Origin of the sequence: Streptomyces sp. NPDC093109 (assembly GCF_040701725.1) — a bacterium.
GTDB lineage: Bacteria > Actinomycetota > Actinomycetes > Streptomycetales > Streptomycetaceae > Streptomyces.
In genome coordinates this window covers 173015-230136 of sequence record NZ_JBFBEZ010000001.1, presented here as the reverse complement: position 1 = coordinate 230136, position 57122 = coordinate 173015, and the positions used below count along the sequence as shown (strand labels likewise).

Below are 57122 nucleotides of genomic sequence, written 5' to 3'. Positions count from 1 at the left end.
GCCCGTCCAGCACACCGCCGTACAGCGACAGGACGTCCCAGTGCAGGGTGCCGGCCGTCCGCACCGGCCGGTTGGGGAACCGGTGCACCTCCTGGAGGCGCAGCGTGCCGGCGCCGCGGTCGGAGACATGCCCGACCATGACACGCCCGCTGGACGCGCCGAGGTCGACGGCGGCGAAGGGAAGCGGTTCGGAGAGTGACACGGCAGACCTCGTGAGGCGGTGGGGGCGAGGGAGGAGAGAGGGAGGAGGGGGAGAGGGGGCGCGAGGCCGGCGCGGCGAGCGGGGCTCAGCGCAGGAACGCCGCCGCGACCCCCGCGTCAACCGGGATATGCAGCCCCGTCGTATGGCTCAGCTCGCCGCCCGTCAGCGCGAACACCGCGTTGGCCACATGCTCGGGCAGCACCTCCCGCTTGAGGATCGTCCGCTGCGCGTAGAACTCGCCGAGCTTCTCCTCCTCCACGCCGTACACCGCCGCGCGCTCCGCGCCCCAGCCGCCCGCGAAGATCCCGGAGCCGCGCACCACCCCGTCGGGGTTCACCCCGTTCACCCGGATCCCGAGCCCGCCCAGCTCGGCGGCGAGCAGCCGCACCTGATGGGCCTGGTCGGCCTTGGTCGCGGAGTACGCGATGTTGTTGGGGCCCGCGAACACCGCGTTCTTGGAGGCGATGTAGACGATGTCACCACCGGACTTCTGATCGGTCATCACCCGGGCCGCCTCGCGCGAGACCAGGAAGGAGCCGCGGGCCATGATGGAGTGCTGGAGGTCCCAGTCCCTGGCCGTCGTCTCCAGCAGCGGCTTCGAGATCGAGATACCGGCGTTGTTGACGACCAGGTCCACCCCGCCGAAGGCGAGCACGGCCGCGTCGAACGCCGCCCCGATCGCCTCCTCGTCCGTCACATCCACCGTCACCGCGACGGCCCGGTCCGCGCCGCCCAGCTCCTCGGCTACCGTCGCCGCGCCCTCGGCGTTGAGATCGGCCACCACCACGCACGCGCCCTCGGCGGCCAGCCGGTGCGCGATCGCCCGGCCGATCCCCGACCCCGCGCCGGTGACCAGCGCGACCCGCGAGGCCAGCGCCTTCGGGGCCGGCATCCGGCGCAGCTTCGCCTCCTCCAGCTCCCAGTACTCGATCCGGAACTTCTCCGACTCCTCGATCGGCGCGTACGAGGAGACGGCCTCGGCGCCGCGCATCACATTGATCGCGTTGAGGTAGAACTCACCGGCGACCCGGGCGGTCTGCTTGTCCTTGCCGAAGGAGAACATGCCCACCCCGGGCACCAGCACGATCGCCGGATCCGCGCCGCGCATCGCTGGCGAGCCGGGCACCGCGTGCCGCTCGTAGTACGCGCGGTACTCCTCGCGGTACGCGGTGTGCAGGGCGGCCAGCCGCTCCCGTACCTCCTCCAGTGGCGCGCCGGCCGGCAGATCGAGGACCAGCGGACGGACCTTGGTGCGCAGGAAGTGGTCCGGGCAGGAGGTGCCCAGCGCGGCCAGCCGCGGATGCTCCGCGCGGGAGAGGAAGTCGAGGACCGGATCCGTGTCCGTGAAGTGGCCCACCTGCGGCCGGTCGGTGGAGGCGATCCCGCGGATCAGCGGCGCGAGCGCGGCGGCCCGTGCGCGCCGCTGCTCCGCCGGCAGCGGCTCGTAGCCCGGCCGCACCGGACCGAAGGGCTCGGGCGCGCCCCGCTCGGCGAGGAACGCCTCGGCCGTGCGGATGATGTGCAGGGAGTTGCGCTCGCACTCCTCGGAGGTGTCGCCCCAGGCGGTGATGCCGTGGCCGCCGAGCACACAGCCGATCGCCCGCGGGCTGGCCGCCTTGACCGCGGCGATGTCCAGACCGAGCTGGAAGCCGGGGCGCCGCCAGGGCACCCAGACGACCGTGTCGCCGAAACACTCGGCCGTCAGCTTCTCGCCGTCGGCCGCGCAGGCCAGCGCGATCCCCGAGTCGGGGTGCAGATGGTCCACATGAGGGGCGTCGACCAGCCCGTGCATCGCCGTGTCGATCGACGGGGCCGCGCCGCCCTTGCCGTGCAGGCAGTAGTCGAACGCGGCGACCATCTCGTCCTCGCGGTCCACCCCCGGATAGACACCGCTCAGCGCACGCAGCCGGTCTACCCGCAGCGCCGCCAGGCCCTCCGGCCGCAGCGTCCCCAGATCGCCGCCCGATCCCTTCACCCACATCAGCTCGACGTCGTCACCCGTGACCGGGTCGGTGGCGGAGCCCTTGGCGGAGGTGTTGCCGCCCGCGTAATTGGTGTTGCGCGGATCGGCGCCGAGCCGGTGCGAACGGGCGAGCAGCTGCTCGGCCTCGGGGTGAAGACGGGGCTGGTCGGTCATCGTGTCCCTCGGTGAAGTGCGGTCTCTACGGGTGGACGGGGTACGGGCTCGGTGGCTGAGGGACTCTCAGGCACCCCAGCCGGCCTGGGTGCCGCCGACCCGCTCCGCGGCGATCCTCTTGCCGTAACCGGAGGCGTGGTACGCGGCGACCGGATCGGCGTCCGCGCCCAGCTCCGTGCGCGCCTCGGCCACCAGCGGGCGTACGTCGGTGTTGAAGGCGTCCATCAGCACCGCGTTGGCGGCCAGCACGTCCCCGGTGCGCTGCGCCGCGGCCAGCGCGTCCGCGTCGACCAGCAGCGCCTTGGCCGTGGCCTCCTGGACGTTCATCACCGAGCGGATGATCGCGGGGATCTTCTCCTCGATGTTGTGGCACTGGTCGAGCATGAACGCCGTCTCCGCCGTGTACCCGCCGCCCCTGATTACCTCGTACATGATCCGGAACAGCTGGAAGGGATCCGCGGCGCCGGCCATCAGATCGTCGTCCGCGTAGAAGCGCGAGTTGAAGTCGAACCCGCCGAGCTTCCCCTCCCGCAGCAGCAGCGCGACGATGAACTCGATATTGGTGCCCGGCGCGTGGTGCCCGGTGTCCACGACGACCTGGGCCCGCTCGCCGAGCTTGAGGCAGTGCGCGTACGCCGTGCCCCAGTCCGGTACGTCCGTGGCGTAGAAGGCGGGCTCGAACAGCTTGTACTCCAGCAGCATCCGCTGGTCGTCGCCGAGCCGTTCGTACACCGCCGACAGCGCCTCGGCGAGCCGCCCCTGGCGCGCGGAGATGTCGTCCTGGCCCGGGTAGTTGGTGCCGTCGGAGAACCAGAGCTTCAGATCGCGCGACCCGGTGGCGTCCATCACGTCCACGCACTCCAGCAGATGCCCCAGCGCCTTGCGGCGCACGGCGGCGTCCGGATGGGTGACGGAGCCGAGCTTGTAGTCGTCGTCCTGGAACACGTTCGAGTTGATGGTGCCGACCCGCACCCCCAGCTCCCGGGCCTCGGCCGCGAGGGCGGCGTAGTCGTCGACGCGGTCCCACGGAATGTGCAGGGCCACCGAAGGCGCCACGCCCGTGTGCGCGTGCACCCGGGCGGCGTCCGCCAGCTTCTCGGCCGGCGTGCGCGGCACACCGGGCTGCGTGAACACCTTGAACCGCGTACCGGAATTCCCGAACGCCCACGACGGCGTCTCGACGGACTGTGACTTCAGCGCCGCCTTCACAGCGGACACGGCGGATCGACCCGTCATCTCTCAGCGCTCCCGTGGTGCGGACTCGCCAGGCGAGTCGGTGTCGCGATTCCTTATGAATCGTTTCATCGCGGTGAAGCTATGGGAGTGGACCACGCGTGTCAACCCTCCGCGCAGCGCCCGCGGGAGCCGCCCGGCGCACTGCGGAATCCCCGGAAAATGTCGTGCGCGGCCCATTGACGCCGTCCGTCGGCGACGTTTAGCTTCCGTGCAACTTCTTTGAAACCTTTCACGGCGGGGTGGTGCTCTCCGGCCATCGCTGCTGAGGAGCCCCCATGAACCAGCCCGCCACAGGTCCCGCCCCGGTCCTGGCCCTCAAGGACGTGAGCAAGTCCTTCGGCGCTGTCAGGGCTTTGCGTGATGTCTCCCTGCGTCTGCTCCCCGGCGAGGTCCACGCCCTCGCCGGGGAGAACGGCGCGGGCAAGTCCACTCTGATCAAGACGCTCGCCGGGGTGTACCGGCCCGACAGCGGGTCCGTGCTGCTCGACGGCGAGCCCGTCGTCTTCCACGGTCCGGCCGACGCCCGGGACGCCGGTATCGCCGTCATCTACCAGGAGCCGACGCTCTTCCCCGATCTGTCGATCGCGGAGAACATCTTCATGGGCCGCCAGCCCCGCAGGTCGTTCGGCCGTATCGACCGCGGGGCCGTACGGGACACCACCGCCGCCCTGATGAAGCGCCTCGGCGTCGACCTCGAACCCGACCGGCCCGCCCGCGGCCTCTCCATCGCCGACCAGCAGATCGTCGAGATCGCCAAGGCGCTCTCCTTCGACGCGCGCGTCCTCATCATGGACGAACCGACCGCGGCCCTCACCGGCGGCGAGACCGCCCGGCTCTTCTCCGTCGTGCGCACCCTGCGGGACGAGGGCGCCGCCGTCCTGTTCATCTCCCACCGGCTGGAGGAGATCTTCGCGCTCTGCCACCGCGTCACCACCCTGCGGGACGGCCGCTGGATCTCCTCGCAGCCACTGGCCGGACTCACCGAGGACGACCTCGTACGCTCCATGGTCGGCCGCGACCTCGGCGAGCTGTACCCCAAACAGCGGACCACCGTCGGCGACACCGCGCTGTCGGTCCGGCGGCTGACCCGCGAAGGCGTCTTCCACGACATCTCCTTCGACGTGCGGCGCGGCGAGATCGTCGCGCTCGCCGGGCTGGTCGGCGCGGGCCGCAGCGAGGTCGCCCAGGCCGTCTTCGGAGTCGACCGGGCCGACGCCGGCGAGGTCGTCGTCGACGGCCGGGCGCTCCCCGCCGGCTCGCCGACCGCCGCCATGGCGGCCGGACTCGCGCTGGTCCCGGAGGACCGGCGGCAGCGCGGACTGGTGATGGACATGTCCATCGAACGGAATATCGCGCTCACCGGCCTCGACCGGCTGGGCCGCGCCGGTCTCGTACGCCGCCCGCTGGAGCGCGGCCGGGCCGCGGACTGGGCCGTACGCCTCCAGCTCAAGTACAACCGGCTCGCCGACCCCGTCGGCGTGCTCTCCGGCGGCAATCAGCAGAAGGTGGTCCTTGCCAAATGGCTGGCCACAGAACCGGCCGTGCTCATCGTCGACGAACCCACCCGCGGGATCGACGTCGGCACCAAGGCCGAGGTGCACCGGCTGCTCTCCTCGCTGGCCGCCGAGGGGCTCGCCGTCCTCATGATCTCCTCCGACCTGCCGGAGGTCCTCGGCATGGCCGACCGGGTGCTCGTCATGCACGAGGGCCGGCTCACCGCCGAGATCCCGCGCGGCGAAGCGACCGAGGAGACCGTCATGGCGGCGGCGACCGGACTGGGACTGGGCGAAAGGGCCACGGCATGACCACACTTCTCGACCAGCCGCCCACCGGCACCGGCACCGGCGGCGCCCGCTCGGCGCGCTCGCTCGTGGACGCCGTGTTCCGGGCCCGGGAGATCAGCATCGCCGGCGCCCTGGCGCTGCTCATCCTCTTCACCTGGATCTCCAACCCGCGCTTCCTCGACGACCAGGGAGTCAAGGACCTCCTGCTCAACGCCTCCATTCTGGTCCTGCTCGCCGTCGGCCAGTCCGTGGTCGTCGTCACCCGCAACATCGACCTCTCCGTCGGCTCGGTCGTCGGGCTCTCCGCCTTCGCCTGCGGCAAGTTCGTCGCCGGCACCGACCACGGCGTGCTCACCGTCCTGCTGCTCGGCATCGCCCTCGGGATCGCCCTCGGGATCGCCTGCGGACTGGTCAGCGGCGCGCTGGTCAGCTTCGGCCGGGTGCCCGCGCTCGTGGTCACCCTCGGCATGCTCTACATCATCCAGGGCCTCGACTACTGGTGGGCCCAGGGCGAGCAGATCAGCGCCAACGACGTGCCCGACCGGATCCTGGGCCTCGGCAGCGGCGGCGTCCTCGGGGTGCCCTATCTGCCGCTGATCGCGCTGGCCCTGCTCGCCGGCACCGCGTACTTCCTGCGCTCCTACCGCTCGGGGCGCGAGCTGTACGCCATCGGCTCCAACCCCGAGGCCGCCCGGCTGGCCGGTGTGCCGATCCGCCGCCGCGTCCTCGGCGCGTACGCCTTCTCCGGCGCCGTCGCCGGATTCGCCGGCGCCCTGTGGCTCGCCCGCTTCGGCACGGTCGTCGCGGACAACGCCCACGGCTGGGAACTCACCGTCGTCAGCGCCGTGGTCGTCGGCGGGGTCGCCATCACCGGCGGCACCGGCACGGTCTGGGGCGCGGCGCTCGGTGCCCTGCTGCTCACCACCATCGGCAGCGCGCTGATCGTCCTGAAGGTCGACGCGTTCTGGCAGGGCGCCATCACCGGCGCACTGCTCCTCGCGGCCATCAGCGTCGACCGGATCGTCTCCCTGCGCATGACCGCAGCACTGAGGAAGAGGAGCGCCCGACATGGGAATGGCGCCTGACACGCAGACCGCGCCGCCGCCCCAGGCGACTGCACCGCACGAGCGCGGCGCGACCCCCGGCGAACGCGTCAGGGCCGTCGGACTGCGCTGGGACACGGCGGTCGGCGCCCTGCTGGTGGCGGTCTTCGTCGTGGGACTCGGCACCACCGACGGCTTCGCGTCCGGCGAGAACCTCGCCTTCGCGTTCAACGACATCGCCGAAGTCGCCCTGATCGCCCTGCCGATGACCCTGCTGGTGGTGGCCGGACAGATCGATCTCTCCGTCGCCTCCATGCTCGGTCTCGGCAGCGCGCTGACCGGCGCGCTGTGGAACGCCGGCTGGGCCTTCGAGACCATCGTCCCCGTCGTGCTCGTCGTCGGCGTCGCCGGCGGTCTCCTCAACGGCTGGCTGGTCACCAGGGTCGGGCTGCCCTCGCTCGCCGTCACGATCGGCACCCTGGCCCTCTACCGCGGTCTCGCCTCGGTGGCGCTCGGCAGCGACGCCGTCACCGACTTCCCCCGTACGTACGCGGACTGGGCCGTCGACACCACCACGATCCCCGGCACGTTCCTCACCTATCCCGTCGCGCTCTTCATCGGCCTGGCCGTCGTGACCGCGGTCCTGCTGCACTCCACCGCCTTCGGCAGGTCCCTGTTCGCCATCGGCGCGCAGGAGGAGGCCGCCTACTTCGCCGGGATCAGGGTCAAGCGCTACAAACTCATCCTCTTCGTGGTCACGGGCGCGTTCGCCGCCTTCGCCGGGATCGTCTTCACCCTCCGGTACGGCAGCGCCCGAGCCGACAACGGGCTCGGCTTCGAGATGCTCGTCATCGCGTCCGTCCTGCTCGGCGGGGTGGACTTCGACGGCGGCCGGGGCACGCTCTTCGGCGCGGTCGCCGGAGTGCTGCTGATCGGGGTCCTGAAGAACCTGCTCACCCTCAACGACGTGCCGAACGAGGTCCAGGTCATCGTCACCGGACTGCTGCTCGTCGCCTCCGTACTCACCCCGCGCGTGATCGCCGCCGCCGTCGAACGCCGGCACCGGCGCGCGGCCGACGACACCGTCCCCACGCCCTGAAGACGCCGCCCGCCGCACCGCGCACCGCCGCGCCGGACCCGCCGAGCCACCCGAACCGTCAGAAAGGCACACCCGCCATGCCGATCCGCACCGCTGCCCGACGCCGTGCAGCCGCCACCGCCGCCACCGCCTGCGCCCTCGCCGTCGTCCTGACCGCCTGCTCCGGCACCACCAAGGACAGCGCGAAGCAGGACGACAGCACCGCCGGCGCGGACGCCCCCGCCGCCGCCTCGGCCAACCCGGACGCGCCCCTCAAGAAGGACCTCAAGCTCGCGTTCCTGCCCAAGCAGATCAACAACCCCTACGAGAAGATCGTCGACGAGGCCGGAATCAAGGCCGCCGAGGAGTACGGCGCCACCGGCAAGGAGGTCGGCCCCTCCGACGCCAGCGCCTCCTCCCAGGTCTCGTACATCAACACCCTCATCCAGCAGCGCCAGGACGCCATCCTGATCGCGGCCAACGACCCGAACGCGGTGTGCGGTCCGCTCAAGCAGGCCATGAAGAAGGGCATCAAGGTCGTCGCGTACGACTCCGACACGGCCAAGGACTGCCGCCAGCTCTTCATCAACCAGGCCAGCTCCGAGCAGATCGGCCGCAGCCTGGTGCAGCACCTCGGCGAGCAGCTCGGTCACAAGGGCAAGATCGCGATCCTCTCGGCCACCCAGAACGCCACGAACCAGAACACCTGGATCGAGTTCATGAAGGAAGAGCTGAAGCTGCCCGCGTACAAGGACATGGAGCTGGTGAAGGTCGCGTACGGCGACGACGCGGACCAGAAGTCCTTCCAGCAGACCCAGGGCCTCCTCCAGGCCTACCCCGACCTCAAGGGCATCATCTCGCCCACCACCGTCGGCATCGCCGCCGCCGCCCGCTACCTCAGCGACTCCTCGTACAAGGGCAAGGTCGTCCTCAACGGCCTCGGCACCCCGAACCAGATGCGCAAGTACGTCAAGGACGGCACCGTCGAGCAGTTCTCCCTGTGGAACCCGGAGGAACTGGGCTACCTCGGCTCGTACGCCGCCGCCTCCCTGGCCTCCGGGCAGATCACCGGAGCCGAGGGCGAGAAGTTCACGGCCGGCACGCTCGGCGAGTACACCATCGGCAAGGACGGCGAGGTCATCCTCGGCGAGCCGACCGTCTTCGACAAGAAGAACATCGACAAGTTCGACTTCTGAGAGAGAGGGGGCGAGCACTCGTGCGGCGCGTCTGTTTCCTGCTGAAGGTCCGCCAGGACCGCATCACCGAGTACCGCGAGCGGCACGCCACCGTCTGGCCGGACATGCTCCGCGCCCTGTCGGAGTGCGGCTGGCACAACTACTCCCTCTTCCTGCGTGACGACGGACTGCTCGTCGGCTATCTGGAGCTGAAGGACGGGGACTTCGCGGCGGCCCAGGCGGCCATGGCGGCCACCGAGGTCAACGCCCGGTGGCAGAAGGACATGGCCCCCTTCTTCGAATCCCTCGACGGCGACCGGCCGGACGAGGCGATGAAACCGCTCACCGAGGTCTTCCACCTCGCCTGAGCGGACCCGGCAGGCCGGGTCCCGACGGGGCCCGGCCCGGCACGGGCCCCCACCGGAGTCCCACTCGCCGACGAACCAGGAGAGCGCCGGCAGCGGACCGAACGCCTTCGGCGAGGTCGTCGTGGACGGCACCCGCCTCGCGCAGGAAGGTGTTCTGTCGTACATGTACCAGCAGAGGTCGAGCGGCACCACGCCCTCGGCGCTGCGCGTCATCGACTTCCGGCTCCCGTCCTGACACAAGAAGCCGCTGTCCAGCCGAAGGAACCCTCATGACCGCACGGATCCCCGCTGTCGCCAGGAAACCCAGGATCGGCCTGGTCGCGGGCGGGCTGGGGGCGTACTGGCCCCAGTTTCCCGACCTGCTCCCGCGGCTGCGCCGATCGGCCGCCCGTGTCACGGAACGCATGCGCGCGTTCGACGCCGAGGTCGTCGACGTCGGCTTCATCTCCGACGCCGAGGAGGGCGCGGCGGCGGCCGAGCGGCTGCGCGCCGCCGACTGCGATCTGATCGTCGGCTTCCTCACCACCTATATGACGGCCACGATGCTCGTCCCCGTCGCCCAGCGCAGCGGCGCGCCCGTCCTGCTCATCAACCTCCAGCCGAGCCCGGCCATGGACCACGCGTCGTTCGACACCGGCCAGTGGCTCGCGTACTGCGGCGCCTGCCCGCTGCCCGAGATGGCCAACGCCTTCGAACGCGTCGGCGTCCCGTTCCGCTCGGTCTCCGGCCATCTGGAGGACGAGCGCGCCTGGCAGCGCATCGGCCGCTGGATCCGCGCCGCCGGGGTCCGCGCGGTGCTCAGGCGCGGCCGGCACGGGCTGATGGGACACCTCTACCCCGGCATGTACGACGTCGCCACCGACCTCACCATGGTCCCCGGGCAGCTCGGCGGCCATGTGGAGGTCGTCGAGTTCGACGATCTGCGGGTACGGGCCGAGCAGGCCGGGGACGGCGACGTCACGGCGAAGCTGGCGGAGACCCGGGAGGTCTTCGAGATCGCCGCCTCCGTGGACGAGGACGACCTGCGGTGGGCCGCGCGCGTCGCCGTCGGCCTCGACCGGCTCGTCGCGGACTTCGACCTGGACTCCCTCGCGTACTACCACCGCGGGCTGAACGGCGAGATCCACGAACGGCTCGGCGCCGGCATGATCCTGGGCTCCTCCCTGCTGACCTCGCGCGGGGTCCCGGCCTGCGGGGAGTACGAACTGCGCACCTCGCTGGCCATGCTGATCGCCGACCGCCTCGGCGCCGGCGGCTCCTTCACCGAACTCCAGGCACTGGACTTCACCGCCGGCGTGGTCGAGATGGGCCACGACGGCCCCGGACACCTCGCCATCAGCGCCCGCAAGCCGCTGCTGCGCGGACTCGGCGTCTACCACGGCAAGCGCGGCTGGGGCGTCTCCGTCGAATTCGACGTACGGCACGGACCCGTCACCCTGGTCGGACTCGGCCAGACCCGCGACGGCCGCTACCGGCTGATCGCCGCCGAGGGCGAGGTGGTCGACGGGCCGCACCTGGAGATCGGCAACACCACCTCCCGCGTCTCCTTCGGCTGCGACCCGGGCGAGTGGACCGACGCGTGGAGCGCCAGCGGGGTCGGCCACCACTGGGCCCTGGCCACCGGCGCGCTGCTGCCCGAACTGCGCGCGCTGGCCGGACTGACCGGCCTCGACCTGGTGGAAGTCGCCGTCCGATGAGACGGCCGGTGGGTATCAAGGACGTGGCCGGGGCGGCCGGTGTCTCCGTGGGCACCGTCTCGAACGTGATCAACCGTCCCGACTCCGTCACCGAGGAGACCCGCCTCCGCGTCCTGTCCGCCATCGAACGGCTCGGCTACGTACGCAGCGAATCCGCGCGCCAGCTGCGCGCGGGCCGCAGCCGCATCCTGGCCGTGCTCGTCCTCGACATGGCTAACCCGTTCTTCGTGGCCGTCGCCTCGGGCGCGGAACGCTCCGCGCGCGCCGCCGGGCTCGGGGTGATGCTCTGCAACAGCGCGGAGAGCCCGGAGGAGGAGGCCGCGTACCTCACGCTCTTCTCCGAACAGCGGGTACGGGGCGTGCTGGTCACCCCCGCCGACATGAGCGGCCGCAACCTCGACGCGTTCCGCCGCCACGGCATCCCGTTCGTCTTCGTCGACCGGGTCGTCCCCAGCGCCGACGGCTGCTCGGTCTCCGTGGACGATGTCAACGGCGGCGCGCTGGCCGTCCGCCATCTGCTGCGCCGCGGCAGCCGCGACATCGCGTACGTCAGCGGACCGATGCATCTGGCGCAGTGCCAGAACCGCCGCGACGGCGCGCTGCTGGCCCTCGCCGAGGCCGGCCTGCCGCCCGCCGCGCTGCGCCATGTCGAGGCCGCGCGGCTCGATGTCACGGCGGGCCGGGACGCCGGGGCGCGGCTGCTGGGCATGGCGCCCCGGCCGGCCGCCGTGTTCTGCGCCAACGACCTGCTCGCCCTCGGGGTCCTCCAGACCCTCTACCACGCGGGGGTACGGGTGCCCGAGGACATCGCCCTCGTCGGCTACGACGACATCGAGTTCGCCGCGGCCGCCGCCGTGCCGCTGACCTCGGTGCGCCAGCCCGCCGTTCAGCTCGGGGGCGCCGCGGCCGATCTGCTGATCGAGGAGACCGGCGACGAGGCCGCCGCGCACCGGCACCGGCGCATCGTGCTCCAGCCCGAACTGGTCGTCCGCGCCTCGACGCTGGCAGGCGCGCGCCGCTGACGGCCGAGGTGGCGGCTACGGCTACGGGCTACGGCCGCGGACTTGGTCTAGACCTTGACAGGCGTGGCCGTCTTCCGGTGTGGTTCTCTCACCCCCCATGGCGAGCGGCCGGCTCCGGCTGCCCGCCGCTCGAAGGAGTGAGACCTGTGAGACGTCCTGCGCGACAGCGTGTCATGACCCTGCTCACCGCAATGGCCTCGGCCCTCGCCCTCCTGCTGTTCCTTCCCGTCCCCTCCGCCTCCGCCGCGACCTGCGCCGCGGGCTGGAACGCGTCCGCCGTGTACACCGGCGGCAACACCGCCTCGTACAACGGCCGCAACTGGCTGGCCAAGTGGTGGACGCAGGGGGAGACCCCCGGCACCACCGACGTCTGGGCCGACCAGGGCGGCTGTGACGGCGGATCCGGCGGCGGCTCGGGCGCGTGTTCCTACCCGGCCTGGGTCGCGGGCCGCGCGTACGTCACCGGCGACATCGTCACGTACACCGACGGGAAGTACTACGTGGCGACCCACGACAACCCGGGCTACGACCCGGTGATCAGCACCTGGTACTGGTCCCCCCACACCTGCGCCGGCAACCCGACCGACCCGCCCCCGGCCGGCGGATTCGTCGTCGGCGAGGCCCAGTTCAACCAGATGTTCCCGAGCCGGAACCCCTTCTACACCTACAGCGGGCTGACCGCCGCGCTCAGCGCCTACCCGGGCTTCGCGAACACCGGCAGCGACACCGTCAAGCGCCAGGAGGCCGCCGCCTTCCTGGCCAACGTCAGCCACGAGACCGGCGGGCTGGTCCACATAGTCGAGCAGAACACCGCCAACTACCCCCACTACTGCGACACGACCCAGCCGTACGGCTGCCCGGCCGGCCAGGCCGCCTACTACGGACGCGGGCCGATCCAGCTCAGCTGGAACTTCAACTACAAGGCCGCGGGCGACGCCCTCGGCATCGACCTGCTGCGCAACCCCAACCTCGTCCAGACCGACTCGGCGGTGGCCTGGAAGACCGCTCTCTGGTACTGGAACACCCAGAGCGGACCCGGCACGATGACCCCGCACAACGCCATGGTCAACGGATACGGCTTCGGTGAGACCATCCGTTCCATCAACGGGTCCATCGAGTGCAACGGGGGCAACCCCGGGCAGGTGCAGAGCCGGATCAACAGCTACCAGAGCTTCACGCAGATCCTGGGCACCACCCCGGGAGCCAACCTGAGCTGCTGACCCGGCGGATGGGGGAGCGGCTCACTCCGTCCGCTCCTCCGCACCGGCCGGCCGGGCCGGGGCCGGCACCCGCGCGGTGTCCGCCCCGGCCGCGGTCGGACCGGCCCCGGCCGTGTCCGCCGCCGCGCCCCGCGCCAGTTCGGCGTTGAACTGGGCACCGGCCAGCAGCGACAGATTGGTGACCCAGAGCCAGACCAGGAACACGATGATCCCGGCGAGCGAGCCGTAGAGCCGGTTGTACGTTCCCGCGTGCGACGTGTACACCGCGAACCCCGCCGACGTCAGCAGCCAGAGCGCCACCGCCAGAATCCCACCGGGCAGCGCCCGCCGCAGCCGGCGCGTACCGACCGGACCCGTCCGGAACACCATCAGCACCAGCACCGCCGCCAGTGCCACCAGCAACGGCCACTTCAGCGACCGCCACACCATCGACACCGTCGTCCCCATCCCCAGCAGCCGCCCCAGCGTGGCCGCGGCCTCCCCGGTGAGGACGAGGGTGAAGGCGCTGGTCACCAGCAGCGCCAGCATGCCGAGCGCGGTCAGCGCGATCCGCGGCGCGGTCCGCCACGGCGGCCGGTGGTCCACCGCGCCGTGCATCGCGTGCAACCCCCGGCGGAACACCCCGAGATAGCTGGACGACGACCACAGCGCGCCGACCGCGCCCGCCGACCCCAGCAGCCAGGCCGCGGACCGCTGCTGCGCCATCTCCATCAGCGCGCTGCGCACCAGCGTCCGCGACTGCCCGGGCACCAGCCCCGCGGCCTGATCGGTGAACTGACCACTGGCGTCAGGGCCGATGAGCCCGATGGAGCAGACGGTGACCAGCAGCGCCGGGAAGATGGCCAGCACCGCGTAGTACGTGAGCGCCGCCGCCCGGTCCATGGCATCGTCGTTCCACAGCGCCACCGGCGTACGGCGCAGCGCGCCGGCCAGCCGGTCGCGCCACGCCCGCGCGCTCCCGCCGGCCTTTTCCACGTCCCTGCGTCCGGATTCCTCGGCGGACAACGCTGCCTCCTGCGTGCTCGACCATGCCGTCATGGTTCGACGGGCCAGGTCACAGCCTGCCTGATCGCGGCGTCGGCGCCGACCGGCGGCACCGGCGGGCGGCATCCGGGCGGCATCCTGCGGGCGGCGTCCGGCCCGGCCGGCCGGGCCGGACGTCAGGAGACCCGCGCCTCGGAGCCGCCCGTGTCGTGGTCGTCGTCCGGGAGATGTACGTCGTTGACCGTCACGTTCACCTCGACGACTTCGAGGCCCGTGATCCGCTCGACCGCCGCGATGACGTTCTCCCTGACATCGCGCGCCACCTCGGTGATCGCCACGCCGTACTCCACCACCAGGTCCAGATCGATCGCGGTCTGCCGCTCGCCGACCTCCACCTTGACACCGCGGCCCACATTGGGCCGCCCGCCGGGCACCCGGTCGCGCACGGCGCCGATGGTGCGGGAGAGCCCGCCGCCCATGTCGTACACGCCGGGGATCTCCCGCGCCGCCATCCCCGCGATCTTGACGACCACGACATCCGCGATCGAGGTCCTGCCGCGCGTGGCGGCCGGCTCGTCCGTACCCACCGCACCGGCGCCCACGGTGGTGGAGCCCACGACCGCGGAGCCCACCAGAGGGGATCCCGCGCCACCCGGTCCGGTCAGGGCCTTCTCGATCACGGGAGCTTCCTGGGTCGCTGTCATGGGACAGCCTCCTGACTTCTCGTCCGGTCGCCCGGCTCTCGGGGACTCTCGACTCGTTGGACCCACCATCGGGGACATCGTCACGCGGACACGACGGAATTCCGGAAAAATTCTTCTGAGGGCGTTCCGCGCGTGACGATGACCCGTGTCAGGTGTCCAAGCCCCCGTCCCCCGGAAATGGGGGGAACGGGGATGCCGAGAGGAGCCGCTGAGTGCCCGGCAACGGGAATCAACTGCCGGCCCACGCGCCGGACCGGGAACGGCCGCCGGAGCCGGACCGCTCCGACGACGGTCTGCTGGCCGTACGCGCGGGCGAAGGCGACGAAGAGGCGTTCGAGACGCTGGTGCGCCGGCACGGCCCGGTCATGCTCCAGCTGGCCACCCGGCTGCTGGGCAGCCGCACCGAGGCCGAGGACGCCGTACAGGACGCGTTCGTGAACGCCTGGCGGAAGCTGCCGGAGTTCCGCGGCGAATCGGCCTTCAGGACCTGGATGTACCGGATCGTCACCAACCGGTGCCTCAACCAGCTGCGCGCGCGCCGCCCGGCCACCGATCTCGACTCGGTACCCGAACCGGCCGCGCCCGAGCATCAGTCCTCGCCCGCCCGGGTCGCCGAGTCCCACGCCGCCACCCGCGCCCTGGCCGAGGCCATGGCCGGCCTCTCGCCGGAGCAGCGCGCCTGCTGGGTGCTGCGTGAGCTGCACGGACAGTCGTACGAGAACATCGCGGAAACGGTCGGAATCAGCCTTCAGGCGGTCCGCGGCCGGGTCTTCCGAGCACGCCGCTACCTGACGGAGGCGATGAGCGCATGGCGCTGAACGCGCGCCCGGGCCGCCCCGGGGAGCCGGGGGAGACACCCGGGCACGAGCAGATCCACGACGAGGAACCGCTGCCCTGCGGACGCGAACTGAGCGCCGTCTGGGAGGCGTGGGACGCCGGAGAGGCCTCCGGCGACCCCCATCTGACCACCTGCCCGCACTGCGCCGCCGCCCTGGCCGATCTGGCCGCGCTGGACGACGCCGTACGCGAGGCCCGTACGGACGAGGCACCCGACCCGGCCGGTCTCGCCGAACTGACCGGCCGCGTCATGGACATCGTCCGCCTGGAGCTGCGCCCCGGCCGGACGCTGCCGCTCGGCGGGCCCGAGGACGACGCCTGGATCGTGGAGGCCGCGGCTGCCCGCGCCTTCCGCGCCGCCGCCGAGACCCTGCCGTCCGTACGGGCCGGCAGCTGCCGGATCACCCCGCTGGACCCGGACGCCGCCCGGCGCCCGACGACGGCCGGCGCGGGCCCGGGGGACCGGGGCCCGGTCCGGGTCAGGCTGGAGGTGGCCGCCGGACTCCGGTGGCGCCTGCCGGAACTGGCCGAGTCGGTAAGGGAACGGGTGGCCGAAGCCGCCAGGGAGGCCATCGGCATCGACGTGGCGCGCATCGACGTACTGATCGTGGATGTCCTGGACGCCGCCGAGCACGAGGAGGGAGGACACCGATGAGCACACAGCGGAAGATCCAGGACGAACTGTCCCTCGCGGCGGCGGACGCCGCGCGCCGGGTCCCGGGGGTGGCGTTCCTGCGGCCCGGCATCGTCGACCGGCTCCGCGCCTCCGCGGCCTCCCGCGCCGGACGCGCCGGCACCGGTGCCGGTACGGACGGCGGTACCGCAGGGGTACGGGTACGGCCGCCGGCCGGCGGCAGGGGCGTCTGGCACATCGACATCCAGCTGGTCACGCGCGCCACGCACCGGACGCTCGACGTCACCCGCGCCGTACGGGAGACGGCCGGGGCGGCGGCGGAGGCCGTGCTGTCCGAGCCCGGCGACCGGGTGCGGATCACGGTGACGGTCACCGGCATCGTCTGACCCCGTTTCCGTCCCTCCCCGGCCGTCCGATAACCCTTGTCCCGCCGTCTCGTTGTCCCCACCGAAGGGTGTGCGACGAGCGGAGGCCAGATGACGGACGGAATCCAGACGAGGCCGGAGGGCCGGGCGGCCGGGGGCGCCGGGCCGTCCCGGAGGGACCGCACCCGGCGCCGGTTCCTGCGCGCGCTGTTCACCCTGGGGGTGGTCACGGGCACATCGGCGGCGCTGGCCCCGATCCTCCGGGCCGGCCGCTCCGGGAACGGGGACGGAGGCGGCGGCGTCGACGGGGACGGGGACGGGGACGGGGACGGCGCCGGTCCGGTGCTCGACGAGATGTACCGGGGACGACATATCCGGATCCGGGCCGGCGCCCCGGCCCCCGCCGCGGTTCCCGCCGGCTCCGCGTCCGGGCCCGCCTCCGCGCCCGTATCCGAACCCCTGCCCGACATCCGGATCGACGGGCGGCCCCTGCATCTGATGCGGCGCGCGGACGGCAGCTATCTGAGCGCGGTCAACCACTACGAACCGTTCCCGACGCCGATCGAGGCGGCGAGGGCGGCGGTGGACGACCTCAGGGGCGCCCAACTCGCGGGCACCGGACCGGTCCACCACCTCTGACCCCATCCGGACCCGGGGAGGGCCCACCCGTGTACACCAGGAAGAACCAGCGCGATCTCACCGCCGCCGAGAAGAAGAGCTTCGTCGCCGCCGTCCTCGCGGTGAAACGCTCCGGCGAGTACGAGGACTTCGTCCGGCTGCACGACCAGTACAACGTCTCCGACCAGCAGGACGGCCCGCGCGCCGGACATATGGCGCCGTCCTTCCTGCCCTGGCACCGGCGGTTCCTGCTGGAGTTCGAGCGTGCCCTCCAGCGCGTGGACCCCAAGGTGACCGTCCCGTACTGGGACTGGACGGCCGACAACACGCCCGCCGCCGGGCTCTGGGCCGAGGACTTCCTCGGCGGCACCGGCCGCGCCCGCGACCAGCAGGTGACCACCGGTCCTTTCGCCCACAAGGAGGGCAACTGGACCATCAGGAACGGTGTGACGACGGGCAAGTTCCTGACCCGTGACCTCGGCCGCCCGTCCGCCCCGGTCTCCCTGCCCAGCAGGACCGAGGTCGCCTCGGCGCTCGACGAGACGGCGTACGACGCGGAGCCCTGGGACTCGACCGTCACCACCGGCTTCCGCAACCGGCTGGAGGGCTGGATCACCGGAGACGCGCGCGGACGCAACCACAACCGGGTCCACCGCTGGGTCGGCGGCGCCATGCTCAGCACGGCCTCCCCGAACGATCCCGTCTTCTGGCTCCATCACTCCTTCGTCGATCTGCTCTGGGACCGCTGGCAGCGAGCGCACCCGGCCTCCGGCTATCTGCCCGCGCGGCGGCTGGGCGCCGGCGATCCGCAGCGCGGCCGGGTGATCAGCCTGGAGGAACCCCTCCCGCCGTGGAACGTCAAACCGTCCGAACTCCTCGGCCACAGCGGGCTCTACCGCTACGCCGAGTAGAGCCGCGCACGCGCGACGGCCCCCCGCGTTCGCACGCGGGGGGCCGTCCCTCACCGGATCACGCGGCCCGCGGGCCGCACACCGTCATTCCGCGGTCGGTGACCGTGGCTCAGTAGCCGTAGCCGCCGTGGAAGCCCGAGGTGTTGACGCAGGTGTTGCCGAACGCCGGGTTGAGCAGACCGACGACGTCGATCGTGTTGCCGCAGAGGTTGACGGGGATGTGCACCGGCACCTGGATGACATTGCCGGAGAGCACACCGGGGGAGCCGACAGCGGTGGCGCCGGCGCCGGCGTCGGCAGCGGCCATACCGGCGCCACCGGCCAGCACGGCGCCCGTGCCGACGAGAACAGCGGTTGCCTTCGCGATACGCGACATCAAGAATCTCCTTGAACGTGTGGAGCGCAGCCGCACGATGTGCGGCCTTCACGCACTTCAACGCCGTGGCCGACGCGCGGTAACGCCCAACACGCCATCCATTTCGGATCGGTTCTGTCCCCCACCTGATCGGCGCAGCCTCAGCCCGAGCGGCGCGGCTGGAGCGTGGTGGCGTACGCGCCGCCCCGGGCCAGCAGTTCCTGGTGGCTGCCCACCTCGACCACACCGCCCCGGTCCATCACGACGATCCGGTCCGCGCCCCGGATGGTGGACAGCCGGTGCGCGACGACGAACACCGTCCGGCCCCGCACCAGCTGGGACAGGGCGTCCTGGATCAGCGCCTCCGACCGGTTGTCCAGCGCCGAGGTCGCCTCGTCCAGCACCAGCACGCGCGGGTCCCTGATCAGCGCCCTGGCGATGGCGAGCCGCTGCCTCTGTCCGCCGGACAGCCGTGCGCCGCGCTGCCCGACCACCGTGTCCAGCCCCTCGGGCAGCCGTTCGACGAACTCCATCGCGTTCGCGGCGACCAGCGCCCGCCGCAGCGCGTCGTCGTCGGCGCCGCCCTCCAGGCCGTAGGTCACGTTCTCCCGGATGGACCCCTCGAAGAGGATCGACTCCTGCGGGACCACCGACAGGAAGCGCCGGTAGGTGCGCAGATCCAGCTCCGCCATGTCCGCGCCGTCCAGCAGGATCCGGCCCTCCGTGGGCCGGATGAAGCCGATGAGCAGGTTCAGGATGGTGGACTTGCCCGCGCCCGACGCCCCGACCAGGGCTATCGTCTCGCCGGGCCGTACGGAGAGGTCGAAGCCGCGCACCGACGCCTCCGTCGCCCCGGGGTAACGGAAGCCCATCCCCTCGAAGTCGATCCGGCCCCCGACCCGGTCGACGCGCGCCTTGCCCTCGTTGCTCTCCAGATCGGGCGCCTGGAGCACCTCGCCCATGGACCGTACCGACTCCAGCCCCTTGGAGATCACCGGGGTCAGCCCCATCAGGGTGGTCAGCGAGGCGGTCAGCGCCGTGAAGAAGGCGCTGATCATGACGACATCGCCCGCCGACAGGCCCAGCCAGCCGTGGTACGCGACGACCGCGGAGCCCGCGAGACAGCCGACCGCCATCGTATTGAGCAGGATCCAGGAGAGCGCCCCGAAGCGGCCGTTGAGCAGGTCGAGCCGGAACCCGGCGGACAGCACCCGCTCCAGGGTGTGGTCGACCCGGTGCAGCGCGGTCCGCTCCAGGCCGTGGGCGCGGGTGATCGGGATCAGCGTGGTCATCTCACCGACGTGCGAGGACATCCGTTCGACCTCCAGCCGGAACTCCTCGTTGTTGCTGCGGATCCGCGAGCGCAGCCGGCGCACCAGCAGCGCCGCCAGCGGGACGACGACCAGGAAGACCGGCAGCACCGCGGGGGCCCGGAAGCCGATCACCACCAGCCCGCCGACCAGTGTCATGATCGCGCCGAGCCCCATGTCGGCGCTCTGCTGGGTCATCTGCTCGACGCCCTCGACGTCCCTGACGACCTTGGTCTGGAGGACTCCGGCGCTGACCCGGGCGTGGTAGCCGATGGACAGGTACTGCATCCGGCGGCAGAGCGCCGAGCGCAGCTCCCGGCCCATGCGGCGGATGCTGGAACTCATCAGGCGCGCGTAGAGCAGCGCCAGCGGGAAGTTCAGGACGAGGACGAACACGAGGACGCCGGTGTTGTACCAGAGCTCGGCGATCGGCCGGTGCTCCACGACCACATCGATGATGTTGGCCGTGATCAGCGGCAGCAGCCAGACGGGGATGTGCTTGACGGCGAAGACCAGCACGGCGAGCGCGAGCCTGCGGCGGTCGGGCCGGAAGAGATAGGCGAGGGTACGGAGCGGGTGTTCCCCGGAGTAGTGGTGGTCCAGCGGGCTCGGACGCGGGACGGATTCGGGTTTCTGCATGGAGAGCGGAATCCTCTTCAGGGGTGGGCGGTGACGCGCTCGGCGCATGGAGGCGCGGAGGCGTGAAGACGAGTCTGCTCCCCTCCCCGGCCGATAGGAAGCGCTTTCTAAAGATGTTTCCGACGCTGCCCCGTACCACCCCCGGAGGTGCTCCGCGCGTGCCGCGGCCCGATCGGTGAGAGGCTGGCCCCATGGCCGATCGGGGTGCACCACCACCGGCCGCCACGCCGCCGCCGGACGACTGGCCCGCCCATCCGGACCTGAGCCTCGCTCTGAACCGCATGGGCAGTTTCGACTGGGATCTCGACACCGGATCGCTCCATCTCGACCCCACCGCGCTCGGCCTGTTCGGCCTGCGGCCCGACGCGTACACCGGCGATCCGGCCACCCTCACCGCCCTGATCCCGCCGCACGACGCGGCCCGCCTCAAGGCCCTGGTGGCACGGGCGCTCAAGGAGGGGATCGCCGACTACGGCGCGTACTTCCGGATCCGCGACCGGGACGGCGCACCGCACTGGACCCACACCCAGGCGCACATCCGGTACGACGCCGCGGGCCGGCCGCACCGGATCATCGGCATCGTGCGCGGCGCCCGGCACGAACTGGCCGAGATCGCCGCCAGAAGCGATCTGGACGAGGACCGGCAGCGGCTGACCGGCGTGGTCGCCCGCACCACCGCGCTGCTGGCCTCCGCCGGGACCGTCGACGACGTCCTGGACATCCTGCGGGACGAGGAGGCGCTCGGGCACCTCACGGCCGTGAGCGTGATGCTGGGGGTCGTCGAGGGCGAACGGATCCGGCTGCTCGCCGAGGCCCGCTCGGGCTCCTTCGTCCCCGAGCTGCACTACACCCGGATCGCCGACCCGTACCCGATGAGCGAGGTGGTACGCACCGGACGCCCCCGCTTCATCACCTCCCGTGCCGAGTTCCGCGCCTCCTATCCGCGGCTCTGGCCGCACATCGAACCGCTGTCGGTCTCCTCCGGCGCCTATCTCCCGCTGATCGTCGAGGCCAGGCCCATCGGCGCGCTCGGACTGCTCTACCCCCGGCCCGGCGGCTTCCACGAGGAGGAGCGCAACCTGCTGGTCGCGCTCAGCGGCGGTATCGCGCAGAGCCTCCACCGCACCAGGCTCTACGAGCAGCAGCACGACCTCGCCGAGGACCTCCAGCAGGCGATGCTGCCCCGGCACATCCCGGCCGTCAGCGGCGCGCGGACCGCCGTACGGTACCGCTCGGCGCGGATCGGCCGCAGCGTCGGCGGCGACTGGTACGACGTACTGCCGCTGCCCGGCGGCCGGGTGGGGCTGACGATCGGCGACGTCCAGGGCCATGACACCGACGCGGCGGTGGTGATGGGCCAGCTGCGGATGGCGCTGTGGGCCTACACCGCGGAGGGCCACCCGCCGGACACCGCGCTGGCCCGCGCCTCGGTCCTGCTCGGCCAGTTGGATACCGACCGCTTCGCGACCTGTACGTATGTGGAGGTCGACCTGCGTACCGGGTCGCTGCGCATCGTGCGCGCCGGGCATCTCGACCCGCTGGTGCGGCGCGCCGACGGCAGCTGCGCGTGGCTGCCCACCGCCGGCGGACTGCCGCTCGGGCTCTCCGCCGAGTTCGCCGGGCCCGGCGGGATCAGCTACCCGGTCACCCGGGGGACGCTCGGGCCCGGCGACACGATTCTGCTCTGCACCGACGGCCTGGTGGAGGAGCCGGGCACCGACCTGGGCGACAGCCTGGAGGTGCTCCGCCGGCGTGTCCTCGACGGCCCGGCCGGGCTCCCGGAACTGGCCGACCAGCTCTTCGCGGCCGTTGTGGAGCGCGACGGCGACGACGACCGGGCGCTGCTGCTCCTGCGCAGGAACGGGCCCGGGACCGGCTGAGGCGGGCCGGGCCGCCCGGCGGGTTCCGCCGCCTTCGGCACGCTTCACCGCGTGTTCTCCCCGGCGTTTGCCCGCACCCCTGGTTCATTGCTCTGTGGCGCGGCCACGGTGGCCGCCGGCGTGCCGGGGAGAAGTGGTGGACACAGCGGGAGTCTCGCGGACGATTCCGGACCGCCCGGGCCGGTCCCGCGCGTACGCGGCGCGCACCGCCGTACTGGCCACGGCCCTGACCGCGCTGCTGGCGGGGACGCTCCCGCCGGCCGCCGCGGTCGCCGGCTCCGGGCCCGATCCCCGGCCCCGGAGCGCGGCCGAGGCGCTGCGGCCGGTCGCACCGCCGCCCGCGAGCGCCGGTGCGGGCGCCGGTGCGGGCCTGGGTACGGGCACACCGCGCGCCCGCGAAGCCGCCGGGGACGGCGCGGACGGGACCGACGGGACCGACGGGATCGAGACGGCGCGCTCCTCCCGGCCCGTCGCCCCCGGCGTCCGGCTCGCCTCGTACGACCGGCTCGAAGCCGGCGCGTGGCTGCGCGTGCACACCCTCTCCGTCGATCTCGCGGCCGGCGCGGGCGTCGAGCATCTGTCCTCCGGCCGGGTCTCCGACCGCCGTCCGGTCTCGGAGCTCGCCGCCCGGCACGACCCGGGGCCCGGCCGCCGTACCGTCGCCGCGCTCAACGGTGACTTCTTCGACATCAACGGGACGGGCGCGCCGCAGGGCCCCGCCCTCGCGGCCGGCCGGCTCGTGCAGTCGGCGGGCGCGGGCGCCGAACGGGCCGTCGGCATCGGCCCGGGGAACGCGGGCCGGCTCCTGCGGCTGTACTTCGACGGTACGGTGACGCTCCCCTCGGGGCCGCGCGCGCTCGCCGCGTACAACGCGGCGCGGGTGCCCGCCGACGGGATCGGCGCCTATACGGCCGGCTGGGGAGCCGCCGACCGCGCGCTCACCGTGGACCGGGCGGTCCCGGTCGCCGAAGCGGCCGTACGGGACGGCCGGGTCCGGTCGGTGACGGACCGTCCGGGCACAGGCCCGGTCGTGGCGGGCACCACCGTCCTCGTCGGCAGGGAAGCGGGCGCGCGGGCGCTCGCCGCGCTGCGGCCCGGTGATCCGGTCGCGCTGGAGTACCGGCCGCGCACCGACGGCGGGCCGCTGCCCCGGACCGCCGTCGGCGGCCGTGAGCTGCTCGTGGTGGACGGCGTGGCGCGGCGCCACGAGGGCGCGGGCAACAACACCGCCGCGTCGCGCACCGCCGTCGGCTTCTCCCGCGACGGCTCCGTCATGCGGGTGATCACGGTCGACGGCCGGCAGGCCGACAGCGGCGGCGTCACCCTGACCGAGCTGGGACTGATGATGCGCCGGGCGGGTGCCTACAACGCGCTGAACCTCGACGGCGGTGGCTCCGCCACCCTCGTCGCCCGCGCCCCCGGCAGCGATGTCCTGAGCGTCGCGAACAGCCCGTCCGACGGCGGCGAGCGCCCGGTCCCCAACGGGCTCGCCATCACCGCGCCGGCCGGCAGCGGACGCCTCGCGGGCTTCCGGGTCGAGACCCGTACGCCCCCGGCCGGGGCGCCGACCGCCGATCCCGTGAAGGGCGGCCACCCGGAGCGGGTCTTCCCCGGGCTGACGCGCCGGCTCACCGCCACCGGCCACGACGAGACGTACGGACCGGCGGCCGGCCGTCCGCGCTGGCGCGCCGTACGGCCCTCGGTGGGCCGTGTCGACGCCGCCGGGGTGTTCACCGCCCGGGCCGGCGGCACCACGGAGGTACGCGCCGAACAGGGGCGGGCCGGCGGCAGGACGGAGCTGACGGTGCTCGACCCGCTCGCCCGGCTCCTGCCGACCACCGAGCGCGTCGCCCTCGCCGACACGGCGGCGACCGGCACCTTCGGCCTCGTCGGTCTCGACGCGCACGGTGCCAGTGCCCCGGTCGAACCCGCCGACGCACGGCTCGACTACGACCCCGCGCGGTTCTCCGTCACCGACGACGGACACGGCTCCTTCACCGTGCGGGCCCCTGCCGGCGGCGCCGGCCGGATCACGGCGACGGTGGCCGGGGTCACGGCCGTCCTCGCCGTCACCGTCGGACTCGACGAGCGGCCGGTGGCCGGCTTCGACGACGCGGCGTCCTGGACGTTCGGCCAGGCGCGCGCGGGCGGCTCGCTCGCGGCGACCCCGGACGGGCACACCGGCACCGGGCTCACCCTCACGTACGACTTCACCCGGTCCACCGCCAACCGCGCCGCCTACGCCAACCCGCCGCGGCCGGTTCCGGTGCCGGGGCGACCGCAGTCCTTCACGCTCTGGATCAAGGGCGACGGCCGGGGCGCCTGGCCCACCCTGCACCTCAAGGACGCGGCCGGCTCCGACCAGTTGCTGCGCGGCCCGTACCTCACCTGGACCGGCTGGCGGCGCGTGACGTTCGCCGTACCTCCGGGGGCCGCCGCGCCGCTGAGCGTCGAGCGCTTCTATCTCGCCGAGACCGCGGCCGACCGGCAGTACACCGGCGCGATCACCGTGGACGAGCTGACGGCTCAGGTGCCGCCCGCCGTGGAACTGCCGGAACCGGCGCGCCCGGCCGATCCGCTGATCACCACGGCGGCCCGGGTGGCGGGCCGGGACTGGCGTTTCGCGGTGATGTCCGACGCGCAGTTCGTCGCCCGGGACCCGGACAGCGCGATCGTGGCGCGGGCCCGCCGCACCCTGCGCGAGATCAGGGCCGTGAAGCCGGACTTCCTGATCGTCAACGGCGATCTCGTGGACGAGGGCGCGCCCGAGGACCTCGAACTCGCCCACGCCCTGCTGACGCGGGAGTTGGGCGACGCGCTGCCCTGGTACTACGTACCGGGCAACCACGAGGTGATGGGCGGCTCCATCGACCGGTTCGTGGCGCGGTTCGGGCCCGCCCAGCGGGTCGTCGACCACCGCGGCACCCGGCTCCTGACGCTCGACACCTCCCGGCTGACCCTGCGCGGCGGCGGCCTCGCCCAGATCAGGGCGGTACGGGACCAGCTCGACGCGGCGGCCGGGGACGACCGGGTGGGCTCGGTCCTCGTCGTCACGCACGTACCGCCGCGCGATCCGACCGGGCAGCGGGCCAGCGAGCTGGCCGACCGCAAGGAGGCGGCCCTGCTGGAACGGTGGCTCGCGGACTTCCGCCGGACGACGGGCAAGGGCGCCGCCTTCATCGGCGGCCACGCCGGAGTGTTCGACGCCTCGCGGGTGGACGGGGTGCCGTATCTGGTCAACGGCAACACGGGGAAGGCCCCGGCAGGACCGGCCGACCGCGGCGGCTTCACGGGCTGGTCACTGGTCGGAGTGGACCGGGTGACGCGCGCGCGGTGGACGGACGCGCGGCTGCGGCCGTGGCGCGGCGGGCCCGACTGGCTCTCCGTACAGACGCGTGCGCACACGGACGGGCTGACCCTGACGGCGCCGGCGGCCCTGGCGGCAGGCCGGAGCGCGCGCGTCACGGCGACGGTCACGCAGGGGACGGGCGCGCGGGCGCGGGCGGTGCCGGCCGCCTTCCCGCTCAGCGCCGACTGGACCGGCTCGCGCTCCCTGCGCATCGGCTCCCGGAGCGGTGCCCGCCCCCACCACACGGCGGTCTTCGACCCGGCCACCGGCACCATCACCGCCCTGCGCCCCGGCCGTGTCACGCTGTCGGTGACGGTCGGCGGGGTGACCCGGCGGGCGGAGATCCGGATCGCGGCGACTTCGGAACGCACCGCCCCGGGCCCGCCCGCGACTTTGGTAGGCATGCTCGCTGCCGATGGCCAATGGCCTTCCCCGGTACGCCGTTTCTAGCCTTCACGGGTGAAGACCTTCCTCGGATTCCTGTCCTTTCTTCTGCTCTCCCAAGGAGTGGGTGGCGTGCTGTACGAGTTGACCGGCGGCTGGTTCAGACTCTGGTCGGTGGTGTTTAGGAACGGCCTCTTCGACGGGTACGAGCTCGCCGTGAGCGCCGTCCTGATCGTGGCGGGCGTCGCGGTGGGCGCGGCGGCCTCGGCCCGCCGGTGGGGCGTGTAGCCGGGGTGCGGCCGTCACCGTTTGCCCTGGAGCGCGCTCCAGGGTGGAGGGTGGAGTCATGACTTCAGTGGTTCCCCGGCGGGTGCCGGATCCGGAGATTCCGCCGGGCGGTCTGACGATCGGCGAGGCCGCCGCCCGCTGCGGCCTCAGCATCGACACACTGCGCTACTACGAGCGCGAGGGTCTGACGGCCGAGCCCGCCGATCGCGCGGCCTCCGGGCAGCGGCGGTACTTCGCGCGGGATCTGAACTGGCTGGACGGCATCGTGATGCTCCGCGGCACCGGCATGCCGATCCGCGACATCCGCGCGTACACCGAGATCTGCCGCCGGGAGAACAACGAGGCCGAGCGGCTCGCGGTGCTGGAGCAGCACCGCGAGCGCGTGCTCGAACAGCTCAACGAGACCCGGAGTCATCTGAAGGCCATCGAGCGCAAGATCAGTTTTTACCGCGAACGGAAGGGCGTCTCCTCCTCATGAAAACCGTGACACTCGGATCGCAGGGTCTCACCGTCTCCGCCGAGGGACTGGGTGCGATGGGCATGAGCGTCTGGTACGGCCCGCGCGACGAGCGCGAGGCCGTGGCCACGCTCAACCGGGCCGTGGACATCGGCGTCACGTTCATCGACACGGCCGAGGCGTACGGCCCGTTCGAGAACGAGAAGCTGATCGGCCGCGCGCTCGGCACACGGCGTGACGAGATCACCCTCGCCACGAAGTTCGCCACCGAGTTCGACGACGACGGCACGCCCCACGGGCCCAACGGCAGCGCCGCGTACGCGCACCGCTCCGTGGACCGCTCCCTGCGCCACCTCGGTACGGATGTCATCGACCTCTACTATCTGCACCGCGTCGACCCGAAGGTGCCGGTCGAGGAGAGCGTCGGCGCCATGAGCGAGATGGTCCGGGCCGGGAAGGTGCGCTACATCGGGCTCTCGGAGGCCACCCCCGACCAGATCCGCCGGGCGCACGCCGTCCATCCGCTGACGGCGCTCCAGTCGGAGTACTCCCTGTTCAGCCGGGACGTCGAGCACAACACGGTGCTGGCGACGGTGCGGGAGCTGGGCATCGGGTTCGTGGCGTTCTCCCCGCTGGGCCGGGGCTTCCTCTCCGGGAAGATCACCCGCCGCGACGACCTCGCCCCGGACGACGCCCGCCGCGGACTGCCCCGGTTCACCGAGGAGAACATCGCGGCGAACCTGGCGGTCGTCCACAAGGTCACCGAACTGGCCGCGGCCAAGGGCATCACCCCCACCCAGCTCACGCTGGCCTGGCTGCTGGCCCAGGACGTCGTCCCCATCCCCGGCACCAAGCGGCGCACCTACCTCGAACACAACGCCGAGGCCGCGGACATCCACCTCAGCGCCGAGGACCTGGCGGCGATCGACGCGGCGGCGCCGCACGGCATCGCGGCGGGTGCCCGGGAGCGCCCGTCACACAACTGACAGAGAGCCGTCACACACCACAGGAATGCGTGGCGGGCCGCCGCTGGTTTTCACGGGCATGACCGTAGGAGTAGCACTCAACGCGGCAGACGCCGACAACCAGATCGATGCCACCGTGCGGCTCGCCCGCGAGGCCGCCGCCGCGGGGCTGCGGTCCGCCTGGTTCGGGCAGACCTTCGGCGCCGACTCGCCGCAGCTCGCGGCGATCGTGGGGCGGGAGGTGCCCGGCCTGCACGTGGGCACGTCCGCGATCCCCGTCTTCGGCCGCCACCCGCTGCTGATCTCCAGCCAGGCCCAGACCGCCCAGGCGGCCACGCACGGCCGCTACCACCTCGGGCTGGCGCTCGGAACCAAGCGACTGACCGAGACGGGTTTCGGGATCCCCTTCGAGCGGCCCATCGCCCGCCTGCGTGAATTCCTCACCGCTCTGCGTCAGTTGACCGAGACCGGTACCGCGGACTTCCACGGCGAGCTGCTCACCGCGCGTCCCCCGATGTCCGCGCGCGTGTCCGGCGCCGAGGCCGGTGTGCCGCTGCTCGTGGCCGCGATGGGGCCGCAGGCGCTGCGTGCCAGTGGCGAGCTGGCGGACGGGATCCTGCCCTATCTGGCCGGGCCGCGCGCCCTGGAGGAACACATCGTCCCGGCCGTCACCGCGGCGGCGCGGGCCGCGGGCCGACCCGCGCCGCGGATCGTCGCGCTGGTGTACGGCGTGGTCACCGACGACGTCGACCGGGTACGCGAGAAGGCCGCCCAACAGCTCGCGTTCTACGAGCAGTTCCCGTCCTACGCGCGGGTCATCGGACTCTCCGGCGGCCTGCGGGCCGTCGATGTGGCCGTGATCGGTGACGAGGAGCGGGTTGCCGCCGAGGTACGGCGTTACCGGGACGCCGGTGCGACGGAGGTGGTGTTCTCGGGGACGGAGATCGCCGGGGACGCCGACCGGCGCCGTACCTGGGAGCTGCTCGGGGATCTGGCGGGCTGACGCCGACGCGCGGGCTCACGCCCGGGCCGCGCCGAATGCCTCCGCGTGGTCCCGTGCCCACGCGCGGTACGGGGTCGCCGGGCGGCCCAGAAGGCGCGGCAGGTCCGGTTCCACGCCCGCCTTGACTCCCGAGCCCTGCCGGAGGGCGCTCTCCAGCAGGGCGTCCGCCACCGGCGCCGGGAAGCGCGCCAGCAGGTCGCGGTGGGCACGGTCGCGGTCCAGGCGCTCCAGGCGCAGGGGGCGTGCCAGGACGTCGGAGAGGACGGCGAGCTGATCGGCGGCGCTGAGGGCCGCCGGGCCGGTGAGGGCGTGCGCGCGGCCCGGGGCGCCGGGGACGGGGCCGGTGAGGGCCAGCGCCGCGGCATCCGCGATGTCGCGCGGGTCGACGGTCGCGTTGGCCGAGACCCCGTCGACAACGCGCACCACCCCCTCCGCGCGGATCGACCCCGCCCAGCCCAGCGTGTTGGACATGAAGGACCGCGGACGCAGGAAGGTCCGGCCGAGGCCCGACGCCCGCAGCACCTCCTCGCAGGACCGCTGCCAGCGGGTGATCAGGTCGGTCGCGTCCGGCTCTGTCACCGCCCGCGCGGACAGTTTCACCACATGGCGTACGCCCCGGGCGCGCGCCGCGGCGACGAACCGCTCGTCATGGTCGGGGGCGAGCGGATCGGCCGTCACCAGCAGCGCGGCACTGACGCCGGTCAGCGCGGCCGCCAGACTCGTGGCGTCGGCGAAGTCACCGCCCACCACCTCGGTCCCGGGACCCGCGAGCGCCGCGATACGGCGCGGATCGCGGGCGAGGAGCCGGACCGGCTCGCCGGTGCGCAGCCGCCTCGCCACCAGCCCTCCGACGGTGCCCGTGACACCGGTCAGCAGGATCATCGCTCACGTCCTCCCACGTACTCCCACGTACTGCCCCGTCGCACCACCGTGCGCCGCGGTCCCGTCCGGCACCCCCTGAACGGACGATACGGACCGGACCTTCCCCTACGTTCCGTAGTCGCACCGGGCGGCCCTGACGGTCCCTCGGCTGCCGTGCCCGGGCCGCGCGCCGCCCGCCGGAGGGCCGGCCGGGGAGCCCGTACCCCCCTCTTCCGGCGGACCGTCCCGGGTTGCGGGGTGGTGGGCCATCCGTGAGTGTGGGCCGCAGTTCACAGTGAACACCAATGAAGGAGAGCGTGTCGTGGCGACTCTGTGTAAACCCGCGGTCTCGGTTCCCGAACATGTGATCACCATGGAGGACACACTCGCTCTCGCCCGCTCGCTCCACGCCGACCACCCGCAACTGCCGCTCGCGCTGCGGCTGATCGAGAACACCGGCGTGACCAAGCGCCATATCGTCCAGCCCATCGAGGAGACGCTCAGACACCCCGGCTTCGAGGACCGGAACGTGCTCTACGAGGCCGAGGCGAAAGCCCGTGTGCCCGAGGTCGTCCGGCGCGCCCTGGACCACGCCGAGCTGCGTCCCGCGGACATCGACATGATCGTGTACGTCTCGTGCACCGGGTTCATGATGCCGTCCCTGACGGCCTGGATGATCAACACGATGGGGTTCCCCGGCCACACACGGCAGCTGCCGATCGCCCAGCTCGGCTGCGCGGCGGGCGGCGCGGCCATCAACCGGGCGCACGACTTCTGCCGGGCGTACCCCGGATCGAACGTCCTCATCGTGGCGTGCGAGTTCTGCTCGCTCTGCTACCAGCCCACCGACCTCGGTGTCGGCTCGCTGCTCTCCAACGGGCTCTTCGGCGACGCGGTCGCCGCCGCCGTCGTCCGGGGCGAGGGCGGCACCGGCATCACGATGGAGCGCAACGGCTCCCACCTCGTGCCCGACACCACGGACTGGATCGCCTACAGCGTCCGCGCCACCGGCTTCCACTTCCTGCTGGACAAGCGCGTCCCCACCACCATGGAACCGCTGGCGCCCGCCCTGCGCACCATGGCCGACCAGCACGGCTGGGACGCCACCGGGCTCGACTTCTACATCATCCACGCCGGCGGCCCCCGTATCCTCGACGACCTCAGCCACTTCCTCGAAGTGCCGCCCGAGGCATTCCGGTTCAGCCGCGGCACCCTCACCGAGTACGGCAACATCGCCAGCGCGGTCGTCCTGGACGCGGTGCGCAGGCTCTTCGACGAGGGCGCCGTGGGCGACGGCGCGCGCGGCATCGTCGCCGGCTTCGGCCCCGGGATCACCGCCGAGATGGCGCTGGGGCGGTGGACCTCCTCCGGGGGCACCGTCAGCGCCGCCGCACGGGACCGGCAGATCCTGGCCGGCGCGGGCCGCAGCCCGGAACGGGTGAGCTGAGCCGGGTGCGTGGAGTGCGCGGTGCGTGTGGCGTGTGCGGGGCGCGCGGGCCCGCCGGACCGGGCCCGGTCCGACGCCCGCCGCAACACACTCCGGCGGGTCCTTCGCGGCCGGTCCGGTCGGGGCGATCATGAGCGCGCGCCGACCGGGCACCGGCCGGCCGCCACCCACTCACCGTCCAGGAGACCGCATGACCCAGCTGGCGCGGCCCGAGGGGCTCATCGTCCCCCCGGGCGGGGGCAACACCATCCGTACACCGGCCCAGCAGGTGACCTTCAAGGTCACCGGGGAGCACTCCCGGGTCTCCTCCAGCTTCGAGGTGATCGTGCCGCCGGGCTTCGACGTCGGTGCCCACCGGCACGTCCGCAGCGAGGAGCTGTTCTACGTCCTCGACGGTGAACTGGACGTGCTGGCCTTCGAACCGAGGGTACGGACCGACGACTGGCGCCACTGGGAGTCGGAGTCCGGCCTGACAGCGGTACGGGCCACCCCGGGCACCGTCATCGTCGTACCGCCGGGCTGCCCGCACGCGTTCGCCAACCGGACAGGACAGCCCGTGAAGATGTTCTTCCAGGCGTCCCCGCCGTCCGACCACGAGCGGTACTTCGAGGAGCTGCTCGACATCCTCAAGGACGGTGGTTCCCCCGACCCGGAGGCGATCGCCGGTCTCCGGGTGCGCTACGACATCGAGCAGCTCACCCCGCTGCGCCACGAACCCTGAAGGGACTGCCCGACGGTGGACACCGGACATCCGCCCCGGCGGACGGCGCCGGTCGTCGCCGCCGTCGTGCTCGTCATGGCCGCGCTGACGGCCGGCTGGCAGCTGATCGGCCGGGCCCTGAACGACCGTCAGCCGCTGCCGCGCGGCGCCGTGCTGGAGCTGGGGCCCGATCCGGCCCTGCTGCGGGTGGCGGGTGACGGCTGGTCGCTGAGCAGGTCGCGGAGCGACGCCGGCTCCACGTACGCGCTGACCCGCGCCGGGGTCGACGTGGTCGCCGCGTATGTCGGTCTCACCGAGGCCGCCGGGGCCGGGGAGCTGTGGGCGGGGCTGCGCCGGGTCCAGTCGGTCGCGGACGGCGACAGCCGGCTGGGCGCGCCGCGGGCGCTCACCGCCCGCTCGGGCGCCCGGGGCAGGACCGGGGCGCTGACCAGGGACGGCCGTACGGGCACGGCCACGCTCTGGCTGCCGCCCGGCGGCGGATACGCCGTGGAGATCACCGTCCTGGCGCGGCCGGACGCCGGGGCCGGCGCGGTCGCGGCCGCCACGGCGCTGGCGCACAGCGTGTCGTTCCCCGGGCAGCGGCCGTGAGGGCCGGCGCCGTGCCGCCGGGGCCCTCGGCGTACGGGACGGTGCGCGGCTCGCTGCGCCGGTGGCCGGTCGGCTGGCTCTGCGCCGTACTGTGCCTGCTCGGCGCGGCCCTGGTCGTCTTCGAGTTCTCGGCCGTCATCCGGGTCTTCCCCGACCTCGCGCTGCTGGCCTTCGCCCTGCTGCTGCTCACGGTCGTGGTGGGCAAGGCCGCTCTGGCGCGCGTACGGCCGTTCCGCGATCCGCCGCGCGGCTGGGCGTGGAGCGGCGTCGCGTGGGGAGCCAGTGCGGCGACCGCGTGCGCCCTCGTCGCCAACGACGGGCTCCAGTCCATCTGGGACAGGGCCGCCGGAGTCGGCTTCGGCTCGCGCTGGGGAGCGGCGCTCACCGCGCCGCTGAACGAGGAACTGCTCAAGTTCTCCGGCGTCGTCCTGATCGCAGTCGTCGCCCGCCGGCTGGTCCGCGGCCCGCTGGACGGGTTCTTCCTCGGCGCGTTCACCGGACTCGGCTTCCAGGTGGTGGAGAACTGGACGTACGCGATGAACGCGATCCTGGCCGGCGGCGGGGTGAACGGCGTCACCGAGGTCACCCAGTCCTTCACCACCCGGGTCCTGCTGACCGGTCTCGGCTCGCACTGGGCGATGAGCGCCGTCGCCGGGACCGGCGCCGGTGTGCTGTTCGCGCACAGCGACCGGCCGGTGCGCCGGCGGCTCGCGCCGGCCGCCGCCTGTGTGCTGACCGCCATGGGCATGCACGCGCTCTTCGACGCGCCCGTGCTGGACTCCGCCGCCGGCCTCGGGATCAAGGTCGCCGTCAACTTCCTTGTCGCTGTGGGCTTTTACACGGTCCTGCGCCACCGGGCCCGCCGCCGCGCCCGCGCCTTCCTGATGTCGGAGCGCACCCCGCTCAGCGCCGACCTGCTCACGCGCCGCTCCCGCCGCCGCGCGCTGGAACGGGTGGCGCCCGTCCGCCGCCCCGCCGCGGCGGCGCGCGCCACGTCCTATCTCGACCTCGTCGAGGAGCGGGCCGCCCTCGACGAGGCCGCCCCCGGCCAGGCATCAGACATGAACATCATTACCAAATGATCGTCGCACCCGAATGCCGTACACCACGGTGACGCGGTCGGCGGTCCGTCGTTACGGAGGCGAATTCAGGCCAACAGCGCCCGGAGCGACCGGGTGTCACCGCCTGCCGAGCACGACCGGAGAGTGCCATGACGACAACCGCGCACGCCCCCCATCCGAACCACGCGCACGAGCACGGCGCGGGCTGCGGCCATGTGGCCGTCCCGCACGACGATCACGTCGACTACGTGCACGACGGGCATCTGCACCAGGTCCACGAGGACCACGTCGACGAGTGCGAGCCGGGCGGCCACGCCCCGCACGGCGGCCACGACCACCGGCACGGCGCGGGCTGCGGTCATGTGGCGGTGCCGCACGGCGACCACGTGGACTACGTACACGACGGACACCGGCACGCCGAGCACGAGGGCCACTGGGACGACCACTGACGCACTGACGGCTGACGCGGTGCCCACTGCCCGCTGACCGCGACGCCAACGGCCCCGGCCGCTCCCTGACGGAGGAGCGGCCGGGGCCGGGTCGTACGGTGCGGCCGGGAGCCCGCTCTCAGCCCACCGGGGTGGTCCTGACGGGGAGGCCCTCCTCTGCCGCCTTTTCCGCCGCTTCCTCGGCGAGCCGCTCCATGCCGCTCGTCGTCTTGAGGGGCTTCTCCTTGAGGAAGACCACCGCGATCACCGTGAGCGCCGCGATCGGCGCGGCGACCAGGAAGAGCTCCGCCGTGGCCACGCCGTAGGCGTGCTCCACGATGTCCCGCATTGCCGGGGGAAGCTGCGACATGTCGGGCACGGCGTGCCCGCCGGAGCCGCCGGAGGCCCCGCCGCCCGCGTCACCGAGGCTCTTGCTCATCTCGGCGGAGACCCGGTTGGCCAGGATCGCGCCGAGCACGCTCGTCCCGATCGTGCCGCCCATGCTGCGGAAGAACGTCAGGACGGAGGTGGCGGCGCCCAGTTCCGCGGCCGGGACGTCGTTCTGCGCCACGAGGACCAGGTTCTGCATCAGCAGGCCGACACCGATACCGAGGATGGTCATGTAGACGCTGAGCAGGATGAAGCTCGTACCGGCGTCGATCGTGGCCAGCATGCCCAGCCCCGCCGTCATGGTGACGGCGCCGACGATCAGGTAGATCTTCCACCTGCCGGTGGAGCTGATGAGCTGTCCGGCGACGGTCGAGGAGACCAGCAGCCCGAGGATCAGCGGCAGCCCCATCAGACCGGCGACGGTGGGGGACTTGCCGAGCGAGATCTGGAAGTACTGCGAGAGGAAGACGGTGCCGCCGAACATGGCCAGTCCGACCAGCAGGCTCGCGACGGTGGTGAGGCTGACCGTCCGGTTGCGGAAGATGTCCAGCGGTATGACCGGCTCGGGGACATGGGCCTCGACGTAGACCGCGGCCCCCAGCAGGGCGACTCCCGTGAACGTCAGGGCGAACGTCTGCCAGGAGAGCCAGTCGAAGTTGTTGCCCGCCAGCGAGGTCCAGATGAGCAGCGCGCTGACGCCCGCGACGATCAGGAACGCGCCCAGGTAGTCGATCTTCACCTCACGGCGGACCATGGGCAGCCGCAGCGTGCGCTGGATCAGCAGGATCGCGGCCAGCGCGAACGGTACGCCGATGAAGAAGCACCAGCGCCAGCCCAGCCACGAGGTGTCCACCATGACCCCGCCGATCAGCGGTCCGGAGACCGTACCGACGGCGATGACGGCGCCGAAGATCCCGGCGTACTTGCCCAGCCTGCGGGGCGGGACGATGGCCGCCATGACGATCTGCGCGAGGGCGGTCAGCCCTCCGGCGCCGATTCCCTGGACGACCCGGCTGAAGATCAGCAGCCCCACCCCCTGCGAGAAGCCCGCGAGGAGGGAGCCCACGATGAACAGGGCCAGCGAGAGCTGGAGCAGCAGCTTCTTGTCGTAGAGGTCGGAGAGCTTCCCCCACAGGGGCACGCTCGCCGTCATGGCGAGCAGCTCGGAGGTGACCACCCAGGTGAACGCGGACTGGCTGCCGTTGAGGTCGGCGATGATCCGGGGCAGGGCGTTGGCCACCACGGTGCCGGCCAGGATGGCGACGAACATCCCCGCCATCAGCCCGGACATCGCCTGGAGTATCTGGCGGTTGGTCATGGAGGTCGGCGCCTGTTCGGGCGCCTCGGCTGAACTCACGTGTCCTTCTTCTTTCAAACGGGGAAGTGGAGGGTCGCTGCGGATTCAGCCGCCGGTGGGCGGTTCCGCGAGCCCGGCGGCCAACTGGTCGAAGACGCGCCGGAAGATGTCGGAGAACGTGATGGGCCGTCCCTGCGCGAACGAGTGCTCGACGGCGACCCGTACGGCGGTGGTGGCGACGGCGGCGAGCAGCCTCGGGTAGAGACCGAGGTCGGAGGTGCCGATCGGACGGCACGGGCCGGGCTCGCCGGCGTCGGCCGGTGCCCCGGCGCGCTCCGCCGTGCGGGCGACGCGCGCCGGATCCGCGCAGAGCCGGTCGGCGATCGCCTCGGCGAGCAGGACCTCCTCGGCGATGTGCAGTCCCAGACCGCGGACCATCAGATGCGGGGAGCGCTGGAGCACCTTGGCCCGCAGACCCCAGATCTCCTGCCGCCCCTCCACGTCCCTGAGTTCGACGGCCAGGGCGTCGCGGACGACGGCGAGGGCGGGTGGCCCGGCGGGCGTCTCGCGCACCGCGCGCCGGATCCGCTCCCCGGCCTCCGGGTCGAGCATGACGAACGCGTCGTCGTGGCACTCGAAGTAGTTGAAGAACGTACGCGGCGAGACACCGGCCGCCTCGCTGATCGCCTCGACGGTGACGTTCTCGGCGCCGTGCTCGGCGGCCAGCCGCACCGCGGCCTCCGCCAGGGCCGCCCGGGTGGCCCGCTTCTTGCGCTCCCGGAGCCCCGGGGCAGTGCCGTCACTGTTCACGTATTGCAGAGTATGCAAAAATGCAGCATCCGCAAAATTATTTTCCGGTCGGTCGGTCGTAGCATGATCCGTATGGAGCAGCGTGTACTGAGCAGGACAGGGCGAGCGGTCTCCGCCGTCGGACTGGGAACGTGGCAGCTGGGCGCGGACTGGGGCGCGGTCGCCGAACCGGACGCGTTCGCCGTCCTGGACGCGGCGGTCGAGTCGGGCGTCACGTTCTTCGACACGGCCGACGTGTACGGAGACGGCCGCAGTGAGCGGCTGATCGGCCGTTATCTGAAGGACCGGCCGGACGCCGGGGTGTACGTCGCGACGAAGATGGGCCGGCGCGCCGAGCAGATCCCCGAGAACTACGTACTGGACAACTTCCGCGCCTGGAACGACTGTTCCCGGGCCAACCTCGGGGTGGACACCCTCGACCTCGTACAGCTGCACTGCCCGCCCTCGTCCGTCTACTCCTCCGACGAGGTCTTCGACGCGCTCGACACCCTGGTGGCGGAGGCACGGATCGCGGCCTACGCGGTGAGTGTCGAGACCTGCGCAGAGGCGCTGACGGCGATCGCGCGGCCGGGGGTCGCGAGCGTGCAGATCATCCTCAACCCGTTCCGGACGAAGCCGCTCGAAGAGGTGCTGCCGGCGGCCCGGGCCGCCGGGGTCGGCATCATCGCGAGGGTTCCGCTCGCCTCCGGCCTGCTCTCCGGGAAGTACACCGGGGAGACCGTCTTCGCCGCGGACGACCACCGCACGTACAACCGTCTCGGCGAGGCGTTCGACCGGGGCGAGACGTTCTCGGGCGTCGACTACGCGACGGGGCTCGCGGCCGCCGCCGAGTTCGCCGGGCTGGTGGCCGACGGCGCCACGCCGGCGCAGACCGCGCTGCGCTGGATCATCCAGCAGCCGGGTGTCAGCAGCGTCATCCCCGGCGCGCGCTCCGTCGGCCAGGTCCGCGCCAACAGCGCCGCCGCCGGACTGCCGCCGCTCACCGCGCCGGTCCTGGACGCCGTACAGGAGCTGTACGACCGGCGGCTGCGGGCCTCGGTGCACCCGCACTGGTAGGCGGAGAACCGGCGGAGGAGCGGCGAACGGGTGACGGGGAGCCGTTCGCGCTCCGATCGAGCGGCGCGAACGCAAGAGTTGGTCGTTTCTGTGGCTGTATCGCGTCGCGCCATGTAGCGTCTTGATCAGCTGTCGTGGTTCCGAAGTACCGCTCGCCCGTGACGTGCCGTTGCGGGCGTTTGTGCTGTTCAGCGTCTCTGCGGACCAGGGCGATCACCTCCGGTTCCCCGCACCGTGCGGGGAGCCTCAGCGTCCCTCGAAACGGAGACTCAACATGGCCAGCGGAACAGTGAAGTGGTTCAACTCGGAAAAGGGCTTCGGCTTCATCGCCCAGGACGGTGGCGGTCCGGACGTGTTCGCGCACTACTCGAACATCGCCACCCAGGGCTACCGTGAGCTGACGGAGGGCCAGCAGGTCAACTTCGACGTCACGCAGGGCCAGAAGGGCCCGCAGGCGGAGAACATCACCCCCGCCTGACCGTCCCGTACGGTGTGGCGCGCAGGGCGCCGGTCCGGTGGATCTCCCCGGGCCGGCGCCCTGTCGCGTGCGGTACGGCGGCGAGCGCTGTGATCAGGCCGCGTTCTGCCGCGCGCGCGGCGCGGGGTGCGGCGCGCTCTCGGGGAGGGCGAGGTTCCAGCCCGTGATCACCGGACGGTCGTGCTCGGTGCCGAGCCGGGACAGCGTGCCGGTGGCGAGCAGGAACAGCGCGCCGGCGGCCGGTGCCAGCCCGAGGTAGCGGGCGGTGAGCACCCGCAGGAAGTGGCCGTGCGAGACGAGGGCGACATCGTCGTCCGCGGAACGCAGCGCCTCCAGCGCCTCGTCGAGTACGCCGTCGGCGCGCCGGCCGACCTCCTCGGGGCTCTCGCCGGGCTGCTCGGCGGGGCCGGGGGCGACTCCGTCGGTCCACAGGTCCCAGCCGGGGCGCGTGCGGTGGATCTCGGCGGTCGTGACGCCCTCGTAGGCACCGTAGTTCCACTCGTGCAGCCCGGGAGTGATCCGTGGCCCGTCGAGACCGGCCAGCTCGGCGGTGCGCCGGGCCCGGGCCAGCGGGCTGACCAGTGTGAGACCGATACGGCGCTCCGCCAGCAGCGGCGCCAGCGCGCGTGCCTGTCCCTCGCCCTGCCCGGTCAGCGGCAGATCGGTGTAGCTGGTGTGCCGGCCTGACCGGGACCAGGTGGTCTCCCCGTGCCGTATCAAGATCAACTCACCCATGGGGGCCGCTCGCTTTCCGGTGCGCGGGGCTCCCTGGCCGGGGCCCGTCCACCCCAGTCTCCACTGTCGCGGTGACCGGCGGCGCGGGGAATGCCGCTGGTGGCCGCCGTGTTATACGGGTGTACCTACCTGATGGAAACGACCTCCATCGTAAGGAGGGAGAGAACTGTGAAGCCTCGTATCCACCCCGTCTCCCGTCCGGTCGTCTACCGCGACCGTGCGGCGGGCACCGCTTTCCTGACGCGCTCGACCGCGGATTCCTCGCGGCGAGTGGAGTGGGAGGACGGGAACACGTACCCGGTCATCGATGTGGAGATCTCTTCCGCGAGTCACCCCTTCTACACCGGCAAGGGACGCGTGGTGGACACCGCGGGGCGGGTGGAGCGGTTCGAGCGGCGTTACGGGAAGCACGACAGCTGACCCCGTAGGTCCGCCGGACGCCCGGCCCGGACCCGCAGCAAGAAGATGTACGTGAAAGACAGAGCCGGACAGAGGCCCAAAGAGGGTTTCTGTCCGGCTCTCCGCGTGCGGCGGGCGCCCGGCTCCGGTCAGGCCGGAGTGCCGCCGGGGCCCGATTCCACGGTCCTGACCAGCGGCGCCGGCTCGGGGACCCGCGCCGCCGCGTCGAGGGCCTCGCGCAGCGCCGTGTCGTTGGTCGGCCGCGCTCGCGCGAGCAGCTCCCGGCCCGCCTCGCTGACCTCGGTGCAGATCCCCCGCCGGTCGGTCGGGCACAGGTAACGGGCGAGCAGGCCGCGGTCCTCCGGTCGGGTGACAGTCGGGTCCGGTGGGCGCGGTGTCCGTGGCGGTCATGACCGCCACCCCGGAAGGTGCCGTCACCGCCCCGGCGGCGGCCGTCCGCGCGAGCGCCGACGTCCCGGCCCGCGCCGGGTGATCTGTCCGGGCCCTGCCGGAGGTGTCAGGCTTCGGAGGACCGGTCCCGTCGACAGCAAGGAGAACACCGCGTGTTCCCTCTCCTCCCGGCCCTCGCCGCACGCTCGCAGCGCCCCGCCCTGCGGTTCGGCGACCGTACCCTCAGCCACGCCGAACTGGCCGACGCGGCCCGGTCCGTGGCCGGCGGGCTCAGCGGCGCCGGCCGGGTCGCGGTCTGGGCCACGCCCACGCTCGGCACGGCGGTGGGCGTGGTGGCCGCGCTGCTCGCCGGGGTCCCCGTCGTCCCCGTCAACCCCGGGAGCGGCGAGCGGGAGCTGGCACACATCGTCGGGGACAGCGCACCCACCCATGTCGTCGCCGACCCGGACGTCAAGCTCCCGCCCGCTCTGGCGGCACTGGTACGGGTGGATCCCGGCGCGGCGGCCACCGGCACGGCGCCGGTGCGGCCCCTCGCCGAACCCTCCCCGGAATCACCCGCGTTGATCGTCTACACCTCCGGCACCACAGGACCGCCCAAGGGGGTCGTGCTGCCGCGCAGGGCCGTCGCCGCCACACTGGACGCGCTGGAGGACGCCTGGCAGTGGACGGCCGACGACGTGCTCGTCCACGCGCTGCCCCTCTTCCACGTGCACGGCCTGATCCTCGGCATTCTGGGACCGCTGCGCCGGGGCGGCGCCGTACGCCACCTGGGACGGTTCGACGCCGAGGGCGTCACCCGTGAACTCCTCTCGGGCGCCACCATGTTCTTCGGCGTACCGACGATGTACCACCGCCTCGCCGAGGCGCTCGACACGGACCCCGCGCTCGCCGGGGCGCTGGCCGGGGCGCGGCTGCTGGTGTCGGGCTCCGCCGCGCTGCCGCTGACCGACCACCGCAGGATCGCCGCGGCGACCGGCCGCCGTGTCATCGAGCGGTACGGGATGACCGAGACCCTGATGAACACCAGCGTCCGCGCCGACTGCGAGACGCGCGCCGGGACCGTCGGAGTACCGCTGCCCGGGGTGGAACTGCGGCTGGTCGACGAGGCGGGCGAGGCGATCGGGACGTACGACGGGGAGAGCGTCGGGGAGATCCAGGTGCGCGGGCCGAACCTGTTCACGGAGTATCTGAACCGGCCCGACGCGACCGCCGACGCCTTCACCGACGGCTGGTTCCGCACGGGTGACATGGCGATCCGCGACCCCGACGGCCAGGTCCGTATCGTCGGCCGCAAGGCCACCGACCTGATCAAGAGCGGCGGCTACAAGATCGGCGCGGGCGAGATCGAGAACGTCCTGCTGGAGCACCCCGGCGTACGCGAGGCCGCGGTGACCGGTGAGCCCGACGCCGACCTCGGCGAGCGGATCGTCGCCTGGATCGTCCCGGCGCGCGGCGAAGTCCCGCCGTCCGTAGAGGAGTTGGCCGACCATGTGGCGGCGCAGCTCGCCGCGTACAAGAGGCCCCGTGCTGTGCGCTATCTGGATGCCCTGCCCCGCAACGACATGGGCAAGATCATGAAGCGGGCCCTGCGCGAAAATACCGGCGCCGGCGCGGATTTCTCATAGCCCTCTCACCGGCTTTTCAGACTGTATGCCTAAGGTGTGCGTCGTGACGAACTCGACTCCGCCCGGCTGGCATCCCGACCCGGGTCACACAGGTGACGGTCCCCGTCAGGAACGATGGTGGGACGGCACGGCCTGGTCCGGCGAACTCCGTCCGGCGCCGCCCGGCGCGTGGGGTCCGCCGGGCGCGCCGCCGTACCCGGCGCTGCCGCCTGCCCCCGCGCGCTCCACCGGCCGGCGCGTCATCGTCGGGGTCACCGCGACGGTGGTGGCCCTGGCCATCGCGGGCGGTTTCTATCTGCTCGGACGCGACACCGGGGGACACGGCTCGTCCGACGCGGCCGGGAACGGCTCCCCGCGCGCCGACGCGCCCTCGCGCCCGGGGGAGCGGAGCCCGGCGCCCGACGGGCAGGGCGGCGGCGGATCCGGCGGCGGCAGTGCCGCGCCGCAGGTGCCCACGGAGGACGGCTACGCCACCGACGCGGCCAGCGGGATCAGCATTCCGGTACCGGACGGCTGGACCGGCGAGTCCGGTGTCCTCGGCGCCCAGATCACCACCGGCAAGTACACCTGCCCCGGCGACGCCGAGGGCTCCTGTGTACGCGGCGGGGTGAACTCCGCGCCCGCCGCCGCACTGGAGAACACCGAGAAGACGGCCAAGGCGTCCGCCGAGAAGGACATCTCCGCCAACGCGGAGGAGTCGTACGGCGGTGACGTCTACGGGATCTCCTCGCACGAGGAGCTCAAGTCCGAGGCGGTCACCGTGGCCGGTCAGAAGGGCTATCTGGTCCGCTGGAAGGTGACCACCAGCAAGGGCGACGACGGCTATGTGCAGTCGGTCGTCTTCCCCTCGCCCAGCACCCCGAACCTGCTCGTCGTCGTGCGCTCCGGGTTCGACATCAACGACAAGGCGCCCAAGCTCTCCGTCATGGATGAGATCACCAAGGGCATCAAGGTCGCGAAGATCAGCGGTACCGGCAACGGGCGCGGCGTCTGAGCCGCTGACGGGCCGAGCGGCCCGAGTGTTCTCCCCGGGCGGGCCGCCGTGTGCGGCCCGCCCGTCCGTCGTGCCAGGACGGGGGAGGAGCCGCGCGGCCTTACACTCCACTCATGGGTGGTACATGTAAGGCGGTCGGCTCCTTCGTCGTGCGCGGTCACGGCTAGCGACGCGCGTCACCCCTCACCTCGCCCCTCGCCTCTCACTCCCGGCGACGGCTCAGGCCCGCTTCCTCCCTTACGTACCACCGCTTCCTCCCGTACCAACGCGTCGCCACGGACTCGTGGACCGCCGCGCCCTTCACGACGAGAGGACCCCCTGTGAAGTTGAGCGAGCTGCTCGCGGGGCACGATCACGAGACTCTGCGGGGCGAGCCGCACACGGCGGTCACCGCGGGTGTCTGTCTCGACGCGCACCGGGTGTCGCCCGGGTCGCTGTTCATCGCCGTCCCCGGCCATCGCGAGGGCGGTCCCGAGGCCATCGGGCCGGCCCTCGCACGCGGCGCGGTCGCGGTGCTGGTGGACGCGGGGGCGCCGGAGGTGCCGGCGGCCGTGTGGGCGGACACCGAGGTGTGCGTGGTGCGCGTACCGGACACCCGGCGGGCCGCGGCCCTGGTCGCCTCCCGCTACCACGGCGAGCCGGGGCGCGGGATGGACATGGTGGCCGTGACGGGCACCAACGGGAAGACCTCGGTCTCGTACATGGTGGAGTCGGTGCTGCGGCTCGCCGAGGGCGCGAACGTCGGGGTCATCGGTACGGCGGGCAGCCGGATCGGCGACGAGCTGATCCCCATGCCGAGATCGGTGCTGACCACACCCGAGGCGCCGGACTTCCAGTACCTGCTGGGACGGATGCGCGAGCGCGGGGTCGGCACGGTGGTCCTGGAGGCCACCTCCATGGGGCTGCTGCACCACCGTGTGGACCACGCGTATCTCGATGTCGGTGTCTTCACCAATCTGACGCAGGATCATCTTGACGACCACGGCACCATGGAGCACTACCGGGACGCCAAACTCCGGTTGTTCCAAGGGCTTTGCGACCGTGCGGTGGTCAACGCCGACGATCCGGTGGGCGCCGGGATCGGCGCGCTGATGCCGGGGGCCGTGGTGACGTACGCGCTCGACGCCGCCGCCGACTACCGGGCGACCGACCTGACCATGGACGCGTTCGGCACGCGCTTCACCCTGCACCACGGAGGCCGCAAGTACCCGGCGGCGATCCCCGTCCCCGGCCGGTTCTCGGTGGCCAACGCCCTGGCCACGGTGGCCGCCTGCCATCTGCTGGGGCACGACCTGGCCGGGCTCGTCGGGGCGCTCGACCGGATGCCGCCGGTCCCGGGGCGGTTCGAGCGGTTCGAGACGCCGGGCGGCACCGCCGTCATCGTCGACTACGCGCACTCGCCGGACTCGCTGGAGAAGGTGCTCGGCGCGATCCGCGACTTCGCGCGTGGCCGGATCATCACCGTCTTCGGCTGCGGCGGCGACCGCGACATCACCAAGCGCGCCCGGATGGGGGAGATCGCCGGAACACACTCCGACGTGTGCGTGCTGACCTCCGACAATCCGCGCGACGAGGACCCCGGCGCCATCATGGACCAGATCGCTCCGGGACTCGACGCCACCGGCACCCGGTACGAGCGGCTTCCCGACCGCCGCGACGCCATCGGATACGCCCTGTCCGAAGCGGGCCGGGACGACATCGTGCTGATCGCGGGCAAGGGAAGCGAGCCGTACCAGATCGTCGGTGACCGGCTCATCCCGTTCAGCGACATGGCGACGGTGCGCGAACTCGCGCGATAGCGCGGCGGCGCGGCAGGGGACCGGGGGCCGCCCGCCGCGCCGACCACGACTCCACCGCGACCCCGCCACGGCGACCGTGGCGACCAGCTCCGTGAACCACCCCTCAAGGCCACCGGCGACCGGCGAAGGACCGGTCAGGGCGCGACGGCCTCGCCCGCCGCGGCGACGGCCGGCGCCGGGCCCGACGGCTCGTGCGCGTACGGCAGTTCGTCCAGCGTCCGGTCCGTGCAGAAGCGCGCCACGAGGTCCGCGAACTCCGCGATCCGCTCCACCGGGGCCAGATGGTCGGCCTCGTCGATCAGCAGATAGCGGGCGCCGGGCGGCAGCGCCGCGACCACCTCGTGCCCCATCGCGGGGGTGGTCAGTGTGTCGTGCTCCCCGGTCACCACCAGACTGGGCACGGCGGGCACCGGACCCGGCCGGTACCAGTCGTGCCGCATCAGCCGGGAGTTGTGCTCCGCCGACTTGCGCAGCTGCTCCGGGTCCTGGGCGACCATCTGCTGGTAGACGAGGCGGGAGACGGCCGTGTGCTTGCGGACCAGTCCGGTGCCGGGCGGCGACATGAAGTGGCCGGCCAGTTCACGCGCGATGGCCGTCGTCTCGCCCCGCTCGATCATGACCGCCCAGCGCTCCATCGACGCGGCGTAGTTCGCCGGGATCCGCATGGTCATGCCGGTCAGCATCAGCCGGACGACCGCCCCGGGACACTGCTGGGCGAAGCGCAGCGCGATGGCGCCGCCGAAGCAGACCCCGATCAGATTGACCCGCGCCACGCCGAGTTCGGAGAGCAGATGGCGGACGGCGGCGGCGAGGAAGTCGAGACCGTGCTCGGCCGACAGGAAGTCGGCGGTGCCGTACCCGGGCAGATCCACGGTGATCATCTGCGCCAGCGGAGCCAGTGTCTTCTCGTGCCGTACCCAGGAGTTGCGGTCCTGCGAGGAGCCGCCGAGCACCAGGATCGGCTCGGTCAGCGGCTCCCCGCGGTCCACGACCCGGCAGGTGTAGCGGAACCCGTCGAACGTGAAGTCACGCTCCTCGACCGGGTACGCCGCGGCGGGGATGGCCCCGTCGGCGGCCTGCCCCGGGATCAACGGGCGTGTGCCGGGCGACGGCTGGCCCTGGGCGAGAACGGTATCGGCGGACATGGCTGACTCCAGAGGGGCTCCGGTACGGACAGGAACGTCCCTGCCTAGCAGTTGGGCCGCGTGGAACGGGCATCGGTGACCCGATCGTGGGCGGTTCGCGCCTCCCGGTCCGACGGGCGATTCGACACTCGTTCACCAGAGCGGGACACGCGGGGCCGACCGGGCCCGGCACAGCCCCGTACACGGGGCCGCACACCGGCGGCGTCCGCAGGATCGCGGGAAACCGTCCAGCGGGGTGAATCCCGGGCCCGTCCGGCCGGTGGGTTGACTTGGAGAGCGCTTCAATTCGTAGCGTGCCCGTCATGACTACCGCTCAGCACAGCATCGGCTCCGGATTCGGGGCCCGCAGCACCGCCGCCGAGGTTCTCCACGGGATCGACCTCACCGGCCGGCTCGCCGTCGTCACCGGCGGCTACTCGGGCCTCGGCCTGGAGACCACCCGCGCGCTCGCCGGAGCGGGCGCCCGCGTCGTCGTACCCGCCAGGCGACCGGAGACCGCGGCCAAGGCGCTCGACGGCCTGGCCGGCGTCGAGATCGACGCACTCGACCTCGGCGACCTCGACAGCGTCCGCGGCTTCGCCGACCGCTTCCTCGCCTCGGACCGCACCATCGACATCATGATCAACAACGCCGGGATCATGGCCTGCCCGGAGACCCGGGTCGGCCCCGGCTGGGAGGCGCAGTTCGCCACCAACCACCTCGGCCATTACGCACTCGTCAACCGCCTCCGGCCGGCCCTCGAACCGGGCGGCGCCCGTGTGGTCTCGGTGTCCTCCATCGGCCACCAGCTCTCGCCCATCCGCTGGGACGACACGATGTTCGCGCGCGGCTACGACAAATGGCTCGCGTACGGCCAGGCCAAGACGGCCAACGCGCTGTTCGCCGTACACCTCGACGCGCTCGGCCGGGAGACGGGCGTACGGGCCTTCGCGATCCACCCGGGCGGCATCATGACCCCGCTCCAGCGCCATCTGGAGCGCCGGGAGATGGTCGACGCCGGCTGGATCAACGAGGACGGCACCGTGGCGAACGGCGAATTCAAGACACCCGAGCAGGGCGCCGCCACCCAGGTGTGGGCGGCGACCTCGCCCGCGCTGGCCGGCCTGGGCGGGGTCTACTGCGAGGACTGCGACATCGCGGAGCCGGCCTCCCCGGACCGCTCCGGCGGGGTCCACGGCCACGCCACCGACCCCGAGCAGGCGGCGCGCCTGTGGCGGCTGTCCGCCGAGCTCACCGGCGTCGACGCCTTCACACCGGCCGGGTAGGCGCCGTCGGGGTCCCAGGACCGGCTCCGGTGGGGCCCGCGGCCGGTCCTGGGGCTCCGTACGGCCGGAGGCGTGACGGACCGGCTCATACGGTGGCGCGGTGGGTCAGTGTGGTCGGCAGGGTCAGATAACGGCGCGCGGCGGACGGGTCGTTGATCTCGTCGAGCAGCAGCCGGGTGATCGCCCGCCCCAGCTCCTCCGTCGGCTGGTTCACACTCGTCAGCGGCGGGACCGTATGGCGCGCGACGATCGAGTCGTCGAAGCCGATGACCGCCACGTCCCGCGGGACCCGCCGCTTCCGCTCGCGCAGCACGGTCAGCGCGCCGGCCGCCATCACGTCCGACGCGGCGAAGACGGCGTCGAGGTCCGGCCGGCGTTCGAGAAGTTCACGCATGGCGGCGCGCCCGCCCTCCTCGGTGAAGTCGCCCGGGGCGATGAGGGACTCGTCCGGCGCGGGGTGGCCCTCGGCGGTGTGCGCGTCGCGCCAGCCGCGCAGCCGGCTCAGGCCCACGTCCATGTCGAGCGGCCCGGTGATCGTCGCGACGGCCGTCCGCCCCCGGCCGAGCAGATACCGTACGGCCTGCTCCGCGCCGCCCTGGTTGTCGGACCGCGCGTGGCTCAGCCGCTCGGCCGCGGAACGCCGTCCCGCCAGGACCGTCGGGATGCCCGACGTCTCCAGGAACGCGGGCAGCGGATCGTCCCGGTGCACCGCGATGAGCAGTACCCCGTCGACCCGGCGGGCCTCCACGAACCGGATCAGCCGGTCCCGCTCGCGCCCGTCCCGGACGAGGATCAGCAGCAGCTGCATGTCCGTGTCGGCCAGCTCGGTGCTCACCCCCCGGATGACGGCCGAAAAGTATGGTTCCGACGCCAGCCGGCTCTCCGACTCGGGGATCACCAGCGCGATGCTGTCGGTCCTGCTGGTGACCAGGGACCGGGCGGCCGGATTGGGTACGTAGCGGAGTTCCGCGATGGCGGCCTCGACGGCCGACCTGGCCCGCGCGCTCACACCCGGGGCGTCGTTGACGACGCGTGAGACCGTACCGCGGCCTACTCCCGCCAACTGGGCCACGGCTTCAAGAGTTGGCCTCTGGCCTGGTGGTTTACGGCTGCTCATCGCGTCTCCCGACTCTCGCTCCCGGTCCGCGCCACGGCGCTCACCAGGAGATTGTGCTGTTCGGCCGGTATTTCGGCCGCTCGACGCCGCCGCCCGGACACATTCGCGCAACGGAACCGACTTCGACTCTTGACACGACCCTGTGTCTACGGAGAGTCTTCCACAACCCGTTGGGAGCGCTCCCATTCTCTGTCCGAGGCGGGTCTCCCAGTCAGTCGATCCTGAGCCGCAGCCGGCGCACGCCCGCGCCCCGCTGCAAGGAGGAAGCACCATGGGCATGGCCCGTCATCGCTTCGGTACCACTCTCGCGTCCGCGACAGCCGCCGCGGTATCACTCGCACTCGTCGCAGGCTGCTCCAGCGGCGACGACTCGGACAAGGCGACCACCAAGGACGGCAAGACCGTCATCACCATGGGTCTCTTCGGCGTCATGGGATACAAGGAGAGCGGCCTGCTCGACCGCTACATGAAGGACCACCCCGACATCAAGATCGAGGCCGAGGTCGCCGGTGACGAGCAGACCTACTACACCGCGCTGCAGACGCACCTGGCGGCGGGCAGCGGCCTGAAGGACATCCAGGGAATCGAGATAGGCCGCGCCAAGGAAGTGGTCGACACCCAGGCCGACAAGTTCGTGGACATGTCGAAGACCGAAGGCGTCGACCACTTCCTGCCGTGGAAGCTGAGCCAGGTCACCACCAAGGACGGCAAGGTGCTGGGGCTCGGCACGGACATCGGCCCGATGGCGATCTGTTACCGCAAGGACATGTTCGAGCAGGCCGGGCTGCCGACCGACCGTGAGGAGGTGGCGAAGCTCTGGGCGGGGGACTGGTCCAAGTACGTCGAGGCGGGCCGGACCTTCAAGAAGAACTCGAAGGACAAGAAGCTCGCCTTCGTGGACGCCTCCAGCGGTCTGTTCAACGCGATGATCTACGGCGATGAGAAGCAGTTCTACGACGAGGACGGCAAGCTCATCTACCAGGACAACCCGGTGGTGAAGGACGCCTGGAGCCTCGCGGTCTCCGCCGCGGAGGACGGACTGACCGCCAAGCTGCCGCAGTTCCAGAAGGGCTGGGACCCGGGCCTCGCCCAGTCGACCTTCGCCTCCACCGTCTGCCCGGCCTGGATGCTCGGCCACATCAGCGAGAAGGCCGGACCGGCCAACAAGGACAAGTGGGATGTCGCCAGGGCGCCCAAGGGAGCCAACTGGGGCGGCGCGTTCATCGGTGTGACGGAGCAGAGCAAGGTCAAGGAGGAGGCCCAGAAGCTCATCGCCTGGCTGACCGCTCCCGAACAGCAGGCGTTCATCTTCGAAAAGCTCGGCAACCTGCCCTCCTCGAAGACGGCGCTCGACCTGCCGGCGGTCACGAGCGCCAAGTCCGAGTACTTCAGCGGCGCGCCGATCGGCCAGATCTTCGGCGCGGCGGCCAAGGAGATTCCCAGCAAGCAGGTCCTGGGACGCAAGGACGGCAGCATCAAGGACACGTTCTCGCAGGGGCTCCAGCTGGTCGACCGGGGCAAGAGCGCCGACGAGGCGTGGAAGACGACGGACGAGCGGATCAAGAAGCTGACGCGCTGATCCAGGACTTGACGCGCTGATCCGACTCCGGCAGCGACAGCGAAACCTGTAGCGACACCGACGCCGGCGCCGTCCGGCCGACGCGAGGTGTTCCGGCGGCCGGTCCCCTTTCAATGGGACCGGCCGCCCGGGCCGCCCGGCTCACCGGGCCCCGCCGCCCCCGCGTACCACCGTCACCGCACCACCGGTCAAACTCCACGGAAGGAAGCCCTTGTGGCCACCTCCACCCCGGCAGCCCCCACGGGCGGGCAGCCGCACCCCGCGTCAGCCGCGCCACCCGGGAAGGGCGGCGCGGGCGGTGGTTCCTCCCAGCAGTCGCGGCGCAACATCATCCACCGGTTCGACCTCAAGGGGATGCCGTACGGATTCATCGCGCCGTTCTTCCTGATCTTCGGCGCCTTCGGCCTCTACCCGCTGCTCTACACCTTCTGGATCTCGCTGCACCGCGTCGAGCTGTCCACGATGCACACCAGGGAGTGGCGCGGGCTCGACAACTTCACCGAGCTGCTCCAGGACGACCTGTTCTGGAACGCGCTGGCCAACACCTTCACCATCGGGGTCATCTCCACCGTTCCGCAGCTGCTGATGGCGCTCGGTCTGGCCCATCTGCTCAACTACAAGCTCCGCGGCTCGGTGTTCTTCCGGGTCGCCGCCCTGGTCCCGTACGCGACCTCGATCGGCGCCGCCGCCCTGGTCTTCACCATGCTCTTCGAACGCGACTTCGGCATGGTCAACTGGGCTCTGGAAGCGGTCGGGATCGACGGCATCGACTGGTCGAGCGAGAAGTGGCCCGCCCAGTTCGCCATCTCCACCATCGTGATCTGGCGCTGGACCGGCTACAACGCGCTGCTCTACCTGGCCTCCATGCAGGCCATCCCGAGAGACCTCTACGAGGCCGCCGCGATCGACGGGGCCTCGCGCTGGCAGCAGTTCCGTACGGTCACCATCCCGGGCATCAGCGCCACCATCATCTTCACCATCGTGCTCTCCACGATCGGCGCGACCCAGCTCTTCGGTGAGCCGCTGATCTTCGGACAGGGGCCGAACGGGGTCAGCGGCGGCGCCGACAACCAGTACCAGACGCTCGGCCTGCTGCTCTACGAAGAGGGCTGGAAGAACTACCAGATGGGGCGGGCATCCGCGATCGCCTGGGCCATGTTCCTCATCCTCATCCTCGTCTTCGTCCTCCAGCGCGTCATCGGGCGCGTCACATCCCGCAAGTCCTGACCAGGGAGCCAGCAGCCCATGACCACCGATATCGCACCGGTCCTGGCGGACGCGCAGGACCGGACCCCGCCCTCGCGCCCCGCCGAGCGCCGGCTGCGCCGCGCGCTGCGACCGGGCGCGGGCCGCCAGCACCACGCGGGTCCGCTCGCCTACGCCCTGCTCGGCTTCGCCGCCCTGGTCTCCCTCTTCCCCCTCTACTGGACGATGGTGGCCGCCTCCACCACCAACACCCGGGTCACCCAGAGCCCGCCGCCCTTCCTCCCCGGGCCGAACCTGTTCAAGAACCTGGGCAAGGCGTGGACCGACGCCGCCATGGGCCAGGCGATGGTGAACAGCCTGATCGTCGCGGGCGTGATCGCGCTTTCGACGGTCTTCTTCGCGACCCTGGCCGGCTTCGCCTTCGCCAAGCTCCGCTTCAAGGGCCGCAACGTCCTGCTGATGCTGGTCATCGGCACGATGATGGTCCCGCCGCAGCTCGGTGTCGTACCACTGTTCATGATGATGGCCGACCTCGGCTGGGGGCAGAAACTGCCCTCCGTGATCTTCCCGACCTTGGTCAGCGCGGTCGGTGTGTTCTTCATGCGGCAGTATCTGAAGGAAGCGCTGCCCGACGAGCTGATCGAGGCGGGCCGGATCGACGGCGCGCACTCGCTGCGGATCTTCTGGTCCATTGTGCTGCCGATCGCCCGGCCGCCCATGGCCGTGCTGTTCATGATCACGTTCGTCCAGGCGTGGAACGACTTCTTCTGGCCCTTCATCGCCCTCGACATGACGAATCCGACGGTTCCCGTGGCGCTCTCCCAGCTCAGCGCGGGCTACGTCCGGGACCAGTCGGTGATCATGGCCGGAGCGCTGCTCGGCACGCTGCCGCTGCTGGCGATGTTCCTCGTCTTCGGCCGGCAGATCGTCGGGGGCATCATGCAGGGCGCCGTGAAGGGCTGACCCGGCGCCAGGGGCGCCGCCGCCCCGGATGCGCCGGTGCGCCCCGCACGTACCACCGTTCCGCGTACCACCGGTGCGTGCACCATCGTTGTTGCGGCACCGATCCACGCGGCACTGTTCCACGCACCACCGTTCCACGTAAGTTCGATCTCTGCGGAAGGACCCTTGTGGCCACCTCCACCCCCACCCCCGCACTCACCTTCCCCGCCGGCTTCCTGTGGGGAACGGCGACCGCGGCGTACCAGATCGAGGGCGCCGTCCAGGAGGACGGCCGCACCCCCTCCATCTGGGACGTCTACTCCCGTACGCCCGGCCGGGTGCGCAACGGTGACACCGGTGACATCGCCACCGACCACTACCACCGCTGGCCCGAGGACATCGAGATCATGTCCGGGCTCGGCGTCGGCGCGTACCGGTTCTCGGTCTCCTGGCCCCGCGTCCAGCCCACCGGCAAGGGGCCCGCCTCGGAGAAGGGCCTCGACTTCTACCGCCGGCTCGCCGACGGGCTGCTGGCGAAGGGGATCCGGCCCGTCGTCACCCTCTACCACTGGGACCTGCCGCAGGAGCTGGAGGAGGCGGGCGGCTGGCCCGAGCGGGACACCGCGTACCGGTTCGCCGAGTACGCGGGCATCGTCGCCGACGCCCTCGGTGACCGGGTCACCACCTGGACCACCCTCAACGAGCCCTGGTGCAGTGCCTTCCTCGGATACGGATCCGGTGTCCACGCGCCCGGCCGCACCGACCCCGCCGACGCGCTGCGCGCGGCCCACCATCTCAACCTCGGCCACGGATTCGCGGTCGCGGCGCTGCGCGAGCGGCTGCCCGCCGACGCGCAGATCTCCGTCACCCTCAACCTGCACCACGTACGGCCGCTGACGTCCGCCGCCGAGGACATCGACGCGGCGCGCCGGATCGACGGTACGGCCAACCGGGTCTTCACGGGACCGATGCTGGACGGCGCCTATCCCGCGGATCTCATCGAGGACACCGCCGCCGTCACCGACTGGTCGTTCGTCCGGGAGGGCGACCTCGAACGGATCCACCAGCCGCTCGACTTCCTCGGCGTCAACTACTACTCGCCGACGCTCGTCTCCCACGACGCGGGCCCGGCCGTCCACCAGTCCGACGGCCACGGCGCCAGCGAGCACAGCCCCTGGCCGGGCGCCGACCACGTCGCCTTCCACCAGACGCCCGGCGACCGGACCGCCATGGGCTGGACGATCGACCCGAGCGGTCTGTACGAGCTGCTGATGAGGGTACGCAACGACCACCCCGGGCTGCCCCTGATGATCACCGAGAACGGTGCGGCCTTCGACGACTACGCGGCCCCCGACGGCGAGGTTCGCGACCCCGAGCGCATCGCGTATCTGCGCGGTCATCTCGCCGCCGTCCACCGGGCCATCGAGTCGGGCGCCGACGTCCGCGGCTACTTCCTCTGGTCGCTGCTCGACAACTTCGAGTGGGCGTACGGCTACAGCAAGCGCTTCGGGATGGTGTACGTGGACTACGCGACCCAGCGGCGTATCCCGAAGTCCAGCGCGCGCTGGTACGCGGAGCTGGCCCGCACGGGCACTCTGCCCGCCGAGTAGCAGCCGGCGGTCACCCGCCGTGGCCCGCCGAACGGCGCCCCGCTCCGGTTGACCGGGACCGGAGCGGCGGCGCGGCTGCCGTCGCTCTTCCCCGCCGGGAGTGAACTCTCTCCGTATATCCGGGATATTCGGGTATATGTACCGCGTAGGTACGACGTGGAGAGCGGGTGGACCCTGTGTCCGATCACTTCGAGAGCTTCAGGACGGGCCGGGCGTGGCGGGCGGGCGCGCTGACGGCGGCCACGGGCCTGCTGGCGCTGGTCACGGCCGCGTGCGGGACCGGCGGTCCGGCCTCCACGGGTGCCCCGCGGGGGACGGCGGGCGAGGCGAGTTCCGGTACGGCGAGCGCGGGCGCGCCCGCACCGGCCGCCGCGCCGCGCTGTACGGCGGACCGGCTCGGGCTGAATCTGGGCGCGCCCGACGCCGGCGCCGGCAACATCCGCTACGACCTGCGGCTCGTCAACAAGGGGACGAGCGCGTGCACACTTCAGGGATACCCGGGCGTCTCGCTCCTCGCGGGCGACGGCGGGCCCATCGGCAGGCCGGCCACCCACGAGGGCGAGCGGCTGCCGGCCGTGACGCTCGCGCCCGGCGGCGTCGCCCTCACCACGCTGCACACACTGAGCAAGGGCATCAAGGGGCCGTCCTGCTGGCAGGCGCCCAGCCTCATCCAGATCTATCCCCCCGGCTCCACGGACGCCATGACGCTGAGCTCGGCCAAGCCGGTGGTCTGCGGCGACACCTTCACCGTGACCGCCATGAGCGCGGGCTGAGGGGCCGCTCGGGCGGCGCGGCACGGACCGTCAGACCTGGCCGAAGAGCTGGGTCCAGTACGTGCCGGCCGGCCCGCCGCCCGCGTAACCCACCCCCAGATGGGTGAAGCCGGGTTTGAGGATATTGGCCCGGTGGCCTGGACTGTCCATCCAGCCCCTGACCACCTCGCGCGCGGTGCGCTGGCCGCAGGCGATGTTCTCGCCGATTCCCCGGTGGCCGGCTCCGGCGCGCGCCGCGCGGTCCCAGGGCTGGAGCCCCTCGGGCGAGGTGTGCGCGTAGAAGGCGCGTGCGGCCATGTCGGCGCTGAAGTCCTGCGCGGCCGTCGCCAGCCGGACATCGGCGGCCAGCGGCCGGAGCCCGGCCGCGGTCCGTTCGGCGTTGGTGAGCGTGAGCACCTCGGCGGCGGTCCGCGCCAGACCGTCCGCGGTGAAGGGCCCCGCCCACAGCGCGGTCCAGTAGACGTCACCGGAGCGGGGGTCGGTGTGCCGGCCGATGCCCGCCTCCGTGAGCGCGGGATCGCGCAGCGGACCGCCGGTGGCGTCGTCGCTCAGGCAGTACGCCACGAAGTCGGCCGGGGTGCGGGGACCGGAGACCAGACGCTGCTCGATACGGAGATACCGGTAACCGCCCGCGGTGATCCGCTGGAAGACGGAGACGCCGTCGTCGCCCTCCGCGTCGAGCCGCCGCTGCCGCGCCATCGCCGCCGCGTGGGCCCGGGCCGCCGCCGACAGCCGTGCGTCCATGGACACCGGCGCCAGGCCGGTCCGCGACCGCTCGGCACCGGCCAGCGCGGCGAACTCCGCCTCCGTACCGCTGGCGCCCGAGGAGCTTGAGGGGGCGGGCCGCGACGGCGCGGGACCGGACGGTACGGGCCGGGGCGCGGGCGTTCGGGGTGGGGTGGGAGCGGCCGTCCCGTCGGCCACGTCCACGCCGAAGTCCCGGGCGATCCCGGCCAGCCCGTCCACGTACCCCTGTCCCAGCGCGCGCAGCTTCCAGCCGCCGCCGCGCCGGTAGATCTCCGCCAGCAGCAGCACCGTCTCGTGCGTCGGACGCGCCGGGGTGAACCGGGCGACCACCCCCGCGCCGGGGCCGGTGACGGTCAGCGTCGGAACGGGCAGCCTGCCGAGCGCCGTTCCGGGATCGGCGGGACTGACGACGACGGTGACCCGGCTCGCCCCCGCCCGCAGCCGCCGGGGATCTATCCCCGCGCCGTCCGCGCGCAGCAGGGCGCCGGGCGCCGAGGGCTGGTTGTAGAAGACGAAGTCGCCGTCCCCGCCGACCTTGCCGCTGTCCCCGGTGATCAGCAGGGAGAGATCGAAGGGGCCCGGCACGCGGAGGGACAGTTCCGCGTCGGGCAGGGGCAGATTCCCGCCGGATACCAACTCGGTCATCGCCACCGTCCGTTCCCTGTGCTGTGGAGCCGCCGTCCGCGCGGCGTTGTGGGGGGAACGTCGGGGAGGGGCGCGACGGTTCCGCGCGGTGGGCGTGAGTTGTCCACAGGCGCTCCCCGGGCGGGGCCCTGCCGTGCAGACTGGAGCCATGGAAACCCTCGTGTTCATGACGCTGCCGGGGCTCGTCATCCTGCTGACCGTGGTGGCCTTCGTCGACCAACTCCTTCTGCGCATGGGCCGGTCGGGCATGCTGCCGTGGCGCAACAGCGTGCGGCAGGGTCAGATCTCGGCCACCGGCTTCGAGCAGCTGCACGCCAGTTTCTCGCCGGGCAAGCAGAACGAACTCAAGGAGCGGCAGTCGGCGCTGCTGATGCGGGACGACGAGGAGGACGGCGCCCCGCCGCACCGCACCACGGTCGATCTGGACGGCGGCACCGCGGTCATCCGCATACCGGGCGCGGGCCGCTAGAGCGGGTGCGGGTGCGGGTGCGGGTGCGGGTGCGGGGACGGGTGCGGGTGCGGGACGGGCGTGCGGTGCGGCGGTGCGGGCCGCGCGGCCGGTGACCGGCCCCTTCGCGTAGGCTGATCCCCCCACCTCGCGCCGCGCCAACGGGCCTGCCTGGCAAGGCTACTTGCCCGCTCCGCGGCCCCGTACCCAGGAGCGCCCCCCCATGACGACGGGATCACCGAAGCCCCAGGTCGACACGAGCAGGCCGCACCCGGCGCGGGTGTACGACTGGCTGCTCGGCGGCAAGGACAACTATCCGGTCGACCAGGCGGTCGGGGAGAAGATCCCGCCGGAGGCCAAGGGCAACGCGGTGCGGAACCGGGCGTTCATGCACCGGGCCGTCGCGTGGGTGGCGGCGCAGGGCGTCGACCAGTTCCTGGACATCGGCACCGGCATTCCCACCGAGCCGAATCTGCACCAGATAGCCCAGCGGACCGTCCCGACGGCGCGCGTCGTCTACGCCGACAACGACCCGATCGTGCTCCGTCACGCCGAGGCGCTGCTCGTCAGCGCGCCGGAGGGCGCGACCGACTACTTCGAGGCGGACGTCCGGCAGCCGGAGGCGATCCTGGACCACGCACGTACCCTGCTCGACTTCGACCGGCCCATCGCGCTGTCGCTCATCGCGCTGATGCACTTCGTCCCGGACCACGAGGACCCGTACCGCATCGTGCGGACCCTGGTGGACGCCCTGCCCTCCGGCAGCTACCTGCTGCTCTCGCACACCACCTTCGACGAGCACCCCCAGTACCGGGACGTCGTGACGACGGCGTACAAGGAGGGCGAGATACCGCTGCGCATGCGCGACCGCGCCGAGGTGGAGCTGTTCTTCGAGGGACTCGACCTCGTCGGCCCCGGGCTGGTGACGGCGACCCACTGGTACCAGGACGGTCCGGCCCCCGAAGTGGAGCTGAGCGGCTTCTATGTGGGAGTCGCCCGCGTCCGTTGATGTCCTGATATCGCGTAAAGTAGTCCTGGTTGTGGTCACGTCCAGTCGAACACCTTTATCAACAAGTGATCAGAACGATGTTTGTCACGACCCCTTGTGGCCATAGTGTCGCCACCGTAAACACACGGCTTCTGCACATAAGCCACACAAGGGGGAGGGGCACACCACACATGCAGGGCACCATCGATGGATTCAACTATGGAGCCGTCACGCCAGTGGCGGCCTATCTCATGGCATGTCTGGGCGCGGCCCTGGGACTTCGCTGCACCACCAGATCGCTCCGTACGGAGCGGTCCTGGAAACCGGGATGGCTGGCCCTGGGCGCGACCTCCATCGGTTCGGGAATCTGGACGATGCACTTCATCGCCATGATCGGATTCCAGGTGAAGGAAGTGCCGATCGGATATGACGTACCCACGACGGTCGCCAGCCTCGCGGTGGCGATCGTCGTGGTCGGTATCGGTGTCTTCATCGTGGGCTACCGCGGTGCGACCCGGGCCACACTGCTCCTCGCGGGCACTCTGACCGGTCTCGGGGTGGCGGCCATGCATTACATAGGCATGGCCGGAATGAGACTGCATGCCCGCATGGAATATGACACCACTACTGTGGTGCTCTCCGTCGTGATCGCCGTCGTCGCGGCGACCGCCGCGCTCTGGGCGGCCGTCTCGATCCACGGCTTCCTGCCGAGCCTGGCGGCGAGCATGGTGATGGGCATCGCCGTGACCGGCATGCACTACACGGGGATGGCCGCCATCAGCGTGCATCTCCAGGGGCTCACCGGAGTCTCCGCGGGTGGCGGCTCTGCCTCCTCGATCATGTTCCCGATGCTGCTCGGCCCGGTGATCTTCCTGGTGCTGGCGGGCGTCGTGGTCATGTTCGACCCGCTGC

52 protein-coding genes and 3 pseudogenes (2 of these 55 running past the window's edge) are annotated in these 57122 nt (G+C 72.1%); 40 read left to right on the top strand and 15 right to left on the bottom strand.

Annotated features, from left to right (window positions below; genetic code table 11):
• From AB0389_RS01025 to rhaI, 3 genes are all read right to left on the bottom strand, one after another.
• A protein-coding gene (locus tag AB0389_RS01025) for a rhamnulokinase family protein (protein WP_366393427.1) crosses the window boundary here: on the bottom strand, positions 1 to 139 show its 5' end (the start). Its footprint begins 1304 nt before the window's first position; 139 of the gene's 1443 nt are visible here — the first part of the coding sequence; it begins with the start codon at positions 137 to 139; its stop codon lies beyond the left edge, outside the window.
• Between the two features lie 148 nt (positions 140 to 287).
• Positions 288 to 2339 (bottom strand): bifunctional aldolase/short-chain dehydrogenase, encoded by a 2052-nt coding sequence (locus AB0389_RS01020; protein ID WP_366393167.1) that lies wholly within the window; start codon positions 2337 to 2339, stop codon positions 288 to 290.
• 66 nt (positions 2340 to 2405) lie between these two features.
• A complete protein-coding gene (gene rhaI / locus AB0389_RS01015; protein WP_366393166.1) occupies positions 2406 to 3575 on the bottom strand; it encodes an L-rhamnose isomerase in 1170 nt (389 codons plus the stop codon).
• Positions 3576 to 3850: 275 nt separating this feature from the next.
• Between rhaI and AB0389_RS01010 the strand changes: the two genes are divergently transcribed.
• The 9 genes and pseudogenes from AB0389_RS01010 (at position 3851) to AB0389_RS00970 (ending at position 12962) form a co-directional block, all read left to right on the top strand.
• On the top strand, positions 3851 to 5380 hold the full coding sequence (locus AB0389_RS01010) for a sugar ABC transporter ATP-binding protein (protein ID WP_366393165.1): 1530 nt from the start codon (positions 3851 to 3853) through the stop codon (positions 5378 to 5380).
• A complete protein-coding gene (locus AB0389_RS01005) occupies positions 5377 to 6444 on the top strand; it encodes an ABC transporter permease (protein ID WP_366393164.1) in 1068 nt (355 codons plus the stop codon). Before AB0389_RS01010 ends, AB0389_RS01005 begins: the two co-directional genes overlap by 4 nt.
• Entirely contained in the window at positions 6428 to 7501 is a 1074-nt protein-coding gene (locus AB0389_RS01000) for an ABC transporter permease (protein ID WP_366393163.1), read from the top strand. Before AB0389_RS01005 ends, AB0389_RS01000 begins: the two co-directional genes overlap by 17 nt.
• Positions 7502 to 7578: 77 nt before the next feature.
• Positions 7579 to 8676 (top strand): rhamnose ABC transporter substrate-binding protein, encoded by a 1098-nt coding sequence (rhaS, locus tag AB0389_RS00995; protein WP_366393162.1) that lies wholly within the window; start codon positions 7579 to 7581, stop codon positions 8674 to 8676.
• Between the two features lie 20 nt (positions 8677 to 8696).
• A complete protein-coding gene (locus AB0389_RS00990) occupies positions 8697 to 9023 on the top strand; it encodes an L-rhamnose mutarotase (RefSeq protein ID WP_366393161.1) in 327 nt (108 codons plus the stop codon).
• Between the two features lie 88 nt (positions 9024 to 9111).
• Positions 9112 to 9258 (top strand): annotated as a pseudogene (locus AB0389_RS00985) (Tat pathway signal sequence domain protein); the annotation flags it as partial.
• A 34-nt stretch (positions 9259 to 9292) separates the two neighbouring features.
• Complete coding sequence (locus AB0389_RS00980; protein WP_366393160.1) at positions 9293 to 10720, top strand: L-fucose/L-arabinose isomerase family protein; 1428 nt, start codon at positions 9293 to 9295, stop codon at positions 10718 to 10720.
• Positions 10717 to 11742, top strand: coding sequence for a LacI family DNA-binding transcriptional regulator (locus tag AB0389_RS00975; RefSeq protein WP_366393159.1), 1026 nt, complete (start codon positions 10717 to 10719; stop codon positions 11740 to 11742). Before AB0389_RS00980 ends, AB0389_RS00975 begins: the two co-directional genes overlap by 4 nt.
• Positions 11743 to 11915: 173 nt before the next feature.
• Complete coding sequence (locus AB0389_RS00970) at positions 11916 to 12962, top strand: glycoside hydrolase family 19 protein (protein ID WP_366393426.1); 1047 nt, start codon at positions 11916 to 11918, stop codon at positions 12960 to 12962.
• A gap of 21 nt (positions 12963 to 12983) precedes the next feature.
• On the opposite strand, the gene AB0389_RS00965 is transcribed toward AB0389_RS00970, so the two are convergent.
• The gene (locus AB0389_RS00965; protein WP_366393158.1) at positions 12984 to 13967 is read right to left on the bottom strand and encodes a YihY/virulence factor BrkB family protein; all 984 of its coding nucleotides are present in this window, start codon (positions 13965 to 13967) and stop codon (positions 12984 to 12986) included.
• 155 nt (positions 13968 to 14122) lie between these two features.
• Positions 14123 to 14650 (bottom strand): Asp23/Gls24 family envelope stress response protein, encoded by a 528-nt coding sequence (locus AB0389_RS00960; RefSeq protein WP_366393157.1) that lies wholly within the window; start codon positions 14648 to 14650, stop codon positions 14123 to 14125.
• Positions 14651 to 14862: 212 nt separating this feature from the next.
• On the opposite strand from AB0389_RS00960, the gene AB0389_RS00955 reads away from it, so the two are divergent.
• The 5 genes from AB0389_RS00955 to AB0389_RS00935 all read left to right on the top strand — a co-directional run bounded on the left by AB0389_RS00955 (position 14863) and on the right by AB0389_RS00935 (position 18015).
• Positions 14863 to 15468, top strand: coding sequence for a sigma-70 family RNA polymerase sigma factor (locus AB0389_RS00955; RefSeq protein ID WP_366393156.1), 606 nt, complete (start codon positions 14863 to 14865; stop codon positions 15466 to 15468).
• Positions 15459 to 16142, top strand: a complete 684-nt coding sequence (locus tag AB0389_RS00950) for a hypothetical protein (protein WP_366393155.1) — start codon at positions 15459 to 15461, stop codon at positions 16140 to 16142. Before AB0389_RS00955 ends, AB0389_RS00950 begins: the two co-directional genes overlap by 10 nt.
• Positions 16139 to 16507: an Asp23/Gls24 family envelope stress response protein gene (locus AB0389_RS00945; protein WP_366393154.1), complete on the top strand. Its 369-nt coding sequence runs from the start codon at positions 16139 to 16141 to the stop codon at positions 16505 to 16507. The genes AB0389_RS00950 and AB0389_RS00945 overlap by 4 nt, the downstream gene beginning before the upstream one ends.
• Before the next feature lie 90 nt (positions 16508 to 16597).
• Positions 16598 to 17125: a tyrosinase family oxidase copper chaperone gene (locus AB0389_RS00940; protein ID WP_366393153.1), complete on the top strand. Its 528-nt coding sequence runs from the start codon at positions 16598 to 16600 to the stop codon at positions 17123 to 17125.
• A gap of 29 nt (positions 17126 to 17154) precedes the next feature.
• Positions 17155 to 18015 (top strand): tyrosinase family protein, encoded by an 861-nt coding sequence (locus AB0389_RS00935; protein ID WP_366393152.1) that lies wholly within the window; start codon positions 17155 to 17157, stop codon positions 18013 to 18015.
• Positions 18016 to 18124: 109 nt separating this feature from the next.
• Here the strand turns inward: AB0389_RS00935 and AB0389_RS00930 are convergent, their stop codons facing one another.
• Together AB0389_RS00930 and AB0389_RS00925 are read right to left on the bottom strand one after the other, a co-directional pair.
• Positions 18125 to 18391 carry a chaplin gene (locus tag AB0389_RS00930; RefSeq protein WP_366393151.1) on the bottom strand — a complete coding sequence of 89 codons (267 nt, stop codon included), beginning with the start codon at positions 18389 to 18391 and terminating at the stop codon, positions 18125 to 18127.
• Between the two features lie 140 nt (positions 18392 to 18531).
• Positions 18532 to 20319 (bottom strand): ABC transporter ATP-binding protein, encoded by a 1788-nt coding sequence (locus AB0389_RS00925; protein WP_366393150.1) that lies wholly within the window; start codon positions 20317 to 20319, stop codon positions 18532 to 18534.
• 191 nt (positions 20320 to 20510) lie between these two features.
• Between AB0389_RS00925 and AB0389_RS00920 the strand changes: the two are divergent.
• From AB0389_RS00920 to AB0389_RS00895, 6 genes and pseudogenes are all read left to right on the top strand, one after another.
• Positions 20511 to 22178: pseudogene (locus AB0389_RS00920) on the top strand (SpoIIE family protein phosphatase); the annotation flags it as partial.
• Between the two features lie 235 nt (positions 22179 to 22413).
• Entirely contained in the window at positions 22414 to 25998 is a 3585-nt protein-coding gene (locus AB0389_RS00915) for a phosphodiester glycosidase family protein (RefSeq protein ID WP_366393425.1), read from the top strand.
• 9 nt (positions 25999 to 26007) lie between these two features.
• Complete coding sequence (locus tag AB0389_RS00910; RefSeq protein WP_366393149.1) at positions 26008 to 26220, top strand: hypothetical protein; 213 nt, start codon at positions 26008 to 26010, stop codon at positions 26218 to 26220.
• A gap of 58 nt (positions 26221 to 26278) precedes the next feature.
• Entirely contained in the window at positions 26279 to 26698 is a 420-nt protein-coding gene (locus AB0389_RS00905) for a MerR family transcriptional regulator (protein WP_366393148.1), read from the top strand.
• Positions 26695 to 27663, top strand: coding sequence for an aldo/keto reductase (locus AB0389_RS00900; RefSeq protein WP_366393147.1), 969 nt, complete (start codon positions 26695 to 26697; stop codon positions 27661 to 27663). Before AB0389_RS00905 ends, AB0389_RS00900 begins: the two co-directional genes overlap by 4 nt.
• Positions 27664 to 27721: 58 nt before the next feature.
• Positions 27722 to 28645, top strand: a complete 924-nt coding sequence (locus AB0389_RS00895; protein ID WP_366393146.1) for a TIGR03564 family F420-dependent LLM class oxidoreductase — start codon at positions 27722 to 27724, stop codon at positions 28643 to 28645.
• Between the two features lie 15 nt (positions 28646 to 28660).
• On the opposite strand, the gene AB0389_RS00890 is transcribed toward AB0389_RS00895, so the two are convergent.
• Positions 28661 to 29527 carry an NAD(P)H-binding protein gene (locus tag AB0389_RS00890; RefSeq protein ID WP_366393145.1) on the bottom strand — a complete coding sequence of 289 codons (867 nt, stop codon included), beginning with the start codon at positions 29525 to 29527 and terminating at the stop codon, positions 28661 to 28663.
• A 301-nt stretch (positions 29528 to 29828) separates the two neighbouring features.
• On the opposite strand from AB0389_RS00890, the gene AB0389_RS00885 reads away from it, so the two are divergent.
• The 5 genes from AB0389_RS00885 to AB0389_RS00865 all read left to right on the top strand — a co-directional run bounded on the left by AB0389_RS00885 (position 29829) and on the right by AB0389_RS00865 (position 33772).
• A complete protein-coding gene (locus AB0389_RS00885; protein WP_366393144.1) occupies positions 29829 to 30953 on the top strand; it encodes a type III polyketide synthase in 1125 nt (374 codons plus the stop codon).
• Between the two features lie 190 nt (positions 30954 to 31143).
• Positions 31144 to 31674, top strand: a complete 531-nt coding sequence (locus tag AB0389_RS00880) for a cupin domain-containing protein (RefSeq protein WP_366393143.1) — start codon at positions 31144 to 31146, stop codon at positions 31672 to 31674.
• A 15-nt stretch (positions 31675 to 31689) separates the two neighbouring features.
• The gene (locus AB0389_RS00875; protein WP_366393142.1) at positions 31690 to 32262 is read left to right on the top strand and encodes a hypothetical protein; all 573 of its coding nucleotides are present in this window, start codon (positions 31690 to 31692) and stop codon (positions 32260 to 32262) included.
• The gene (locus tag AB0389_RS00870) at positions 32259 to 33344 is read left to right on the top strand and encodes a PrsW family intramembrane metalloprotease (RefSeq protein WP_366393141.1); all 1086 of its coding nucleotides are present in this window, start codon (positions 32259 to 32261) and stop codon (positions 33342 to 33344) included. The genes AB0389_RS00875 and AB0389_RS00870 overlap by 4 nt, the downstream gene beginning before the upstream one ends.
• 128 nt (positions 33345 to 33472) lie before the next feature.
• Positions 33473 to 33772 carry a hypothetical protein gene (locus AB0389_RS00865; RefSeq protein ID WP_366393140.1) on the top strand — a complete coding sequence of 100 codons (300 nt, stop codon included), beginning with the start codon at positions 33473 to 33475 and terminating at the stop codon, positions 33770 to 33772.
• Positions 33773 to 33890: 118 nt separating this feature from the next.
• Here the strand turns inward: AB0389_RS00865 and AB0389_RS00860 are convergent, their stop codons facing one another.
• Both AB0389_RS00860 and AB0389_RS00855 read right to left on the bottom strand, forming a co-directional pair.
• Positions 33891 to 35459, bottom strand: a complete 1569-nt coding sequence (locus AB0389_RS00860) for an MDR family MFS transporter (RefSeq protein WP_366393424.1) — start codon at positions 35457 to 35459, stop codon at positions 33891 to 33893.
• Between the two features lie 84 nt (positions 35460 to 35543).
• Positions 35544 to 36257 (bottom strand): helix-turn-helix domain-containing protein, encoded by a 714-nt coding sequence (locus AB0389_RS00855; protein ID WP_366393423.1) that lies wholly within the window; start codon positions 36255 to 36257, stop codon positions 35544 to 35546.
• Between the two features lie 54 nt (positions 36258 to 36311).
• Here AB0389_RS00855 and AB0389_RS00850 point away from each other — a divergent pair, with 54 nt between their 5' ends.
• Complete coding sequence (locus tag AB0389_RS00850; RefSeq protein ID WP_366393139.1) at positions 36312 to 37304, top strand: aldo/keto reductase; 993 nt, start codon at positions 36312 to 36314, stop codon at positions 37302 to 37304.
• 274 nt (positions 37305 to 37578) lie between these two features.
• Positions 37579 to 37782 carry a cold-shock protein gene (locus AB0389_RS00845; RefSeq protein WP_366393138.1) on the top strand — a complete coding sequence of 68 codons (204 nt, stop codon included), beginning with the start codon at positions 37579 to 37581 and terminating at the stop codon, positions 37780 to 37782.
• A 93-nt stretch (positions 37783 to 37875) separates the two neighbouring features.
• Here the strand turns inward: AB0389_RS00845 and AB0389_RS00840 are convergent, their stop codons facing one another.
• Positions 37876 to 38517, bottom strand: a complete 642-nt coding sequence (locus AB0389_RS00840) for a histidine phosphatase family protein (RefSeq protein WP_366393137.1) — start codon at positions 38515 to 38517, stop codon at positions 37876 to 37878.
• 168 nt (positions 38518 to 38685) lie between these two features.
• Here AB0389_RS00840 and AB0389_RS00835 point away from each other — a divergent pair, with 168 nt between their 5' ends.
• Positions 38686 to 38937: a type B 50S ribosomal protein L31 gene (locus tag AB0389_RS00835; RefSeq protein ID WP_366393136.1), complete on the top strand. Its 252-nt coding sequence runs from the start codon at positions 38686 to 38688 to the stop codon at positions 38935 to 38937.
• A gap of 128 nt (positions 38938 to 39065) precedes the next feature.
• On the opposite strand, the pseudogene AB0389_RS00830 reads toward AB0389_RS00835, so the two are convergent.
• Positions 39066 to 39290 (bottom strand): annotated as a pseudogene (locus AB0389_RS00830) (MarR family transcriptional regulator); the annotation flags it as partial.
• Positions 39291 to 39479: 189 nt separating this feature from the next.
• Here AB0389_RS00830 and AB0389_RS00825 point away from each other — a divergent pair.
• The 3 genes from AB0389_RS00825 (at position 39480) to AB0389_RS00815 (ending at position 43745) form a co-directional block, all read left to right on the top strand.
• On the top strand, positions 39480 to 40952 hold the full coding sequence (locus AB0389_RS00825) for an acyl-CoA synthetase (RefSeq protein WP_366393135.1): 1473 nt from the start codon (positions 39480 to 39482) through the stop codon (positions 40950 to 40952).
• Between the two features lie 43 nt (positions 40953 to 40995).
• Positions 40996 to 41946, top strand: coding sequence for a DUF2510 domain-containing protein (locus tag AB0389_RS00820; RefSeq protein ID WP_366393134.1), 951 nt, complete (start codon positions 40996 to 40998; stop codon positions 41944 to 41946).
• Between the two features lie 320 nt (positions 41947 to 42266).
• Positions 42267 to 43745 carry a UDP-N-acetylmuramoyl-L-alanyl-D-glutamate--2,6-diaminopimelate ligase gene (locus tag AB0389_RS00815; protein ID WP_366393133.1) on the top strand — a complete coding sequence of 493 codons (1479 nt, stop codon included), beginning with the start codon at positions 42267 to 42269 and terminating at the stop codon, positions 43743 to 43745.
• Between the two features lie 134 nt (positions 43746 to 43879).
• Here the strand turns inward: AB0389_RS00815 and AB0389_RS00810 are convergent, their stop codons facing one another.
• Positions 43880 to 44890, bottom strand: a complete 1011-nt coding sequence (locus AB0389_RS00810) for an alpha/beta hydrolase (protein ID WP_366393132.1) — start codon at positions 44888 to 44890, stop codon at positions 43880 to 43882.
• A gap of 302 nt (positions 44891 to 45192) precedes the next feature.
• Here AB0389_RS00810 and AB0389_RS00805 point away from each other — a divergent pair, with 302 nt between their 5' ends.
• Positions 45193 to 46155, top strand: coding sequence for an SDR family NAD(P)-dependent oxidoreductase (locus AB0389_RS00805; RefSeq protein WP_366393131.1), 963 nt, complete (start codon positions 45193 to 45195; stop codon positions 46153 to 46155).
• An 85-nt stretch (positions 46156 to 46240) separates the two neighbouring features.
• On the opposite strand, the gene AB0389_RS00800 is transcribed toward AB0389_RS00805, so the two are convergent.
• Positions 46241 to 47272: a LacI family DNA-binding transcriptional regulator gene (locus AB0389_RS00800; RefSeq protein WP_366393130.1), complete on the bottom strand. Its 1032-nt coding sequence runs from the start codon at positions 47270 to 47272 to the stop codon at positions 46241 to 46243.
• A 277-nt stretch (positions 47273 to 47549) separates the two neighbouring features.
• Between AB0389_RS00800 and AB0389_RS00795 the strand changes: the two genes are divergently transcribed.
• From AB0389_RS00795 to AB0389_RS00775, 5 genes are all read left to right on the top strand, one after another.
• Positions 47550 to 48851, top strand: coding sequence for an extracellular solute-binding protein (locus tag AB0389_RS00795; protein ID WP_366393422.1), 1302 nt, complete (start codon positions 47550 to 47552; stop codon positions 48849 to 48851).
• A 213-nt stretch (positions 48852 to 49064) separates the two neighbouring features.
• Positions 49065 to 50078: a sugar ABC transporter permease gene (locus AB0389_RS00790; RefSeq protein ID WP_366393129.1), complete on the top strand. Its 1014-nt coding sequence runs from the start codon at positions 49065 to 49067 to the stop codon at positions 50076 to 50078.
• 18 nt (positions 50079 to 50096) lie between these two features.
• Entirely contained in the window at positions 50097 to 51020 is a 924-nt protein-coding gene (locus AB0389_RS00785; RefSeq protein WP_366393128.1) for a carbohydrate ABC transporter permease, read from the top strand.
• A 167-nt stretch (positions 51021 to 51187) separates the two neighbouring features.
• A complete protein-coding gene (locus tag AB0389_RS00780; protein ID WP_366393127.1) occupies positions 51188 to 52609 on the top strand; it encodes a GH1 family beta-glucosidase in 1422 nt (473 codons plus the stop codon).
• 167 nt (positions 52610 to 52776) lie between these two features.
• Positions 52777 to 53382, top strand: coding sequence for a DUF4232 domain-containing protein (locus AB0389_RS00775; RefSeq protein WP_366393126.1), 606 nt, complete (start codon positions 52777 to 52779; stop codon positions 53380 to 53382).
• A gap of 30 nt (positions 53383 to 53412) precedes the next feature.
• On the opposite strand, the gene AB0389_RS00770 is transcribed toward AB0389_RS00775, so the two are convergent.
• Positions 53413 to 54774 carry a CAP domain-containing protein gene (locus AB0389_RS00770; RefSeq protein ID WP_366393125.1) on the bottom strand — a complete coding sequence of 454 codons (1362 nt, stop codon included), beginning with the start codon at positions 54772 to 54774 and terminating at the stop codon, positions 53413 to 53415.
• A 148-nt stretch (positions 54775 to 54922) separates the two neighbouring features.
• On the opposite strand from AB0389_RS00770, the gene AB0389_RS00765 reads away from it, so the two are divergent.
• The 3 genes from AB0389_RS00765 to AB0389_RS00755 form a co-directional block, all read left to right on the top strand.
• The gene (locus AB0389_RS00765) at positions 54923 to 55243 is read left to right on the top strand and encodes a DUF6191 domain-containing protein (protein WP_366393124.1); all 321 of its coding nucleotides are present in this window, start codon (positions 54923 to 54925) and stop codon (positions 55241 to 55243) included.
• A 202-nt stretch (positions 55244 to 55445) separates the two neighbouring features.
• A complete protein-coding gene (locus AB0389_RS00760) occupies positions 55446 to 56231 on the top strand; it encodes an SAM-dependent methyltransferase (protein ID WP_366393123.1) in 786 nt (261 codons plus the stop codon).
• A 170-nt stretch (positions 56232 to 56401) separates the two neighbouring features.
• Positions 56402 to 57122: the 5' portion of an MHYT domain-containing protein gene (locus AB0389_RS00755; protein WP_366393122.1), read on the top strand. Its footprint extends 176 nt past the window's final position; 721 of the gene's 897 nt are visible here — the first part of the coding sequence; its start codon is at positions 56402 to 56404; its stop codon lies beyond the right edge, outside the window.

Coding starts and splice junctions, on each gene's coding strand:
- AB0389_RS01020 (WP_366393167.1), bottom strand. CDS start 2,339: ATGACCGACCAGCCCCGTCTTCACCCCGAGGCCGAGCAGCTGCTCGCC.
- AB0389_RS01000 (WP_366393163.1), top strand. CDS start 6,428: ATGGGAATGGCGCCTGACACGCAGACCGCGCCGCCGCCCCAGGCGACT.
- AB0389_RS00905 (WP_366393148.1), top strand. CDS start 26,279: ATGACTTCAGTGGTTCCCCGGCGGGTGCCGGATCCGGAGATTCCGCCG.
- AB0389_RS00795 (WP_366393422.1), top strand. CDS start 47,550: ATGGCCCGTCATCGCTTCGGTACCACTCTCGCGTCCGCGACAGCCGCC.
- AB0389_RS00845 (WP_366393138.1), top strand. CDS start 37,579: ATGGCCAGCGGAACAGTGAAGTGGTTCAACTCGGAAAAGGGCTTCGGC.
- AB0389_RS00960 (WP_366393157.1), bottom strand. CDS start 14,650: ATGACAGCGACCCAGGAAGCTCCCGTGATCGAGAAGGCCCTGACCGGA.
- AB0389_RS00950 (WP_366393155.1), top strand. CDS start 15,459: ATGGCGCTGAACGCGCGCCCGGGCCGCCCCGGGGAGCCGGGGGAGACA.
- AB0389_RS00805 (WP_366393131.1), top strand. CDS start 45,193: ATGACTACCGCTCAGCACAGCATCGGCTCCGGATTCGGGGCCCGCAGC.
- AB0389_RS00975 (WP_366393159.1), top strand. CDS start 10,717: ATGAGACGGCCGGTGGGTATCAAGGACGTGGCCGGGGCGGCCGGTGTC.
- rhaS (WP_366393162.1), top strand. CDS start 7,579: ATGCCGATCCGCACCGCTGCCCGACGCCGTGCAGCCGCCACCGCCGCC.
- AB0389_RS00940 (WP_366393153.1), top strand. CDS start 16,598: ATGACGGACGGAATCCAGACGAGGCCGGAGGGCCGGGCGGCCGGGGGC.
- AB0389_RS00925 (WP_366393150.1), bottom strand. CDS start 20,319: ATGCAGAAACCCGAATCCGTCCCGCGTCCGAGCCCGCTGGACCACCAC.
- AB0389_RS00770 (WP_366393125.1), bottom strand. CDS start 54,774: ATGACCGAGTTGGTATCCGGCGGGAATCTGCCCCTGCCCGACGCGGAA.
- AB0389_RS00860 (WP_366393424.1), bottom strand. CDS start 35,459: ATGACCAACCGCCAGATACTCCAGGCGATGTCCGGGCTGATGGCGGGG.
- AB0389_RS00810 (WP_366393132.1), bottom strand. CDS start 44,890: ATGTCCGCCGATACCGTTCTCGCCCAGGGCCAGCCGTCGCCCGGCACA.
- AB0389_RS00930 (WP_366393151.1), bottom strand. CDS start 18,391: ATGTCGCGTATCGCGAAGGCAACCGCTGTTCTCGTCGGCACGGGCGCC.
- AB0389_RS00840 (WP_366393137.1), bottom strand. CDS start 38,517: ATGGGTGAGTTGATCTTGATACGGCACGGGGAGACCACCTGGTCCCGG.
- AB0389_RS00800 (WP_366393130.1), bottom strand. CDS start 47,272: ATGAGCAGCCGTAAACCACCAGGCCAGAGGCCAACTCTTGAAGCCGTG.
- AB0389_RS00890 (WP_366393145.1), bottom strand. CDS start 29,527: ATGATCCTGCTGACCGGTGTCACGGGCACCGTCGGAGGGCTGGTGGCG.
- AB0389_RS00970 (WP_366393426.1), top strand. CDS start 11,916: ATGACCCTGCTCACCGCAATGGCCTCGGCCCTCGCCCTCCTGCTGTTC.
- AB0389_RS00760 (WP_366393123.1), top strand. CDS start 55,446: ATGACGACGGGATCACCGAAGCCCCAGGTCGACACGAGCAGGCCGCAC.
- AB0389_RS00785 (WP_366393128.1), top strand. CDS start 50,097: ATGACCACCGATATCGCACCGGTCCTGGCGGACGCGCAGGACCGGACC.
- AB0389_RS01010 (WP_366393165.1), top strand. CDS start 3,851: ATGAACCAGCCCGCCACAGGTCCCGCCCCGGTCCTGGCCCTCAAGGAC.
- AB0389_RS00865 (WP_366393140.1), top strand. CDS start 33,473: ATGACGACAACCGCGCACGCCCCCCATCCGAACCACGCGCACGAGCAC.
- AB0389_RS00850 (WP_366393139.1), top strand. CDS start 36,312: ATGATCCGTATGGAGCAGCGTGTACTGAGCAGGACAGGGCGAGCGGTC.
- AB0389_RS00765 (WP_366393124.1), top strand. CDS start 54,923: ATGGAAACCCTCGTGTTCATGACGCTGCCGGGGCTCGTCATCCTGCTG.
- AB0389_RS00895 (WP_366393146.1), top strand. CDS start 27,722: ATGACCGTAGGAGTAGCACTCAACGCGGCAGACGCCGACAACCAGATC.
- AB0389_RS00980 (WP_366393160.1), top strand. CDS start 9,293: ATGACCGCACGGATCCCCGCTGTCGCCAGGAAACCCAGGATCGGCCTG.
- rhaI (WP_366393166.1), bottom strand. CDS start 3,575: ATGACGGGTCGATCCGCCGTGTCCGCTGTGAAGGCGGCGCTGAAGTCA.
- AB0389_RS00880 (WP_366393143.1), top strand. CDS start 31,144: ATGACCCAGCTGGCGCGGCCCGAGGGGCTCATCGTCCCCCCGGGCGGG.
- AB0389_RS00945 (WP_366393154.1), top strand. CDS start 16,139: ATGAGCACACAGCGGAAGATCCAGGACGAACTGTCCCTCGCGGCGGCG.
- AB0389_RS01005 (WP_366393164.1), top strand. CDS start 5,377: ATGACCACACTTCTCGACCAGCCGCCCACCGGCACCGGCACCGGCGGC.
- AB0389_RS00900 (WP_366393147.1), top strand. CDS start 26,695: ATGAAAACCGTGACACTCGGATCGCAGGGTCTCACCGTCTCCGCCGAG.